The organism is Vibrio sp. 10N.261.45.E2, assembly GCF_002875705.1.
Taxonomy (GTDB): Bacteria; Pseudomonadota; Gammaproteobacteria; order Enterobacterales; family Vibrionaceae; genus Vibrio.
In genome coordinates this window covers 1-47,834 of record NZ_MCZZ01000177.1, presented here as the reverse complement: position 1 = coordinate 47,834, position 47,834 = coordinate 1, and the positions used below count along the sequence as shown (strand labels likewise).

At 45.6% G+C, this 47,834-nt stretch carries 33 protein-coding genes; 9 read left to right on the top strand and 24 right to left on the bottom strand.

Going from position 1 to position 47,834, the window contains the following annotated elements:
• Window positions 1–315: 315 nt before the first annotated feature.
• On the top strand, window positions 316–1,230 hold the full coding sequence (locus BCT34_RS24090; RefSeq protein ID WP_076655573.1) for a DMT family transporter: 915 nt from the start codon (window positions 316–318) through the stop codon (window positions 1,228–1,230).
• A gap of 107 nt (window positions 1,231–1,337) precedes the next feature.
• Here the strand turns inward: BCT34_RS24090 and BCT34_RS24085 are convergent, their stop codons facing one another.
• The 3 genes from BCT34_RS24085 to BCT34_RS24075 are packed head-to-tail and all read right to left on the bottom strand — an operon-like array spanning window position 1,338 to window position 3,938.
• Entirely contained in the window at window positions 1,338–2,519 is a 1,182-nt protein-coding gene (locus BCT34_RS24085; RefSeq protein WP_076655570.1) for an MFS transporter, read from the bottom strand.
• On the bottom strand, window positions 2,509–3,642 hold the full coding sequence (locus BCT34_RS24080; protein WP_076655567.1) for a phosphotransferase: 1,134 nt from the start codon (window positions 3,640–3,642) through the stop codon (window positions 2,509–2,511). Before BCT34_RS24080 ends, BCT34_RS24085 begins: the two co-directional genes overlap by 11 nt.
• A gap of 8 nt (window positions 3,643–3,650) precedes the next feature.
• Window positions 3,651–3,938 carry a GNAT family N-acetyltransferase gene (locus BCT34_RS24075; protein WP_076655564.1) on the bottom strand — a complete coding sequence of 96 codons (288 nt, stop codon included), beginning with the start codon at window positions 3,936–3,938 and terminating at the stop codon, window positions 3,651–3,653.
• 274 nt (window positions 3,939–4,212) lie between these two features.
• On the opposite strand from BCT34_RS24075, the gene BCT34_RS24070 reads away from it, so the two are divergent.
• Window positions 4,213–4,959 carry a flagellar brake protein gene (locus BCT34_RS24070; protein ID WP_076655561.1) on the top strand — a complete coding sequence of 249 codons (747 nt, stop codon included), beginning with the start codon at window positions 4,213–4,215 and terminating at the stop codon, window positions 4,957–4,959.
• Window positions 4,960–5,112: 153 nt separating this feature from the next.
• On the opposite strand, the gene BCT34_RS24065 is transcribed toward BCT34_RS24070, so the two are convergent.
• Complete coding sequence (locus tag BCT34_RS24065; protein ID WP_076655558.1) at window positions 5,113–7,473, bottom strand: ATP-binding protein; 2,361 nt, start codon at window positions 7,471–7,473, stop codon at window positions 5,113–5,115.
• Between the two features lie 240 nt (window positions 7,474–7,713).
• On the opposite strand from BCT34_RS24065, the gene BCT34_RS24060 reads away from it, so the two are divergent.
• Both BCT34_RS24060 and BCT34_RS24055 read left to right on the top strand, forming a co-directional pair.
• Window positions 7,714–8,208 (top strand): hypothetical protein, encoded by a 495-nt coding sequence (locus BCT34_RS24060; protein WP_076655555.1) that lies wholly within the window; start codon window positions 7,714–7,716, stop codon window positions 8,206–8,208.
• A 12-nt stretch (window positions 8,209–8,220) separates the two neighbouring features.
• A complete protein-coding gene (locus BCT34_RS24055) occupies window positions 8,221–9,849 on the top strand; it encodes an ABC transporter ATP-binding protein (protein WP_076655552.1) in 1,629 nt (542 codons plus the stop codon).
• Window positions 9,850–10,048: 199 nt separating this feature from the next.
• Here BCT34_RS24055 and BCT34_RS24050 read toward each other — a convergent pair whose 3' ends face one another.
• The gene (locus BCT34_RS24050; RefSeq protein WP_076655549.1) at window positions 10,049–11,062 is read right to left on the bottom strand and encodes a substrate-binding domain-containing protein; all 1,014 of its coding nucleotides are present in this window, start codon (window positions 11,060–11,062) and stop codon (window positions 10,049–10,051) included.
• 96 nt (window positions 11,063–11,158) lie between these two features.
• Complete coding sequence (locus BCT34_RS24045; protein WP_076655546.1) at window positions 11,159–14,227, bottom strand: GH116 family glycosyl hydrolase; 3,069 nt, start codon at window positions 14,225–14,227, stop codon at window positions 11,159–11,161.
• Window positions 14,228–14,291: 64 nt separating this feature from the next.
• Between BCT34_RS24045 and BCT34_RS24040 the strand changes: the two genes are divergently transcribed.
• Window positions 14,292–15,239 (top strand): aldose 1-epimerase, encoded by a 948-nt coding sequence (locus BCT34_RS24040; RefSeq protein WP_076655543.1) that lies wholly within the window; start codon window positions 14,292–14,294, stop codon window positions 15,237–15,239.
• A 47-nt stretch (window positions 15,240–15,286) separates the two neighbouring features.
• Here the strand turns inward: BCT34_RS24040 and BCT34_RS24035 are convergent, their stop codons facing one another.
• The 11 genes from BCT34_RS24035 to BCT34_RS23980 all read right to left on the bottom strand — a co-directional run bounded on the left by BCT34_RS24035 (window position 15,287) and on the right by BCT34_RS23980 (window position 31,821).
• On the bottom strand, window positions 15,287–17,701 hold the full coding sequence (locus BCT34_RS24035; RefSeq protein ID WP_076655540.1) for a glycosyl transferase: 2,415 nt from the start codon (window positions 17,699–17,701) through the stop codon (window positions 15,287–15,289).
• Between the two features lie 108 nt (window positions 17,702–17,809).
• Window positions 17,810–18,901, bottom strand: coding sequence for a sn-glycerol-3-phosphate ABC transporter ATP-binding protein UgpC (ugpC, locus tag BCT34_RS24030; protein WP_076655537.1), 1,092 nt, complete (start codon window positions 18,899–18,901; stop codon window positions 17,810–17,812).
• On the bottom strand, window positions 18,901–20,250 hold the full coding sequence (locus tag BCT34_RS24025; protein WP_076655534.1) for a GH1 family beta-glucosidase: 1,350 nt from the start codon (window positions 20,248–20,250) through the stop codon (window positions 18,901–18,903). The genes ugpC and BCT34_RS24025 overlap by 1 nt, the downstream gene beginning before the upstream one ends.
• Before the next feature lie 17 nt (window positions 20,251–20,267).
• Complete coding sequence (locus BCT34_RS24020; protein WP_017061568.1) at window positions 20,268–21,116, bottom strand: carbohydrate ABC transporter permease; 849 nt, start codon at window positions 21,114–21,116, stop codon at window positions 20,268–20,270.
• 46 nt (window positions 21,117–21,162) lie between these two features.
• Window positions 21,163–22,149, bottom strand: coding sequence for a sugar ABC transporter permease (locus BCT34_RS24015; protein ID WP_017631101.1), 987 nt, complete (start codon window positions 22,147–22,149; stop codon window positions 21,163–21,165).
• 67 nt (window positions 22,150–22,216) lie between these two features.
• Window positions 22,217–23,464: an extracellular solute-binding protein gene (locus tag BCT34_RS24010; protein WP_076655531.1), complete on the bottom strand. Its 1,248-nt coding sequence runs from the start codon at window positions 23,462–23,464 to the stop codon at window positions 22,217–22,219.
• Window positions 23,465–23,482: 18 nt separating this feature from the next.
• A complete protein-coding gene (locus tag BCT34_RS24005; protein ID WP_076655528.1) occupies window positions 23,483–24,490 on the bottom strand; it encodes a LacI family DNA-binding transcriptional regulator in 1,008 nt (335 codons plus the stop codon).
• Window positions 24,491–24,932: 442 nt separating this feature from the next.
• Complete coding sequence (locus tag BCT34_RS24000) at window positions 24,933–26,951, bottom strand: methyl-accepting chemotaxis protein (protein ID WP_076655525.1); 2,019 nt, start codon at window positions 26,949–26,951, stop codon at window positions 24,933–24,935.
• A 166-nt stretch (window positions 26,952–27,117) separates the two neighbouring features.
• Complete coding sequence (locus tag BCT34_RS23995) at window positions 27,118–28,458, bottom strand: carbohydrate porin (RefSeq protein ID WP_076655522.1); 1,341 nt, start codon at window positions 28,456–28,458, stop codon at window positions 27,118–27,120.
• A 373-nt stretch (window positions 28,459–28,831) separates the two neighbouring features.
• Window positions 28,832–30,892: a prolyl oligopeptidase family serine peptidase gene (locus tag BCT34_RS23985; protein WP_076655519.1), complete on the bottom strand. Its 2,061-nt coding sequence runs from the start codon at window positions 30,890–30,892 to the stop codon at window positions 28,832–28,834.
• A gap of 11 nt (window positions 30,893–30,903) precedes the next feature.
• Entirely contained in the window at window positions 30,904–31,821 is a 918-nt protein-coding gene (locus BCT34_RS23980; RefSeq protein ID WP_076655516.1) for a LysR family transcriptional regulator, read from the bottom strand.
• 235 nt (window positions 31,822–32,056) lie between these two features.
• Between BCT34_RS23980 and BCT34_RS23975 the strand changes: the two genes are divergently transcribed.
• The 3 genes from BCT34_RS23975 (at window position 32,057) to BCT34_RS23960 (ending at window position 38,451) form a co-directional block, all read left to right on the top strand.
• On the top strand, window positions 32,057–33,751 hold the full coding sequence (locus tag BCT34_RS23975; protein WP_076655513.1) for an L-lactate permease: 1,695 nt from the start codon (window positions 32,057–32,059) through the stop codon (window positions 33,749–33,751).
• Window positions 33,752–34,032: 281 nt separating this feature from the next.
• Window positions 34,033–35,172, top strand: a complete 1,140-nt coding sequence (lldD, locus tag BCT34_RS23970) for an FMN-dependent L-lactate dehydrogenase LldD (RefSeq protein ID WP_076655510.1) — start codon at window positions 34,033–34,035, stop codon at window positions 35,170–35,172.
• A gap of 423 nt (window positions 35,173–35,595) precedes the next feature.
• Window positions 35,596–38,451, top strand: coding sequence for an FAD-binding and (Fe-S)-binding domain-containing protein (locus tag BCT34_RS23960; protein ID WP_076651783.1), 2,856 nt, complete (start codon window positions 35,596–35,598; stop codon window positions 38,449–38,451).
• A gap of 106 nt (window positions 38,452–38,557) precedes the next feature.
• Here the strand turns inward: BCT34_RS23960 and BCT34_RS23955 are convergent, their stop codons facing one another.
• The 7 genes from BCT34_RS23955 to BCT34_RS23925 all read right to left on the bottom strand — a co-directional run bounded on the left by BCT34_RS23955 (window position 38,558) and on the right by BCT34_RS23925 (window position 46,494).
• Window positions 38,558–38,800 (bottom strand): hypothetical protein, encoded by a 243-nt coding sequence (locus tag BCT34_RS23955; protein ID WP_076651782.1) that lies wholly within the window; start codon window positions 38,798–38,800, stop codon window positions 38,558–38,560.
• A gap of 140 nt (window positions 38,801–38,940) precedes the next feature.
• On the bottom strand, window positions 38,941–40,677 hold the full coding sequence (locus BCT34_RS23950; protein WP_076651781.1) for an ABC transporter permease subunit: 1,737 nt from the start codon (window positions 40,675–40,677) through the stop codon (window positions 38,941–38,943).
• Window positions 40,678–40,681: 4 nt separating this feature from the next.
• Window positions 40,682–42,193 (bottom strand): ABC transporter substrate-binding protein, encoded by a 1,512-nt coding sequence (locus BCT34_RS23945; protein WP_076651780.1) that lies wholly within the window; start codon window positions 42,191–42,193, stop codon window positions 40,682–40,684.
• 46 nt (window positions 42,194–42,239) lie between these two features.
• Complete coding sequence (locus BCT34_RS23940) at window positions 42,240–43,091, bottom strand: ATP-binding cassette domain-containing protein (RefSeq protein ID WP_076651779.1); 852 nt, start codon at window positions 43,089–43,091, stop codon at window positions 42,240–42,242.
• A complete protein-coding gene (locus BCT34_RS23935) occupies window positions 43,088–43,846 on the bottom strand; it encodes a dipeptide/oligopeptide/nickel ABC transporter ATP-binding protein (RefSeq protein WP_076651778.1) in 759 nt (252 codons plus the stop codon). Before BCT34_RS23935 ends, BCT34_RS23940 begins: the two co-directional genes overlap by 4 nt.
• A 199-nt stretch (window positions 43,847–44,045) precedes the next feature.
• Window positions 44,046–45,371 (bottom strand): MATE family efflux transporter, encoded by a 1,326-nt coding sequence (locus BCT34_RS23930; RefSeq protein WP_076651777.1) that lies wholly within the window; start codon window positions 45,369–45,371, stop codon window positions 44,046–44,048.
• A 253-nt stretch (window positions 45,372–45,624) separates the two neighbouring features.
• The gene (locus BCT34_RS23925) at window positions 45,625–46,494 is read right to left on the bottom strand and encodes a GyrI-like domain-containing protein (protein WP_076651776.1); all 870 of its coding nucleotides are present in this window, start codon (window positions 46,492–46,494) and stop codon (window positions 45,625–45,627) included.
• 115 nt (window positions 46,495–46,609) lie between these two features.
• Between BCT34_RS23925 and BCT34_RS23920 the strand changes: the two genes are divergently transcribed.
• On the top strand, window positions 46,610–47,758 hold the full coding sequence (locus tag BCT34_RS23920) for a PLP-dependent aminotransferase family protein (RefSeq protein ID WP_076651775.1): 1,149 nt from the start codon (window positions 46,610–46,612) through the stop codon (window positions 47,756–47,758).
• Window positions 47,759–47,834: the final 76 nt, after the last annotated feature.

Genomic DNA, 47,834 nt, shown 5'->3' with positions numbered 1-47,834 from the left:
TTATCCGAACGGCATTACCTCATTTAAGGTGCGTTTTTTGTTTCGACGCTGACAGCAATAACCCAACAGCCATATCCTCCAAGTTGGTCATTTCTTGAACCAAATTAAACCTCACAAAGAACAATGACTTTACTTTAACTATCTAAGATAGGTTTTTTTTCTTCAAAGGAATCAAATTAGAGATTTAATTTTCACTAAAAACTCAAATTAGAGATAAAAAGACAAAACTTTTCTCCGACTACCTCCTTATACTGTGCCACGTCATTAAGGCGCTACAAGCCTATGATTTAAAATAATTATTAAAGAGTAGTCACCATGAATTCGAAGTCGCTAACTATCTTGCTTTTTGTCTCTGTTTGCTTAATTTGGGGAACCACTTGGTTCGCAATGGAAGTAGCATTGCATTCTATTCCACCTATTTTTGCTACTGCGTTGCGCTTTTTACTTGCAGCACCTCTGCTTGCGGTATTGGCGAAAGTCTTCAACCAACCACTACTTTTTCCTAAAGGTAAGCGCCAATGGCTGCTTATTGTTGCGCTGATGTATTTCGCAATTCCGTTCACTTTGATGATCTATGGTGAGCAATACATCTCTTCTGGTTTGGCTTCGATCATCTTCGCCAACATGCCAGTTGCTGTAATGCTGATGTCTGGCTTATTCTTAGGTCTACGACTAGCGAAGCACCAAATATTCGGTTTGATCGCGGCTGTTGTAAGTCTGTGTTTAATCCTTGGTAATGAAATGCAGATGGGGGGTGACGACTACCTTATCGGCACAGTTTGCCTAGGCCTTGCGGTTGCGATTCACGCGGTGATGTACGTGTTGGTTCAAAAGCACTGTAAAGGCATCGAGGTACTAACTTACAACGCTGTACCGAGTTTTATTGCTGCGATTTTCTTGTTTGCTGTGTCGGCAGCAGGTGAAAACGTGAATGTTGAATCTTTCACTTGGGATTCAATCTCTGCAGTCGTTTACCTAGGTTTTGTCGCGAGTGTTGGCGGCATTGTGGCTTACTTCAAACTGGGCCAGGTTTCGACGCCGTTCCAAGCATCAATTTGTTTCCTTATTTTCCCAGTGGTTGCGCTGCTGATCTCTTGTTACATCAATGGTGAAGTTCTATCTGAACAGTCTCTGCTTATGATGATCCCTCTACTTTGTGGCATCTTACTGACCAAGGCACCAAAGGGAATCTTCAAGTTACGTACAGGATTAAAAACAGTAAGAAGCTAATCCTACCGGAACCTATTTGATCGATTAGATCTCTCGACCTAACACATATAAAAAGCTCCAATATCGCTATTGGAGCTTTTTGTTTATCTCATCAGATTGAAACCAACTTAGCGCCAGCTAAACAACCGAACTTCATTGCCCTCTTCAGGCTTTTTAGGAATATTTAAAGATAGCGCCAAAGAAACCGCCGCCATCACTGCACCAATGTAAAAAACCGTTGCAGGGGACGATAACCAAATCACACCAAATACGACTGGAATAACGACCGCGGCAATATGATTAATGGTGAAAGAGACACCAGCTGTTGATGCCATGTCTGCTGGGTCTGCAATCTTCTGGAAGTAGGTTTTGATTGCTAGAGCTAAAGCAAAAAACAGGTGATCGACAACATACAATGCTGCCGCCCATTCCGCCGTTTGTACTAAAGCATACCCGACGAACACACCGATTAAACCGACATACTCGAAGATTAACGCCTTGCGCTCGCCAACTACACCGATAAATCGGCCAATGCGTTTTGCGAACAAGAAGTTAAATAGGTAGTTGATTAAGAACAATAACGTTATCTCAGCAGCCGAGTAACCGAACTTCTCTACCATCAAGAAGCCCGCAAACACGGTAAAGATTTGTCGTCTTGCTCCACTCATAAACGTTAACGCGTAGTAGAGCCAGTAACGCTTACGCAGTACCAACTTCTTATTCTGTGGCGTCTTGGTCTGAAATTCAGGGAAGCCAAAGGTCATCACCAAAACCAAAATAAAGCCAATGCCGCCCGTAATGCCATACACCCAAGCAAAGTCGAGTTTAAGTTGCTCTAACATCACCCAAATAGAACCATAAGTGATTAACGAGGCCAGTGCACCGACCGAAATCATCTTGCCCAGCATCTCTGGCGCTTCTTCTTTGCTTAACCATTGTAGGGACAAAGACTGCTTTAACGTTTCAAAAAAATGGAAGCCAGTCGACATCAAAATCGTAGTCAACAACAGACCTGTGAGTGAAGGAAATAAACCCGTTACCGCCGTACCTATTGTGAGCATCGCCAGCGATACCAACATGAAGCGTTGCTCACGGATGAAAGCTAAAACAAACACTACAGTAAACGCTAAAAAGCCCGGGATCTCACGAACACTTTGTAGCAAACCAATATCTGCACCGTCAAAGTTCGCTTTCTCAATCACAAAGTTGTTAAGCAGAGCCATCCAGCTCGAAAACGCAATAGGGACAACAATCGAAATCAGTAATAAGAAGTTTTGCGGCGTTTTCCAGCTCGCGGCTTTATCGAACATTGACGGACTCCTGTTCGTCTAATTGAGTGAGCACTCGTAAAGTCAGCTGCTCAGTATACGGGTTTATCTTCCAATGTTCTGGACTCCAACCTTTTACGAAGCGTTGGAAATCAGCCCACGCCACGTAAAACATTGGTCGCCATGCTTTTTCAACATCATCGAACGAAAGCTGTGGCTGATAGTGTACCAATGCTTCTTTCAAGTGTTTGAAGTAAGTATCTAAGACTTGAGATTCAAGCTCTGTACAATCTTGTGGCCTTATCGCACTACTCATGAACAGAGCTACATCTTTCATTGCGCAGCCGTGACCCACATATTGAAAATCGACTGCTGCGGCGTTTTCGCTTTTAGAATCAAAACAGAAGTTGGCTAGCTTAGCATCACCGTGAACCAAGGTTTGATATGGGCACTCTCTGAGTAGACGATCGATGTTTTTCGCTTGGTTCTTCAATGGTAAATCAGCCAAAGCATTCAACTCATCGGGGCGAGTATCTAGGTGCCAATAAGTACCGACTGGCCACAATGGTGTCGACTGTTCTTTATCGATATGAATGTGCTTTGCGTGAAAGTGAGCGAGCCATTTTAGGCAAGCATTATGCTGTTTAATCTCGACGGAGGTATAGCGAGGTTGAGTATCTTTGACAACCGACTCATCAGAAGCGGCAAGTACATCGAACTGAGAAGTTAACGGGAAGCCGATATCCGCTAAGTCTTGCATCACAATCAGCCATTCGTTCTCTTGCAACTCACACTGCAGCCCAACAGGTACAGGGCAACGATCATCCCATTGCTGAGTGAATGACTGATACCATGCAGTCTCTACTTGGTAAGAGTGTACCTTTCGTTGGTGAGAGAGTTTGGTATTCCAACCTTTGGGGTGTTCTGCTTTATCTGGCAGTGCGACATGTTTAACAATCACACTCTTGAGTTCAGCACTGCTTTCTTGAGAAAAGACCAAGCGAACTAACTCGCCATAGCCGCCCCATAAACGTTGAATCACTTGGACGTCAAATTTTTGGTTACAACCCAACGAGGTCGCTATTTTTTGATAAAGCTCAGGTTGGTTTTGGCTTGAACTCGCTTGTGGTTGAGCAAGGTTTTTTGAGGGTATTGATTGAGACATATAACTAGTTACTGTGCTTTATCGAATAGGAGATGTGACCATTGCGGCTGTCTGTTCATGTAGTGAACCACATAGCTACAAACCGGCACAATTTTAAAGCCAGCTTGTTCAATTTCAGGTAATACCGACTCCATCATCACCTTTCCAAAGCCCTTACCTTGCAGTTCATCAGGGATACGTGTCGAGGTGATATGTAGTACATCTCCGTCCTTTTGATATTTAACGACTGCGAACTGGTTGGGTTCTAGCTCAACTGTGATCTGGTTAACTTTTTGATCCCACATTACTGCCTGCATTCTCAACTCCTGCAAATAATTGATACGACAAACAATTAAAGTTTGAAGTATGAGTTCCTTGTAATAGACTAACGCAAGTGCATATAAATAAAACTAAGTACTTACAAACACAGTAAATAATTGAGTGCGACCGGCTTAATATAAAATCAGTAATGATAAAAGGCACTCTATAAATCTACGTGAGTACGTCCACTCAATCTAGCACGTAATAACCCCTTGTTAGCAAGCTAATAATATAACTAACAGACGCATGTTGGCGCATGGAGAACATATAATGAACGCACCCCTGAAGAAGCCTTTGGAGCATAATCAGGCACTTCAAGACCCTCGTAAACGCACCGTTTCCACCATCAATAGTACTGATGCGCTGGCCATGATAGAGCACGGCAGTGAGCTGACATTAAATATCTCAACTCCAGTTGGCACTAAATTTCTCGCCACCACTAAATTTATCGGTACGCACAGTGATAACTGTATTGTGGTTGAGGTTCCCGAGGTATCCAATGAAGATCTGAACTTTTTCTTCCAAGAAGGATTTTGGATGACCGCTCGTGCGTATTCTCTACGAGGCGAAGGCGCACTGATCCACTTTAGAAGCCAAATTCACCATAAGATCGGTGAACCCTTCCCTATTCTTGTGCTGTCTACACCAAGCACGATGCAAGTGACTCAACTGCGTAAAGAAACACGTTATGAAGTGAATCTGGCTTCAAGAATCATCTTCAACGACCAGCGAGCCAACTGTGAGATAAGAGATTTATCGAAAAGTGGTTGTCGTTTCGTGACCTCACCAACCTCGCGAGCAATTCAGATTGCCGATCGAGTGTCTATTGAGATTACACCTGAGAACTACAATGGGCCGCTGATTCCACCATTGAGAGGCATCGTCTGTAACCTGCAGAAATCGACGCACTACGCTCGATACGGTGTGGAATTTGATGATATTGGCCGAGCTAACGCTAAACACTTGTTGGCAAAACTGAAGTTCGATGGCACCAAGCTCTGCCTACGAAACGGTTAATGCCTTTTAAGACACCACGTTTACCGAATGCCGTAATTTAACCAAGTACAAATGGCTCACTAACGACCCAAATCGTAACCATCAAAAAAGCCATCGACTCTAAAATCGATGGCTTTTGCGTTTTGGTTGCTTATTTAGATTTAGACAAATTCGCTATTTACGCAGTGCATTCAGTTTAGCTTGAGCGATACCAAAGATAGTATCGATTGGATAGCTACCCTCATCGCTCGCTTCACCTGCGGCTTTGCCTGTGAACAACTCAATCGCTTCTGTTACGTGGTCAATCGCCCAGATGTTGAACTCACTTTTTTCAACCGCTTTCACGATGTCGCTACGCAGCATCAGGTTGTGAACATTTGAACGAGGGATGATCACCCCTTGCTCATTTGAACGCCCTTTGATTTCACACACATCAAAGAAACCTTCAATTTTCTCGTTCACGCCACCAATGGGTTGAGACTCACCAAACTGGTTCATCGAGCCAGTAATCGCGATATCTTGACGGTTTGGCTGCTTAGAAAACGCAGACACCACCGCACAGAACTCCGCCATACTTGCACTGTCACCATCGACGCCACCATACGATTGTTCGAAGGTGATGTTGGTGGTAAGCGGTACCTTGGCCGTCTTGCCAAACACAGAAGAAAGGTAAGCCGACAAGATCATCACACCTTTCGAGTGAATACTGCCACCTAGGTCTACGTTTCTTTCGATATCAATCACTTCGCCGTCACCGTAAGCCGTGGTAGCCGTGATTCGGTTCGGCGCGCCAAACATATGGTCAGTTGTACTTAACACAGACAGAGCATTGACCTGTCCTACCGCTTCACCATCCACATGGATTAGCGTTGTACCGTTAGTGAAGGTTTCCATCACGCTGTCTTGCAATCGTCCGACACGCATCTGTTGGTTAGACAATGCTTGATCAACGTGCGTTGCACGAATCAGATTCGATTTTGACCCTCTCGCCACGTAGTTTGATTCACGAAGCAAATTAGCAATATGCGCTGAGTGCAGAGACAGCTTGCCTTGGTCACCCGCTTGACGAGAGCTGTGCTCAATGATGCGAGCAATCGCTTTTCGGTCACAATGCAGCATGTTGTTATCATGCACAATGCTCGAAATAAAGCGTGCGTAATGCATTTCAGAATCGGGAGTACGCTTCATCTCATCTTCAAAATCGGCCGTCACACGGAACAGTTCACCAAACTCCGCATCGTAGTGTTGCAGCAGTTGGTAAGTTCGGTAGTCGCCAAACAGGATGATCTTAACGTCCAATGGAATAGGCTCAGGATCAAGCGATACAGCACCGGTTAAGGTCACCTCTTTTTCTAATGAAGTGAAACTCAGTTGACGTGAACGCAGCGCTCGCTTCAAGCCTTCCCAAACATATGGCTGCTCAAGTACCTTCACCGCATCCATCAGCAATACGCCACCGTTGGCTCTGTGCAAGCTACCTGCGCGAATCAATGAGAAGTCAGTAAATACAGTGCCCTTGAACGTTGCCGTTTCTACATAGCCAAACAGAGAGTGATAATTTGGATTCTCTTCAACCACGATCGGCAGAGTCTCCTCCTTTTGGCTCACAATCACGTTAACTTTGTAGCGACGCGGCATTTTCTTATCCAAAGAGGCCGTAGCAACTTCGGCTTGCTCTGTGCTCTCTTCTAGGAAAATATCAGCGTTATCGACAATGTCTTTACGCAATGCCGTTAAGTACTTTTTGATGTCTGGATATTGGCTGTAATCCTTCTTCAATTGCTTAATGAAATGAGTGATCACATCTCGCGCCGTATCGTCATTAAGCTTTTGAATTTTCTCAGTGTACGTCTCTTCAAGTTCCGTTAATTCACGAGAAATGGTTCGCAGTCCAACTTCCAGTCCATCAATGGTTTTATCAAATTGATCTTGTTCTTCTGCTGAAAGCAGATCGAAGCTCTCTTCGGTATGGAGCTCATCGCCGTTCATTGCCACAAACTGGTAATCACCCTGAGTAGTAATCGTCAGGTTGATTCCCTTGTCCTTCGCTTCTTGGCTAATGCTTTCTAACGCGGCTTGTTGCTTCGCTGCTAACTGGTTTTTCAGCCTATCAGCACGACTAAAGTACATCTCATTATCAAACGCTAGAGGCATACCTTTCAGCAGTTTACGCATCAACTTTTCAATATCTTGCTTTAAGCTGCTGCCCACACCACGAGGCAATTTCAGCACCTTAGGTGTGCGAATATCTTCGAAGTTCGCGATATAACACCAATCAAAAAGCTCCTGCACTTCTTGAGGGTGACGGTTTAGATAGCGCAAGATCATGGTGCGTTTACCTAGACCATTTCGCCCTATCGCATAAATGTTGTAACCCTTTTCCTTGATTGACATCGCGAACTCAACGGCCTTTTGTGCCCGTTCTTGCCCGACGATTTCGTCAATTGGAGCCAGTTCTTTGGTCGACTTACATGGTAGCTTGTCTAGATCCGCTACCTGATACAGCTGTTCTGTATTGAGTCTTTGCATCGCCATCGCCGCCTCCTTAGTCCTTCATTACTTGGGTGTAGATAAAATCAGTGTAGATGTAATTCCCTACAAATTTAGTGACTTACGCTACACAGCTGTTCAACTGAACAAATAACACACAATTTGAGCCGTTTTTAGGAATAGCTCGTCATTTAATTCACCAACTTAACATGTGAATGATTTTAATTTGCAATTGATAATGAATATCATTAACATTTTAAAATATTATAAATTGAGGATGTGGATATGGAAATTGAACGATGCTGGATGCACTACCTAAAAGCTGAACAGTTAATGGAACAAGGTCACTGGCCTGAAGCACAGCGCCTCTATGGCGATGTTCTAACCTCACTTCCTCACCACATCCAAGATGCAGCATACCAAAGCGATATCAAGCCTTGCCAATTTGCATGCTTGCTTGCTGGGTTAAGAGACGCGAGTGTCGCACAATCAGAGATCCTCAACCGTTTAGGTCAGCATCAACAAGCCTTCGACACCTTGAATCAATCTTATGCACTGATGCAATTTATCTCACTTGAAAGCACAGAGCTGATTCAACGTACCTTTGGGTTGTTGGAAAAGCAGAGCGAAGATTTACTCAATCACCTGATCGCTTTTTGCAGTGCTCAGCGCAGTTCGCATTGGATGCTCGAGCTAGAACAAATTCAACGTGCTCATCACCATTTTGGGCAACTTAAAACAACGTCAGAAGTTCAATCTTCACCTAATGTCTTAAATTGATAAGGATATATCATGTCGGACCGGGCCATTCTTAAAGTCAATAACCTCTCCGTGAGCTTCAAAACCAATGATGGAATCATTGATGCGGTAAAAAAGGTTAACTTTACCCTTAATTCAAGCGAAACCTTGGCCATTGTTGGTGAATCAGGTTCAGGTAAATCAGTCTCTTCTAACGCGCTTATGCGTTTGCTTCCTGATAACGCGATTATTGATCAACAATCAAACATCGAGTTTGAGGGTCAATCGATTATTGGAAAAACTGAGCGAGAAATGCAGTCAATTCGTGGCTACAGGATCGGCATGATCTTTCAGGAGCCGATGACTTCTCTCAACCCGTATTTGCGCGTCGGCATTCAAGTGGCTGAAGCCATTATGTGCCATCGCAAGGTATCGAAATCTCAAGCGAAAGAGCGCGTATTAGAGCTGTTCAATCTGGTTCATTTACCAATGCCAGAGCAGGCTTATACTAAGTACCCACATGAGTTTTCTGGTGGTCAGTTACAGCGCATCATGATCGCTATGGCACTGATCAATGAACCAGACATTTTGATTGCCGATGAACCTACCACGGCATTAGATGTAACCGTTCAGGCAGAAGTGCTTTCTCTTATCAAAGAGATTCAAGGCAAAATGGGGATGGCGATTTTATTCATCACCCATGACCTAGGCGTAGTGAAACACTTTGCTGACCGTGTGCTCGTGATGTGTAAAGGGGAATTGGTTGAAGAGGGGCAGACTCAAGAACTGTTCGATAACCCTAAGCACGACTACACGCGCATGCTGATTAACTCGATTCCTAAAGGCGCTAAGGTTCCTGTTGAAGCTACAGCCCCAGAGCTATTGTCTGCTGAAGATATCCGAGTTCAGTTCTTGGTTAAATCACACTTCATCAAGAGTAAAAGCCAGTACTTTGAGGCCGTTAAAGGCATTTCGTTAAACCTTAAGCAGGGCGAAACACTTGGCATTGTTGGTGAATCTGGGTCAGGCAAATCAACCCTTGGACGTGCATTAATCGGCTTACTGCCAAGTAGTGGGCGTATTGTCTACAAAGGCCAAGACGTGAGTTTGTTGAACGACAAAGAGCGTCACAAGCTCAAAAAAGATGTGCAAATGGTGTTCCAAGACCCTTATGGTTCTTTATCACCACGTATGACAGTTGGGGAAATCATCACCGAAGGCTTAACGGTGCATCAGCCTCACTTGTCAAAACAAGAACGTTTAGAGAGAGCGCGCAAAGCACTGATTGAGGTTCGCTTAGAACCAAACTCAATTAACCGCTACCCGCACGAATTCTCAGGCGGACAAAGACAACGTATCGCGATTGCACGTGCGTTGATTCTTGAGCCATCTTTCATTCTGTTGGATGAACCGACGTCAGCACTCGACCGCTCAGTACAACTGACCGTGATTGATCTACTGAAAGACATTCAAACTAAACACAATATTGGCTTCCTGTTCATTAGCCACGATCTCTCGGTAGTGAAGGCACTGTCGGATCGAGTACTAGTGATGCAGAAAGGTGAAGTGATGGAAGAGGGATCTGCCGAAGAGATTTTCAATGCACCGAAAAATGACTACACCAAGAAACTCATCGCTGCGTCATTCGACTTAGAAAATAAATCGGAAAAAAATGCCGCTTAGATGGAACTAATCAAGATTAACAGCGTCTTATAGGTACATTCTGAATAATCTCCTAATGGATTGCACTCTAGAATGGATATAGCAAAACTGGTTTGGCCGCCAAAAGAAAAATGTCGCATGGATGCGACATTTTTCGTTTCTGAAGTGAAATAATTCGTCTTGAAATCTCATTCACGACATCAAATTACTTCATTACCAACTATCGATACAAAGACTTGGTCGACTCTCTGACGATTAAATCAATCGGTGGCAGTCGAGCTTCATGTCTCTCTCCTGATAACAAATTTAAAATTGACTGAGCACACACGTCGCCAATCTCTTCAATCGGTTGTCTCAATGTTGTTAATGCTGGCGTGAAATACTTCGACGTTGGCAAGTCATCAAAACCAATCACTGACACATCTTCTGGGACTTTATAACCGTGATCGTGTAGCGCCTTAATCGCCCCGTAAGCGGTTTGGTCATTGGCAGCAAATAGAGCGGAAAAGTGAACTTTCGACTCGATTAATTCAACGGTTTTCTCATAACCAGATTCGCTACTAAAATCCCCTTGTTTTACAAGCTTTGGCATCACTTTAATGCCAGCCTCTTGCAGCGCTTTCTTGTAGCCTTCAAAGCGACTCCCCGCATCTGGTTGGCTCGAAAGCCCCTTGATATGAGCAATGTTCACATGCCCTTGTTGAAGCAAATGCAGGGTCGCCATATAGCCACCCAACACGTTGTCGATATTGATGGAGCGGACATTATTCTCAACAAAATCGTAGCCAACCATCACTATAGGGATGTCTTGTGCATACTTAGCAATCTCTTCCTGCGTAATGCTTCCTGTCACAATGATCATGCCATCCACGTTACTTTTCGCCAGATACTCCAACGCGTGCATTTCTAACTTTTTCTGCCAATGCCCTGTTGCGATCACCAATGAATAGCCTTGAGCGATCAGCGTTTTTTCCATGTCGTTGAGGATACGACTGGTGTAAGGGCTATCAGGGTGTTGCACCAAGACACCAATAGTGAGCGAACGTCGGTTGGTGTTTTCTTGCATTTGGAAGTTAGGTTTGTAGCCCGTGTCTTTAATGGCTTGCTCAATGTTTTGGCTTTTATCATCCGACACATAAGTGGTTCGATTAAGGAAACGAGACACGGTGCTGGGAGAAACGCCAGCCAGTCTTGCTACATCGTATACTGTTGTTTTTTTTGTTTTAGTGCGCATCTCGATACCCTAATCAAGTGACATTCGGGGAGCTTTAAGCTCCCCATCAGTTTCAACCTGCATACCATTGCTTTCGTTGAAAATCGTGTCATTAAGTTAATACAAGTAGGCGAAGATCATCCCCGGTCTAAAGTAGCGACCAGCCGTGTATTTCAAGCCAGTACTCAGTAGCCATTTGTGCAAGCCAGCCAGCTTTTCTAGCGGGATTTCACCGCTCAACATTTTAACAAAATTACCAGTATCTTTCGTCAATGTTGGGTTGATACGACCGTCAGACAGCACACAGTTTTGATATTTAAGTACACTTAGCCAGTTTTTCGCATCATTTTGCGACAATTTAAATGCTTCTATAAGATCTTTCTCATTGACAGACACAGAGCAATTGAACCCCTCTGGCGCTGCAAATGGAATTTTCGAATAGTCATAGAGTGCGGTATACACGGTATCCATCAATGTTTCTGCTTGCTGCGATTTACCCGCGAGACTCAACGCTGTCGCAACACTAAACTGTACGCCAATCCACACGTCTTGCGCTTGGAACGCTTCATGCGGCGAGCCGTCAGCCAACGTCATATTCGCAACCCCTAGCTTAGGGCTGTTGATTTCAAAGTTGTGCTTATAAACATAGTCTAGTGCGCGTTGGATGTTTTCTTGTGGGAAAATACCTTCTAGCCCGATTAGCTTTAAGTAACTGTCTGCCAATAAAGCATCACCAAAACTATTGTCTGAATCTGGCACTAGCTCTAGATATTCCGGTGTAAAGGCTTGAGGCGCGGTCTCGCTCAGTAAACGCTTCTTAGAAACTCTTTGAGACACCTTACCGATGTTGATTGAAGTATCGATGTGATTTAGGTAGTCATTGAGAATGTTCTTATCGGCTATCGCATCCCCCGTCAAAATCAGGCCTAAGTTTTCCAGTTCTTGGTAGCCTTCTCCCGTTAAATGCTTAGCTTGAACGGGCGTCACGAAGAAGTGGTAATAACCCTCTTTCTCATCCCACAAGCTTTGTTCAACTGTCGCTAATGCCTTTTTCGAACGCTCTAAATACCCAGATGCTAGCTCGTGTTCATCCATCAACTTTGCAAGTTCACTCGCGGCTTGAAGGCCAGCTACCCAGAGGCTAGCGCAGTAAATAGAGATACCATGAGACGCAAGGTTATCGAAGGTATCATCTGTGCCTCGGGTTAACGGTAAATCGTCACCCTCAGCAATCAAATTCGATAAGAAATCGATGCTTTCTGTTACCGCTTGCCAGCACTCTTTAACCACAGAGATATCTTGTGTGTTTTGATAGTGGCGGTACACCATCAGGATGTATTTCGGCGCTAAGTCCTTCCACTCTTTCACATTGTGCCAGCTGTAAGCATCGGGCTGGATGTCGAACGGGCTACCCAAGTCGTGGATTACCGCACCTCGAATAGCACGTACACCCTGATACTTTTCATCAATCAGTTCAGCATTGGGTGTCGCTTCGTATTCCCAGTAGCGGCGCTGAGTAAAATCTTCGGCCAAAATGGCTTTCGAGAACTCTTTCATCACGCAGCCATCAAGTTCTGGCAACAAATAAAGCAGTGAAAATGAGCCGTAGAAATACACATCCAAAGAGTTAAAGAATGGGTAGTCAACACACTCTTTCACTAGAAACTTATCTTCCTTATCCCACACCGTTGATTCCGCTAGGAAGGACAAAGAATTCATCGCCATCGTCGCATAGCGCAATGCCGAGTCTGGCTGCGAAATTTTGCTTTGAGCTTGCTCTAGAAAGACCTCTTGTTGCTTCACGATCTGTTGCTCAATGGTTTCGAGCTTTGGCAAGACATCTTCTAACATCGGCAGAGCCGGTTTCGCTTGCGGGTAGAATTGAGTGTAAGCCTTTTCCGAGAGCCAACCATTAAGCATCACTTTGCTATGAGCCATGACTTGAGCGAAACGCAGATCAACGGACTCTCCCGGTTCCAGCTCAACCTGAACCACAACCAATGCACTCAACGCTTCGCGCCCGGTGTAGATACCCGTTTGGAACTCAGCGTTGGTACGGCCTGTTTTTAGTGCGTACTCTGTTTGTTCTGACGCCTTAGAGGTATAAAGCGTTGGCTTAACAGACACCGAGATTTTACCCGATTCCGTCAAATGGTTATCCGCTTGGACGCCAAATACCACTTCACCTTCAATATCGCTTTGATAAGGCGATTGGCTAGTCAACTGAACACCTGTAAAGCTGCTAGCGTCACCTTTTAAGTTAACCACTTCATGCTGCTGAGCGATTGGGTTTTGAGACAGGGTACACGCCGAATCCTGAATGCCATCGCGACCTTTCCGGTAGGTAGAACCAATCAAGTTTTGTAGCGGTTGAGCAAGTGTAATCACGTGTGTTTGCGCTGAATTATTGGTTAATTCGAAGTGATTCCAGTGCATCGGCAAAGAACAGAGGCGTTTATCCTCTTTAACAATCGGCGAGACCACCTTTCGCTTTATATTAACACCATCAAAACTATTATATTTATATTCAGCCAGTGGATATAAAGCCTTATATTCTATCTCGCTACCATTAACACTTTCTATATCACTATTATTCCCCGCAATGAGTGATAGCTGTCTCGTTGTATCATTTATTAACAAACCATTAAAGAAATCTAAGGCTACATATAATTGACAATCAATCGACGATGAATCCGATTCAATTAATAACTGAGTCTTATTAGAAAACTCAACATTCCACTTGATAAAGTTATTTTTATTTTCTTTATAGAAGTTGCCATTTTTTAATGCGTTACGAATGAGGTTAATCGCATTCGAACTATTTTCTATTTTCTTTCCATTGAATAATGCCGGGTAGAAATTCAGGTGAACACTGAGCTCTTGTTCGTTAAGAACCTGAAGGGTATCAATGGTCGGCACATTCATCACTGAAGCATAAAAATCATTAAAATTAATTACTTGCTTTGAGCAATCAACGAATACACCTGGAATGAAACTAAAATTTGGCGTGTTGCCATTTGGCGTTAGTGTAAATGTGTTACCAATTCCGCCTACCGCCATACCCGTATTTTCTGGGGTGGTAGAAATTGGCGTGTACCAAGGTTGAATAAATTCAACTGCATCACCTTTTTTGCAAAGATGTTCTGAATTTCCTGAATAGCTTGTATATGGAATTTTATTATTCATTTTAAAACCGCCATTGAATATTTTTTTCTTCTTGTTAATATCTTTTTAAAATGGAGACATCAACATGTTTAAAATTATAAATGAAAAATTTGGAAATATTGACTCTGTCACATTAATAAGCCACCAGCATGGTATAGAACTTCAAATAATCAATGGATTTGGTGCTGTTATCAATAAATATATTGTAAACAACAGCCCGTTTTCTTTTATTTGTGGTTATCAGAATTATGATGAACTGATCAACCAACATCCATTCTTTTCCCGCAGTGCTAAATTATTTCCTTTTCCAAACCGTTTAAACTTAGGTCGTTACAGTTTCGATAACCAAAACTATCAACTTCCGGCTAACTTTCCTTGGTCTGATCACGCCGTACATGGCCTGCTCTACAACCAACCTTTTTCAATCACAAAGTCTGTAGCTACTGATGAGTCAGCCAGTGTGACGTTGCAGTATCAAACGCCATCTCTGCATCCTGCCTTCCCGTTTTCTTTCAGCCTTGATATCACCTTCACGATCGACATCATGGGCAAACTTACTTCCTCAACAACGGTGTCTAACCTTGGTAACACTGCATTCCCATTCGGTGATGCTTGGCACCCTTATTTCTCGCTCGGCGCCGAGTTAAAACAGTGTGAGCTAGCCATGTCACCGTGCTCTGAAGTGATACACGTGAACGACCTACCTAATGGTGAAAAACACATTTTTGACTGTTTGTCTTTGGGTGATTCACTCACCAACCAAAGCTTAAATCACTGCTTCGAATTTGATTCTAAGACTAGCAATCAACTTACGTTTACACGCTCAGATTCATCCGCCGCGATTCGCTATCAACAAGGTGCAAGTTACCCATTCGTTCAACTGTACACACCTACTATCGAACAAAGTATTGCAATAGAACCAATGACTTGCCCTGCTGATGCGTTTAACAACCAGATTGGCTTATTGACACTTAACCCAAGCCAAACTCAAACCTTCACTTGGCAATGCCAAGCCATCTATCAGCCCAAATAACCAAACTGAAGAAGCAATAAAGGGCGCATAAAGCGCCCTTCTTTTTGTTAACCTAAAACCACTTCGATTGTGTGCTCGCCAGAGGTAAATACCGGTGCTTTGTTACCTGAAATCAGGTCACCATTAACCTTCATCTCAACCACGCCCTTACACACGCGATTCGGATTGGTGACATGAATGTTGTATGTTGCACCGCGGAACTGACGACGGACTTTGAATTCAGGCCACTCAGCCGGAATACAAGGATCCACCAGCAAACCATCAATTTCAGGTCGAACACCCAAAATCCATTGTGTACCTGCCACGTATGTCCAAGATGAGGTACCAGACAGCCATGCATTACGACCTAAACCGAACTGTTTATGCTCGTCACCCAGAATATTTTGTGGGTAGCAGTATGGTTCAGATTCGAAAGTATCAATGTCATCGTTCTTGGAAGCAGGGTTGATTTGACGATAGTACTCGTAAGCACGCTCGCCGTTACCCATTTTCGCTTCTGCGATCATCACCCAAGGGTTTGAATGCAGGAAGATACCGCCGTTCTCTTTCGCACCCGGTGGGTATGTCGAAACGCCACCTAGTTGTGGATCAAAACCGTTGTAACCAGGAGTTGAAAGCTTGATACCATTAGCCGTGTTCAGCTTGGTATAAACCGAATCTAGCGCTTGCGTCGCACGTTCTTGAGTCGCGAAACCAGAAATCACAGGCCAGCTTTGACCGTTAGTGTAGATCTGCCCTTGTTCGTTCTTGTGAGAGCCGATTGGCAAGCCTTGCTCATCAAAGTAACGCACAAACCATTCGCCATCCCAACCGCACTCATTCACAGTGCTCTGCATTTGTTGGTATTGTTCTTTAAACTGAGCTGTCAGTTGCACTTCATCGCGCAGCTCACAAAGATCCAACATATCAAGCAACGCTTTACCGTACATATTAGCTACCATCATCGACTCAGCACCCGTTGGCAGGTTTACTGTGTCATTCCAGTCTGCAAAACCTAACAACGGTAGGCCGTGCTCACCCGTATTGGTATACGTAAATTCGATCGCGCGACACAGGTGATTCCAAACCGTTCCCGTTTCCACAGGGTTGCCTGCTTTGTCTTTTTGGTAGAATGGGATCTCTTTGTTCAAGAAATCAGCATTGCCCGTCTCTTTCACATATTGAGTCACTGCGTAGATGATCCAAAGGTGATCATCACCGTAATAATCCGGGCGATCTTCTTCTTCACGTGAGTCACCCGCGTTCGCTTCCATGGTTGATGGGAAGAACTGATGCATTGCCGAACCGTTAGTGTTTTGCACTGATAGTAAGCGCTCAATGAACTCGCGCGCCTCTTCTGGCATATGAGTAATAACGCCCAATGTATCTTGCGAAGAGTCACGGAAACCGATACCACGAGCGCCATAGCCAAGCTGATACAAAGACAGGTAACGAGACCAGTTTTTGGTAGTGTGGCATTGACGTGGGTTGTGTACGTTAAGCATCGAGTTCATTGCCGGATCTGGCGTTTCGACCTGAACCGCTTGTAGATAAGAATCCCAATGTTCAGATAACTCAGCAAAAGCCGCATCAACAACAGAATGGTCACGATATTTAGCCAATAGAGGCAGCGCTGCTTCAACACTCTCTTCTTGTGCAATTTGTACAACCGTACGCTCTGTCTGCTCTGGAGATAACCATCCTAAGCGTAGGTTGAGTGCACCAATGTTATCGCCACGCAGACATTCTGTATTACCAAGTTCGTCGTTTTCTAACGCTTGCGGCGCAGCCCATGTACCATAACCAAACTGGCCAAGGAATGATTGGCGATCGCCGTCAAACGAAGTCGCAGGGCGATCCGCTGTCATCAGGTTCACCGCGTAGTCACGCTTCATGAAGGCATACTGCTCAAGCACGGTATGACCCGACTCTTGCTGGTGTGCTTTTAGCGTCATGGTTTGTGGAACCCAGTCCGCATTGAGTAGCTGTTTAAGTGCATCGAAGTGTGTGAATTCATACACAGGTACCACATCAACGTGCAGTGTTTTACCTGAAATGTTGGTGACTTTGATGTCTTGTAGCAGTACTTGGTCAGCTTTTGGTACAAAGAACGTCGCTTCACAACGCACACCAAAGGCTTCTGCAATGATGGTGGTGTAAGACAAACCGGTGTGGTTTTCAAACTTATCGAGCGGCTTCAGAGTGGGTGTGTAGAAAGGTGAGAATACTTCTACGTTGCCCGCTTCATCACGTACCTTTAGGTACATTGTCGAACCTTTAAAATCTGAGTTTGGCAGTTGAGCAATGTACTTAGTGATACGGTTAAGTGCAGGATCGCCCTTACACAACAACACGCCACCGTTGCTATCAACAATGCCACCGAAATCTAATGTGCCTACATAGTTACACCATTTGATTGGTGTACATGGCGTTGTCGCTACGTATTCTTTGTTTTTATCGTCAAAATATCCGAATTTCATCATCACTATCCCTAGCCCCTCCCAAATCAGGAGGAGCCAAAACAATTTGTCGTAAGTAGAGTGGTATCAGCTCGTTGGCTGACTTAGATTGACTGGCTAGCTCGTAATTGACTAGCTCGCTAGCGAATTCTCGCTCAGTGCGTCAAACAGGTGGAAAGCATCCAAATCTAAGTAAAGTGTCAGTTCTTTCACATCCACTTCAGCCGCTTGGGTCTCAACCATCAGCGGTTGGCCACCGATTTCTGTTTTCAGAAGAATGCTCGCACCTAGTAGTTCCTTGTCTTTGATTTTCACAGGGAATGGCAGCACACGGTCGTGGTCAACTTGCTCAGCACGTAGATGGATGTCTGTTGGACGAACACCAAAGTGAAGTGCTAAATTCTTAGAAGCTAGAGACTTAAAGCGCTCAGGCAGTGGAATATGAACATCACCAAGTTCAACGAAATATTCACCTTCTTTTTCAATCAGCTGAGCTTCCAACATGTTCATTGACGGGTTACCAATGAATTGCGCGACAAACTTGTTAGCCGGGCGTTGGAACACCTCAGTTGGCGTACCAACTTGAGCAACATAACCATCTTTCAGGATCACGATACGATCCGCCAAGGTCATCGCTTCGATCTGATCGTGTGTTACGTAGATCGTGGTAGTTTTAAGCTCTCGGTGTAGGTGTTTGATCTCTTCACGCATCACACCACGAAGTTTTGCATCTAGGTTAGAGAGCGGCTCATCAAACAAGAACACCTTAGGTGTACGAACCATCGCACGGCCCATTGCCACACGCTGACGCTGACCACCAGAAAGCTCTTTTGGCTTACGGTTCAGCAGTGGGTCAAGCTCTAGCATTTTTGCAGCTTTGCGTACTTCTACGTCAATCTCAGCCTTTGGCATACCCTTCAGTTTTAGAGCGAAAGCGATGTTCTCGTAAACCGTCATGTGTGGGTACAGTGCGTAGCTTTGGAATACCATTGCTAAGTCACGGTCTTTCGCGTCGACTTTATTCATCAGCTTGCCGCCAACTACAATGTCACCAGAGCTGATGCTTTCAAGGCCAGCAAGCATGCGTAGCGTTGTTGATTTACCACAGCCGGATGGGCCAAGGAAAACCACGAATTCGCCGTCTTCAACCGTAAAATCAAACTCTTTAACCACTTCAACATCACCGAATGATTTCTTGATGTTCTTAAATTCTACTTTAGCCATTATCTGTTCTCCTCAGCGCGCTCTAGCAGCATATTTCGGTACGCAATTGCGCTCTGTTTCAATGTTCTTTCTTGGGTGGTGTAATCAACATGGACAATGCCAAAACGCTGGCAGTAGCCAAATGCCCACTCAAAGTTATCCATTAGGCTCCAAGCGAAGTAACCGTTCACTTTCACACCCGCTTCAACGGCGTTATGAACCGCTTCGATATGACCTTGGAAGTAACGAACACGTTGGTCATCCATCACTTGCCCGTTTACACGCTCGTCGTTACCCGCTGCGCCATTTTCAGTAATGTAAATCGCAGGTAGGTTTTCATAACGGTCATTCAAGCGGGTTAGCAAATCCGTTAGGCCTTGTGGGTTGATTTCCCAGCCGATGTAAGTGTGTTCAGCATCAGTCTGTTTTACTGATTCAATGTCACCGTTCTCGTTGAAGCGAGCCACATTACGTGTGTAGTAGTTGATGCCGATGTAATCAACCGGTGCGCTGATGATGTCTAAATCGCCTTCTAGAATCATCGGCATGTTCATCGCTTGGCGATCAACGACCAGCTGTGGGTATTCACCTTTCAGTACAGGGTCGATGAACCAGTGGTAGTTCTCTGCTTCACAGTAGTCTGCGGCGCCTTGATCTTGTGGCGTTAGCGGGTATGCCGGAGTCGCGTTAAATACCACACCATGCTTAGCATGAGGCGCATTCTTGCGAAGAATCGGCATCGCCAAACCATGTGCCAACATTAAGTGATGAGACGCTAAGTAGCCCTCTTTTTCACCCTTAATACCAGGCGCATGTTCGCCCCAGCGGTAACCGAGAAACGCAGACACAAACGGTTCATTGAGAGTGGTGTATACGTCGATGGTATCACCAAAGTATTTACTCACCACTTCTGCGTATTCTGCGAATTTGTAAGACGTTTCGCGGTTTAGCCAACCGCCCTTGTCTTCAAGGTATTGCGGAAGATCCCAGTGATACAACGTCACATATACCTTCATGCCACGAGCATGACACTCATCGATGATCTGACCGTAAAACTCTAGACCTTGCTGGTTCACGACACCGTCTTGTGGCAGGATGCGTGGCCACGCAATAGATAGACGGTAAGCATCAACGCCTAGGCCTTGAATCATCTCGATATCTTGTTGCCATAAATGGTAGTGATCACACGCCACATCACCACTGTCGCCGTTATCGACCTTGCCCGGTGTCTTACAGAAAGTGTCCCAGATAGACGGTGTGCGACCGCCCTCTTCAACGCCGCCTTCAATTTGGTATGAAGATGTTGCGACACCGAATACAAATTCCTTACTGCGTAACTTTGAATCACTTGGAAGTTGAAATTTATTCATTGTTATAACCCTTAAACCTAACCTTTAACTGCGCCGGACGTTAAACCACTGATCATCTGTTTCGATGCGAACAGGTATGTAATCACGAGTGGTAAAATAGAAATGGTGGTACCTAGCATTACCGCGCCCCATGGTGTATTCGGAATACCTTGAACACTTCGTAGTGCTTGTGTGATGACGTAATTGTCAGGGTTGTTCAGCACCACAAGAGGCTGCATAAACATGTTCCAGAAGAAGACGAACTGCACGATAGCGAGCGTTGCTAGTGCTGGTTTCATCAGTGGCAGTACCACACTCCAGTACGTTCTGAACTCACCTGCGCCATCCAGTTTCGCTGCTTCTAATAGCTCTTTAGGAATCGATGCAATCACGTGCTGACGCATCAAGAAGATACCAAATGGCGTGGTGGTGAACGGTAGCCATACCGCCATGTGGTTATCCAGCAAGCCTAAAAATTTCACGATCATGAAGTAAGGGATCAAGCTAAGCACAGGCGGAATCGCCATTGAGCCAACTAGCATGCCGAACAACACGTTCTTACCGCGGAACTTAAACACAGCAAATGCATAACCACCCATGCTACAAAACAGCAGCGAGATGGTGGTGCCTAAGAAAGCCACGTAAATCGAGTTAAACATCGCTTTCCAAAACGGCATGATCTCTAGCAGTTTTGCGTAGTTCACCATTAGGCTGTCGCCAATCGCAAAGCTGATGCCCGAACCGAAGATCTCCGAACGGTCACGCGTTGAAAGCAGTGCTGACCACACAAACGGGAACACCGTAATGATTGCGGAAACAATCAGTAATATGCCGAGCATGACCATCAAGATCTTAGTCATGATGTACATGGTGCGTTCGCTTGGCATTAGGCCACTTAGTGGTGAGGTATTTGTCTTAATTGATGTCGACATCTTAATGTTCCCCTAAGCCTTTCTTACCGAAGAATAAAAATTGAACCAAAGTACAAGACGCGATGAGTGCAAACAGAAGCCATGAAATCGCTGATGCTGTGCCCATTTCTAACCACTCCCAGCCTACTTTGTAGAGGTACATCGAGATAGTTAAACCAGATTGACCTGTACCACCTGTGCCACGCGTTAGAACGAACGGTTCTTCAAACATTTGCAGGTTACCGATGATGGTCATGGTGATAGCAAAGAAGATGAATGGACGAATCATTGGTAGTGAGATGTTCCAGAAGCGGCGGAAGGCGTTGGCACCATCCATACGAGCAGCTTCTAAAATATCTTTAGGAATCGTCATTAAACCTGTGGTGTAAAGGACGATGTTAAAACCGGTGTATTTCCAGAAAACCATGATCGCGATAGACGGCTTCACCATAGTGGCATCGTCTAACCAGCGGATTGGTTGAAAATCGTTAACCCAAGCAAATGCCCAACCAAACAGTGTGCTATCGGCCAGTGCCATAAGCGTTTGGTTAATGATTCCTGAGTTAGGAGAGTACATATTGAAGAAAATCAGTGACGCTGCGACCGTTGATGTGATGAACGGTAAAAAGTACGCCGATGTTAGCCAGTGACGCATACGGTCACCCATTGAAACCAACATGTAAGCCACTGGAATAGCGACTAAGTGCTGAGCCACACCCGAAGTGATTGCTAGCCATAATGTGTTCTTTAATGAGCGCCATAGCCACGGGTCAGTCAAGGCAATGTGATAGTTCTCAAAACCAACGAACTGCATTGCGTCCATGCCCTGTACTGGGTTCCATTCGTGGAACGACAGGTAAACAGAGAACAACAGCGGGAAGATCCCAAATACAGAAAAAATGATCAGAAACGGCAGAAGGAATCCATACGGTGTAAGCGCTTTCAAATTCAGACGAGAAAAAAGGCTTTTGTCCGCAGGTTCTATCGTTGTGCTCGCTGTATGATTCATAGTAACGACCTCTTAAAAAAGGAAGCGCGTTATCCACGCTTCCTCACTTACTTAAAGTAAAAACAAATTAAAGATTACGCGTGCGACGCTTGATTAGACGCTCTGCCTCTTTAAGCGCAGTCTTGATGTCTTTGCCTTCATCAAGTACTTCCATCAATGCGTTCTCTAAAATAATAGAACGTGCAACGTGGTCGCCTTGTGCTGGAGATACTGGTTTGATGTTCTGTGCCACTTCAGCAAACAGTAGACGAGCTTTTTGCCCACCTAGGAATTCCATCTCTTCTTGGAAAAGCTCATCGTCATACGTGGTGATGTTCGCTGGGAAAGCCGCAATCGTTTCGAAGTGTTTAAGCTGTACTTCACGATCCGTCGTCATGTATTCAATAAGCGCCCAAGCTTCATCTGGGTTTTCTGATTGAGTTGGAATAGATAGGAATGAACCACCCCAGCTGCCGTAGATGCCATCAGGAAGGTTCTCTACTGCCCACTTACCTTTGGTTTCAGGTGCAATCCAGTTGTTTAGGTGACCAAGTAGCCAAGCGCCAGAAAGTTGAGTTGCAAATGTGCCGTTGCGGAAGCCTTCGTACCATTCGTTAGACCAAGCCAGAATGCGGCCATCTAAGCCTTTGTCGCGAATCTCTTTTGCCACTTCAAAAGCGTGAACAAAACGCTCAGATGTCACCACTGGGTTGCCATCTTTATCGAAGTAAAGACCTTCACCTTCAGGAACTGTTGTGAAGATGATCGCTTGTGCAACGTCGGCTGCTGAAGCGATAAGTTGTACGTTTTGCTCTTTCAGTTTTTCACCCGCAGCGATGTATGAATCCCAATCTTTGATTGCGTCTTCTACATTGATGCCTGCTTTTTCAAACACGTCAGTGCGGTAGTACATAACACCTGGACCAAGATCGACAGGGATGCCGTACATGTCGCCGTCAGCGCCTTTGCCTTGCGCCCATGCGTATGGAGCGAATCGTTCTTCGTATTTGTCTGCACCATAGTTTTCAGACAGGTTAACTAGGCCGCCAGAACCAACGAATGGGCCGATTTTCTCTACGTCCACAACAATCACGTCACCCGCACCTGAGCCAGTTGCTAGGTTAGTGGTTAGTTTTGTGTGGTGGTCACCGTGGTTGTTCATAAGGTAATCAACTTTAATCCCTGTTTTCTTTTCGAAATCAGGCAGTAATACCTTCAGGCTGCTATCGAAATCAGGGAAGCCATCGAAACGAATCTCTTTGTCAGCCGCATTAACAGCCGTTGTACCTAATCCTAAAGCAACCGCGCAGGAAAGCGCTAAGGTCTTAAATTTCATGTTCTATCCTTAATGTTTTTATAGGGTAACGAGTAAATCCGATACCGAGTTTCTAGTGACCAACGTCGGCAGCAATTTAAAGTTCACGTCATGTTTGATTTTTTTTAGCTTTTGCAGAGTGAGCTGCACTGCTTCAATGCTCATCTCTTCAATGGGGAAGTTGATGGTGGTCAAACTAGGGGTCAGATAACGCGCGAAGATGGTGTTATCGAAGCCGACAAGAGAAACGTCTTTCGGAACAGACAATCCCTCTTGATGCAGAACTTCGAATGCGCCAAATGCCATGTGATCGTTTGAAGCAAATACCGCTGTAAAGTGACATTTTCTGTTGATCAACTTCTTCATGGCGCTGATGCCAGTCTCTTCAGTAAAGCCCGCTTCCGAGACTAAAGCTTCATCGTAAGGCACTCCCGCTTCTTCTAAGGCCTTTCGATACCCCTGCAAACGCCCCCTAGCGTCTGCTTTATCTAAAGGCCCGGTAATGCACGCGATATCTGTGTGTCCCTTTTGCAAAAGGTATTGAGTAGCGAGTAGCCCCCCGACTTCGTTATCAATATCAATACAACTCATCGCCATTTCTGGGATGAAGCGGTTAATTAAAACCACAGGGGTCCCCTGTTCTTCCAATTCAATTAAATAATCATCACTGAGCAGTTGAGTGTGAAGAATCAAAGCATCAACACGACGCCCCAACAGAAACTCCACCGACTCGCGCTGCCCTTGTTCGGTATTCGAGCCCGCCGCAACAACAGCGTGGTAACCAAAGCGGCGTAGGTTTTCTTCTATGCTATGCAAGATGCCTGAATAGAAAGAGCCACCAAGCTCTGGAACAACAACGCCAACACTACCGGTACGACTTGACGCCAAAGCTTGAGCGATTGAGTTCGGGCGATAACCCAACTCTTTAATCGCTTTTTCAACCTTTAATTTCTTGTCATGACTCACTCTACTGGTGCCATTGATCACTCTAGACACTGTCGCTTGAGACACTCCTGCATGTTCTGATACGTGTTTAATTGTCGCCACTCGAACCTCAATACTTCATTAGCTTGTAACCGCTTACAAAACGATTATTAAAGAAAGGCGTCTTGGTTGAAGTGAGTGTCATCACACTAAAGTTGGAGGTAAAAAGGCCAGTTGTGGAAATCATGAAAGCGCTTACAGATTAACTTCACGCCATGAAACTATTTCATGAGATTATTGTTTATATTATCAAGATGACGTTCGATTACTTGCTCGTCAGATCAAACAAGTACACCAAAATCCATTTTTTTTGAAGCGTCATTTGTTGATGAATCCGCAGCTGAAGGCAATATACACGGGGAAAGTGGTCTTGTTATTTCATGGCCTTTCGAAATTGTATGAGAACATTTCATCTCATGAACACTCACATTAATGCCCCGCTGACCCGACACAAAAATGCCCAGCAAAAAGCTGGGCATGGAATCATTAAGACTCAGATAGATGTCTAATCCTTATTTTCAGATGGCTTCGGTAACTTAAACTCTTGAGTCAGTGAGAATTGCTGTTGCGACATGATTTCTAATTGCTGACCGTGGGAAAAGAGGACCTGTGAACGCTGGGAGTTTTCTTCTGCCAATTCATGTATCTGGCTGATACTTTGCGTCACTTGGGACGCGACAACTTGATGCTCTGTGGTCGCCGTTGCGATCTGATGGCTTCTTTGTTCGACTTCATTGAGCAAACCATACACGGTCGATATGGATTGATTCACTTCACCCGTTTGCTCAACACATTGCGCCATACCTGCAACGCACTGATTGATTTGTTCAACAGCCAATTTAGAACTGTTTTGAAGCCGTTCAATTTTATGGTGAATCTCTTGCGTTGATGCATTGGTTTTTGCGGCTAACACTCTCACTTCGTCGGCGACCACAGAGAACCCTCGACCTTGCTCGCCAGCACGAGCGGCTTCAATGGCTGCGTTCAATGCCAACAAGTTAGTTTGCTCTGAAATACCGGAGATCACATCAAGAATAGAACCAATGCTGGCACTCTCTTTCTCAAGTTTGTCGATTGTGCTTGTTGATTCTGCCAACTTACTTTCCAAAACGCCCATTAGATCAACATTCTTGCCCATAGTTTGTTGCCCTGCGCTTGAACTGGTGACAGCCGATGTCACCAGAGTCAGGGTTTGGTTGGCCGCTTGAGTTATTTCAGTCACGGAACATTCGATCTGTTCCATAGCCGTTGCCACCATTACGGTTTGATTGGTTTGGTCTAACATCGCCTCACGCAATGAGCCACTGGTACTTTGATTATCTAGAGACGCTTCTTTTAAATGCAGCGATGATTGGCGCATGTTTTCAATCATGTGTGTTAAGTGACTGATCACCAAGTTGACCTTGTCGCTCACTAAACCAAATTCATTATTGGCTTGATATTGAACCTGAGAACTCAGGTCTTTGTTGGCGACTTGGTCTAAGGCACCTTGTACCAACTTGCTTGGCTTACGGATGCCTTTGGCAATGTTCAACCCAATCAGCAAAGCAATAAGCACGGAAGTGGCTGCAATTACGCTCTGCATCCAAAGGGCTTGCTGTGAAGAGTCCATCGACTCGTGATACAGGCGCGTTGCGGTCTCTTCTGCATAGATTGAAAGCTCATCAAAATGACTCAACTGAACATCAATCAACTGCTCAATCTCTTGCCTTTGCTGGGTGATCGACTCATTAAATTTAACGGTTTCTTTATGCGTGGATACGGATCCATTGTTCGAAAACGCATGTGAAGCGAGCAGTGATAAAGACTGTTTACTACGGCGCAGTAAAGACGAGTCCAGATTATCTAAGTCAGCGATTGCTTGTTCAAATCGCTCTTTACGACTTTGCAAGCGTCGCTCTACCCCACGAATTTCCGAAGATGTTTGCATTGAAAACGCCTCGTTAGCTTCTGCTGCAATCAAGCTCAACTGTACCAACAACGCTTCAACCGCCTTTTGTACTTGATCTGAATTCGCACTTGCGAGTTGATTTACCAAGGTATTATTGAGTTGCCCCACCACAGATTGAAATTGTTCCTGCTCCATCGAACCAAGGTCTTTGCTATCCAAATACTCAACGTAAAGCTCTAATACCAGCTCTATCTTATCGATAGTCGACACGCCTGTTTGAGTAATGTTGTTAAGCATGGCTTCCATTTGTGAGCCAGTCGCCCCCTTACCTTCAAACCAGCTCAGTTGTTGCTGATATTGCTCGATGTTGTTCAAGACGATTTGTTTTAATGGCTCAAGTTCATCAATGTAATTGGCGGATAAATAGGGCGTGGTACTGCGATTAATGTCCAAGAATCGAATCGTTAGCGTGGAAGATTGAAGCATTAATGGGGTCGCTTGCTGAGTGATGTTTTCGATTCGAGTTGTGATGTCTTTGTTGCTACTGATACTTAACCATGCAGAGCCTAGCATAATCACAATCAGTACAAAAAAACCTAAATAAACTCGAGACACGATGGAAGAAAGTCTCATAGTGAATCCTTGACCTAGTGGCGAAAAAAAGGGCACAAAAAATGTGCCCAAGAATGGAGTTAATTGAAACGTGCCCTAATCAATCTGCCTTTAGGGCTAAAAATGGACAGTATTACTTGCTCTTTAAAAGCATAGGTATTTCAACCTATGCTCTTCTAGCTCTTGATTACCACCAAGCTTCAAACATTGCACCGAACGACAATGTATCAACATTGGTTGTCTTCACTGTGTTGCCTTTCGTTTCTACATCACCCACGGTTGTGTAGAAGCGAAGCATTGGACGGCTCCAAGGTAAGCCACCTAGAGAAACGTTTTGAGACAGAGTTACTTTCCACGCGTTCTCTTCACCGTCGTCATCGTAATCAACCATGCCGTAGCCCGCTTCTAACCATGTAGAGTGAACATCATCCCATTGGTATTGTGGACGAACGATACCTGCGTATTCAGTATTCTCACGATCTAAGTCTGAGCCAGAATTGTCTTTGTAAGACACTAAGTAATCGATGATGAACTGTTCAGATGCCGCGTAGCTACCTTCTAAACTTGCGTAGAAAGTTTGGTAGTCACCTTTAAGTTCAAATACCGATGAATCTGCACCGTCACCATACTTCATAACTAACTTGTTAGACTCGCCTAGTCCTAAAGTAGCACCGATTAAATATGCTGTTTCATCACTTACTTTTTGACCCAGTGTTACCACTGGTTCCATTTTGTCTGTAAGAGGGTTATATACATACTCAGTCGTAGTAGAAGTATCAGCTTCATCAGAAGCAAAGCCGTAGTTTGCGTAAAGATCTAGGTTGCCGATACCAGCGTTGATACTGTGCAGTTTTGCAGTCACAGCGTATCGACCATTGTCATTTACCAGGCCGCCTTTCACTTGGCCAACGAAGCCCATATCTAGCTTAGCGCCACCGAAATCTAGGTTGTTAAAACCAGCACCTTGACCATCGTGTGTCATCCAGAAGTAATCGTTCAAACCTTGTTGCGGACGTTGATGGAAGTCGCGACCAGCCCACATGTAAAGTTCTGGTTGGCTTTCAAATACATTGGTTACACCAGCGTACATTTTTTTCATGCTCAAGCCGCCGTCGTCAGCCCAAGCGTCAGCTTCCCAGTGGTCAGCCATGAATACGATGTCCCAGATAGCGCCATTGTCAGCTTCAAATAGCTTAGCTAGCTGAACCTCGCCACCATTAGCTTCGTTACCTAAACGACCGACAGAACGACCTGTTGTACCGATATCTACGTAACGCTCATCACCGCTCTTGTAGTGAGCACCGTAACGAGCATAACCAGAGAAGACGATGCCCTCTGGCACCTTAGTTTCTGCAGTTAGGACAGCTGGTTGTTGATCGTTAACATAATCAATATCCACAACCTTAGATTCTAACTCTTGGATTCGTTTTTCTAATGCTTCAATATCAGCATCAGCAGCAAAAGAAGAGAGTGAAGCAAGCGAAGCCGCCACTGCGACCGTTATTGGCATAAGCTTAAATTTTTGCATTGTAATTCCCTATTATTTTTTTGAGTTTTCATCGAACAGGGAAATATTAAGCAATGAAAGCGTTGAAAAGTTGGTCGCTGTTCACACTGATAAATTAGCTCGTTACCCATGAAACTTTTAGAAAGTCAATGACCAAAACTATTAAATTAAAATCAGATAGTTAGAATAATAATTGCGTAAAATATCAGCTTGAAATCGCTTTCATTTCATCAATAATGGCGGGGTCTATCACGGAAAACCGTGTGTGAAAGTGAGGGAAATATGGTGCGGTTTTGATTGGTTTTCATATACATGAAAAGCCTCAAAATCTAAGGCAGATTTTGAGGCTTTTTGGATTGAGTCAAATACCCAGTTATCTAAAATTAAGTATTTTCTAGATTGAATCTAGGGACTCTATTCCCATATTGAGCAGGGTAAATGCGTAGATATCAGCAGTGAGATCGATCGCTTTACTCAGCGGCATTCCAGCACCATGGCCCGCATTAACATCGATACGAATCATCACGGGCGCACCGCCTTCATGCTTATCTTGCAGCTCTGAGATGAACTTATAAGAGTGAGCCGGTACCACGCGGTCATCGTGATCGGCAGTCGTCACCATAGTTGCTGGATAATCGACACCACGCACGACATTGTGAACCGGAGAATAACCCAGTAAGTATTCGAACATCTCTTTGCTTTGCGCGGAAGTGCCGTAGTCATAAGCCCAGCCTTCTCCAGATGTAAACGTGTGGTAGCGCAACATGTCCAACACCCCAACCGCAGGCAGAGCCACTTGGAACAGCTCAGGCCTCTTAGTCATACAAGCACCCACCAGCAAGCCACCATTAGAACCGCCGCGAATCGCTAGCTTATCGCTACTGGTGTAGTTTTCTGCAATTAAGAACTCGGCAGCGGCAATGAAGTCATCAAAGACGTTCTGCTTTTGTTGTTGTGTACCCGCTTTGTGCCACGCCTTACCATACTCGCCACCGCCACGCAGATTAGGCACTGCATACACACCACCCAATTCCAACCAACTGCCCACCGTACCCGAGAAAGAAGGGGTTAAGCTAACGTTGAAGCCGCCATAGGCGTACAACATGGTTGGGTTATTGCTGTCCAGCTTTAGCCCCTTCTTATAAGAGATAAGCATCGGAACCTGAGTGCCATCTTTTGATGTGTAAAAGACCTGCTTAGATTCGAACTTGTCCGATTCAAACGGAGACTCTGAGCGCTGATAAATTTCTGAGCTGCCCAACTCAACATCAAAACAGAAAATGGTTGGCGGCGTAACATAGTTGGTGAAGGTGTAATAAAGCTGAGTTTGCTCTTTTTTACCACCTAATCCACTGGCCGTTCCCAGACCAGGTAAATGGATCTCACGAACTCGGTTACCTTGATAATCCAGCTGCTCAATTTTTGAAACCACGTCCACCATATAGTGAGCAAACAAGTAACCGCCACCAGTACTAATATCTAACGGCTGCGGCTTTTCAGGGATGATATCGTGCCACTGCTCGGTACGTGTATCAAAGCTCATAACCTTGCCATTCGGTGCATCAAGGTTAGTGTATAGAATGAAGGTCTCATCTTGGTTATCGATAAGATAAGTGTCGCTATCGACATGATCAATCAGCGTGTTTTGCGATTGCTCCTCTGAGCCTAAATCGATATAGAACAGTCGGTTACCCGATGTCGACTCTTGGCCTAGGATGATCAAGTAGCGGTCATCTTCCGTGGTGTATCCCGACACATAACGGTGCTGCTCGGCCTTATTCGCACCAAAGATCACCTTGTCGCTTGCTTGCTCTGTCCCCAACTCATGGAAGTACAGCTTGTGTTGCTCGGTACGAGCAGAAAGCTGACTGCCATCTGGCTTATCGTAGCTTGAGTAATAAAAGCCACGATTGCCCAACCAAGAGATGCCGGTAAATTTGGCGTCAGTGATTTCCGTTTCGAGTTGCTGTTTAGTCTCGGTATCAATCACGAAGATCTTGCGCCAATCGCTACCACCCTCAGAGATGCTGTAGGCCACTAAGCTGTAGTCTTTAGAAAACGACACCGACCCTAATGATGTAGTGCCACCTTCCGAGAAGGTATTCGGATCTAGGAACACCTCAACTTGTTGCCCCTCTTTCTGACGATAGAGAATGCTATGGTTCTGCAGACCATCATTCTTATAGAAATAGGTGTAGTCGCCTCGCACAAACGGCTGCGAGCTCTTTTTGTAGTCTTGCGCTTTGGCCAGTCGCTCTCGCAGTTCTGTGCGGTAGGGAATTTGAGCAAGGTAATCGAACGTGACTTCATTTTGACTCGCCACCCATTGCGCGGTTTCGTCACTTCTGTCGTCTTCTAACCAACGATACGGGTCGTCGATTATCTGCCCAAAATAGTCATCGCTGACGATCTGTTTGTTGGTGATTGGATATTGATACTCTTTTAAATAGCTCATCGTGATCCTTATTAAAAATAGTGTGAAATCGTCAGGTAACGCGTTCTGATGTGTTCAATCAATAACTTAATCTTGTTTGGTGGTTGGCGAGTAAAAGGGTACACCGCATAAATTCCAAGCTTTTTGCCGACTAAGTCAGGGAAAATGTCGACCAACTGGCCATTACGAATATCGTGATAAACCAAACAACGTGGCACGTACGCAACCCCATGCCCACCCAACGCAGCTTTACGAAGTGCCGCGGCGTTATCGGTAGAAAAAGACCCCGAGACACGCACGATGTATTTATCGTTGTCGGTACAGCCGTCTTTACTGTGCAGGAACTGCCATTCACTAGCACCCGTTGTTTGATACGCGTATTGCAAGCAATTGTGCTCAACTAAGTCTTTGGGCAGCATCGGCTTTCCATTCTTCGCAATGTAAGACGGCGATGCGCACACCACCCATTGCGAATCCAATATATGACGGGCAATGAGGCTTGAATCTTCCAAGTAACCGGTTCGAATCACCAAATCGAGGCCATCCTCAACCAGATCGACAAAGCGATTGTTCAGAGACATATCGACTGTTAAACCTGGGTGCATATTACAAAACTCGGCCACAGCGTCTGCGAGAATCAAATCTCCGGAGATAGTAGGCACTGACATTTTGATATGACCACTGACATTTTCACCAAAGCCTGAAACTGCATCCATAGCCTCTTGGGTCGCCTGCTTCACATTTTTGGCTCCGTGCAATATTGCCTTACCTGCTTCAGTCAGGGTCAATTTACGCGTCGTTCGATATAATAATTGCACGCCAATCTCTTCCTCTAAACGCGCAATTCTTTTACTAACTACCGAATTTGTAAGGTTATTTTGTTCTGCCACCTTACTAAAACTACCCAGTTCAACTACCTGTGAAAACAGGATCAAATCGTCTGCTCGCATCTTATTATGTCAATTTTGGAATTAATTATTTTCATTATTTCCCTATATCAATAAAAAATAAAGGGGTAAATTCACGCCAAATTAACAAAACAATTACAAAAGAGTCATTCCAATTACAAGATTCGCACCCAAATGGTTCCCGCTTAAGAGGCCAATAGCGATTCGAATGATGACAAACCATAACGTGATCTTTACTTCAAACATGAACGTTTGAAAACAGTACGAGGAAGTACCCATGAGTGAAACTCTACTAGCTTTATTGGCCTTTTCGCCAATAGTTGTTGCAGCGATTCTGCTGGTTGGCCTTAACTGGCCTGCGAAAAAAGCGATGCCAGTGGCATTTGCCTTAACCGTTGCCATTGCCCTACTCGCATGGGATATGTCTGGCACTCGCGTGTTGGCTTCTGTATTCCAAGGCTTCGGCATTACCGTATCGGTTCTCTGGATTGTGTTCGGCGCCATCTTCTTATTAAACACTTTGAAACACACCGGAGCTATCACCACTATCCGCAATGGATTTACTGATATATCCGCTGACCGCCGTGTTCAAGCAATAATTATTGCTTGGTGTTTCGGTTCATTCATTGAAGGCGCATCTGGCTTCGGTACACCGGCTGCCATCGCGGCACCACTGCTAGTTGCTATCGGCTTCCCAGCGCTTGCTGCGGTACTGATGGGCATGATGATCCAATCGACGCCAGTATCATTCGGTGCGGTTGGTACTCCAATTATCGTTGGTGTGAACAAAGGTTTGGACACGCACAACATCGGAGAAAGCCTGATTGCTCAAGGCTCAACATGGGACGCTTACCTACAACAGATCACGTCTAGCGTTGCGCTAATCCACGCCTCTGTGGGGTTGATGATGCCTGTACTGATGGCAATGATGCTGACTCGCTTTTTCGGTAAAAACAAAAGCTGGACTGAAGGTTTAGATATCCTACCGTTCGCACTGTTCGCAGGTGCGGCTTTCACTATCCCTTACGCACTTACAGGTGTTTTCCTAGGTGCAGAATTACCATCACTGATTGGTGGTCTGGTTGGCCTAGCGATTGTGGTTACTGCAGCAAAACGTGGCTTCCTAGTTCCAAAATCAAAATGGGATTTTGAAAGCGAAGACAAGTGGCCTGCAGAGTGGCTAGGTTCTTTGAAGATCGACCTTGATGACGCTAATCAAGGCCACAAGAAAATGAGCATGGCGATGGCATGGGCACCTTATGTGCTGTTAGCTGTCACTCTAGTTGCTAGCCGTGTGAGCCCTGAGTTCAAAGGCCTACTGAAGAGCGTTAGCCTTTCATTCAGCAACATTCTTGGTGAGACAGGTGTAAGCACTGCGATTCAGCCTTTATATCTACCAGGCGGCATCTTGGTCTTCGTCGCGCTAGTTGCGGTTCTAATGCAATCACGCAGCGCAGCTCCATTAGCGAAAGCGTTCGGTGAATCAAGTAAAACACTGATTGGTGCGGGCTTCGTGTTGGTGTTCACCATCCCAATGGTACGTATCTTCATTAACTCTGGTGTTAACGGCGCAGATTTAGCAAGTATGCCAGTCACCACTGCAAACTTCGCAGCAGACCTAGTGGGCGGTGCATTCCCGGCGTTAAGTGCAACGGTGGGTGCGTTAGGTGCTTTCATTGCAGGTTCGAACACTGTGTCAAACATGATGTTCAGCCAGTTTCAGTTCGAAGTAGCGCAAACTCTGACTATCTCTAGTGCGGTGGTTGTCGCTCTACAAGCAGTAGGTGCAGCAGCAGGTAACATGATTGCGATTCACAACGTGGTAGCGGCATCGGCAACGGTAGGTTTACTAGGTCGTGAAGGCGCAACGCTACGTAAGACAATCATCCCAACGTTCTACTACTTGGTGATGACAGGCATCATCGGCCTAGTGGTTATCTACGGATTCAAAATGACAGACGCACTTATGTAAACCATAAGTCGTCACCAAAGCACTTGGCGTTAATACTCAATTCCCCGACAGCGACACCGTCTAATAAGACAGTTGATGAGTTCAGGGATGGATACTAGAGCACATCAACACCCTCGGGTATTAGCGCCATTTCCCCAGTTTTACAGTTTTACAGTTTTACAGTTTTACAGTTTTACAGTTTTACAGCTTAAGCAAGACTGAACACTGACTCTCAAGAATTAAAGCAGCCCAGACCAAGCCCTCATAGAAGGGCAACATCCCAAGAATTTAGGACTGAAATTATGATCATATCCGCATCGACTGATTACCGCGCAGCAGCAAAATCGAAATTACCACCGTTTCTTTTCCACTACATTGATGGCGGCTCTTACGGAGAACATACCCTACGCCGCAACACGGCCGATCTTGCCGAGATAGCGCTCAAGCAACGCGTACTCAATGACATGTCGGAGCTAAATTTAGAAACCGAGTTGTTCGGCGAAAAGTTGGCAATGCCGATTGCACTGGCTCCGGTTGGTTTAACGGGTATGTACGCACGACGTGGTGAAGTACAAGCAGCAAAAGCCGCCGACAACAAAGGCATTCCTTTTACCATGTCGACTGTATCGGTATGCCCGATTGAAGAAGTCGCGCCTAAGATTGAACGCCCAATGTGGTTTCAACTTTACGTATTAAAAGACCGTGGCTTTATGAAGAACGTTCTTGAACGCGCAAAAGCGGCAGGCGTAACAACACTGGTGTTCACGGTTGATATGCCCGTACCCGGAGCACGCTACCGTGACATGCACTCAGGAATGAGTGGCCCGAACGCAGCAATGCGTCGTATATTCCAATCGATGCGTCATCCTAGTTGGGCAGTTGATGTCGGTTGGCTGGGCAAACCTCACGACCTAGGCAACATCTCTACTTACCGTGGCTCTCCAACCAAACTTGAAGACTACATCGGTTGGTTGGGTGACAACTTCGATCCATCTATCTCTTGGAAAGACCTAGAGTGGATTCGTGATTTCTGGGACGGCCCTATGGTCATTAAAGGCATTCTTGATGAAGAAGATGCAAAAGACGCCGTGAGATTTGGTGCAGACGGTATCGTAGTTTCAAACCACGGTGGTCGTCAACTTGATGGTGTTTTATCAAGTGCCAAAGCGTTACCTGCGATTGCAGACGCAGTGAAAGGCGACACCAAGATTCTGGTCGACTCTGGTATTCGTACTGGCTTGGATGTCGTGCGCATGATGGCGATGGGTGCCGATTGCACTTTGCTTGGTCGTTCTTTCGTTTACGCATTAGCAGCGCAAGGACAAGCAGGCGTTGAGAACCTGCTCGACCTTTACGACAAAGAGATGCGCGTTGCCATGACATTAACTGGCGCGAAGACAATCAAAGACTTAACTCGTGAATCTTTGGTGGGGCTAGATTAAACCACAACGATTCAGATTCAGACTCATGCTTTGGTCTACTTAGACTGAAGTTCAATCGGTGTCACAGCAATTCCACTGTCGTTGTGACACCGTTTAAGCACTGGAAAATAAAATAAAAAGCTAGGGCGTGTTGATCTTTCGAGCTGATTTTTGCAGCGAGTTGCTGGGTATTTATACAAGGCAGAGGCGTCGATGTGTAGCTAGCCTACATGAGAAGCCGATAACGTAGTAGAAATGGCCAGCAAACGCTGCCCGAAGGGTTCGGCTAAAAGCGTTTTACTCTTTGTTGAGGGGGATTTGCTTAGAGTGACTAGGCTACTTCCCCCTCGCCGCGATTAAAACGCTTTTATCTCGAACAAAATTTAACCACGAAAGGTCAACACGCCCTGAACAGTGCCAAATAAGAAGCACAAGGAAGCAAAGATGGAGAAACACACATCCCATGAGCGAGTAATCGACGCACAAGCTTATCAACAGCTTGAAACGATACTGGCTCAAAAAATAGAAACGGAACGCATTGTCACGCAAGAGGCAAAACGATTGGCTTACGGCACCGATGCGAGTTTTTATCGCTTGGTGCCGAAAATGGTTCTAAGGCTAAAAAACTTAGATGAAGTGATATTCACCATTCAAAGCTGCCGCGAACTGGGCATTCATTTTACTTTTCGCGCCGCTGGCACCAGTCTTTCCGGGCAAGCCGTTTCAGACTCGGTACTGATCACTTTGACCGACGACTGGCGCGGCCATGAAATCGTCGATAACGGCAATCAAATCATCCTTCAACCGGGTGTAATTGGCGCCGATGCCAACAAATATCTAGCTCCCTTCCAGCGTAAAATTGGCCCAGATCCAGCCTCTATCAACACCTGTAAGATTGGTGGTATTGCCGCGAACAATGCCAGCGGCATGTGTTGTGGTACCGCGCAAAACTCTTATCGCACCGTAGAAAGCATGAAAGTCGTACTCAGCGATGGCACCCTGCTCGATACCGCAGACAGTGCGAGCGTTGAAGCCTTCAAACAATCACACAAAGCGCTGTTTGATGGCATTGTTGAACTGCACCGCCAAACCAGCTCGAATAAAGAACTCGCCGACAGAATCCGTCACAAATACCGTCTTAAAAATACCACGGGCTACGCACTCAACGCATTGGTCGATTATCACGATCCAATCGAGATCATTAAACATCTGATGATCGGTTCAGAGGGCACGCTAGGCTTCATCGCTGAGATTACCTACAACACGGTGATTGAACACCCGAACAAAGCCTCGGCACTGTTGGTGTTTGCCGACATCGAGCAAGCAAGTAAAGCCGTTACTACGCTATCAAAAACTCCGGTTGCCGCGGTTGAGTTGATGGACGGCAGAGCGCTACGCTCAGTCGCGGATAAACCAGGTATGCCTGCGTTTATGCCAAGCTTGGATTTAGAAGCTGCTGCTATTTTGGTGGAATCACACGCCAGCTCTCAGCAGGACTTAGATTTACAATGTAAATCAATTTTGGATGCATTGGCTGATTACACGATTGTTGAATCTGTCCCTTTCACGTCCGATCCGAAGACTGTCGCGACCCTATGGGGCATTCGAAAAGGCATGTTCCCTGCCGTTGGAGCTGTTCGAGAAGTCGGCACGACGGTCATCATTGAAGATGTGGCTTTCCCTGTTGAAAACCTCGCGAACGGGATCCGAGAGCTGCAAGAGCTGTTCGATAAATACGACTATAGCGAGGCAATCATTTTCGGTCACGCCCTAGAAGGCAACCTACACTTTGTGTTTACTCAAGGCTTCGATAGCCAAGCAGAGATCGACCGTTACGGCGGTTTCATGGATGACGTTGCCGAACTCGTTGCCGTGAAATACCAAGGTTCTCTGAAAGCTGAACACGGAACGGGTCGTAACATGGCACCTTACGTCGAATTGGAATGGGGCAAAGATGGCTACGTCTTGATGCAACAAATCAAAGCATTATTTGACCCAGAAAGACTGCTCAACCCTGGCGTTATCATCAACGATAATCCAAATTCCCACATCACAGACTTAAAGCCAATGCCTGCTGCTGACGACCTTGTCGACCGCTGTATTGAGTGTGGATTCTGTGAGCCTGTTTGTCCGTCTCGCACGCTGACCTTATCACCACGCCAACGTATTGTGCTCTATCGCGAGCTGCAACGCCGCCGTGCTGCTGGCGAAGAAATCGAAGCGAGCGAACTAGAGAAGACTTTTGAATACCAAGGTATTGATACCTGTGCCGCAACGGGCCTATGTGCCGAGCGTTGCCCTGTAGGCATCAATACTGGCGACTTGGTGAAAAAGCTTCGTGTTGCCAAGTATGAGAAATTCACACCAATTGCTAAGTGGACTGCTGATCATTTCTCGACCACCACAAAGCTCACCAAAGCTGGCCTCAAAACCAACCAAGTGGCAAGTAAAGTACTGGGAGCAAACACGGTCGGCAAGCTAACTAATGGCTTGCGCTCTATGACTAAAGGCGCGACACCGGTTTGGATGCCAGAGATGCCGCAATCCAATAGTCACTCGCTAACCTCGTCACCAGTGACGGCAGAATCTTCAAGCAATCATAAGAAGGTGGTTTACCTCCCTTCGTGTGCTAGCCGAACGATGGGGCAACAGAGCGATGCAGGTGATCAGCGTCCACTGACCGAAGTAACCCTGTCTCTGCTTAAAAAAGCCGGATTCGAGGTGATTCTGCCGAAGAAGTTAGATGACCAATGTTGTGGTATGCCTTACGACAGCAAAGGCATGACCGACTTAGCCCAATCGAAAGCACAACAGCTCGAAGAAGTGCTGTGGCAGGCAAGCCGTCAGGGTGAATACCCGGTGTTGATGGATACCAGCCCATGTGCCAAGCGCAGTATTGAGCAATTCACCAAGCCATTAGAAGTGCTTGAGCCGACAGGTTTTGTGAACCAATACCTACTTGAACACCTGACACTTGAACCACTACAAGAAACCGTGATGCTGCATGTCACTTGTAGCTCTCGTCGCATGGGCTTAGAAGGCGCGATGTTAAACCTTGCGAAAGCCTGTACCGAAGAGGTCATCGTTCCAGAGCATATTCAATGTTGTGGTTGGGCGGGTGACAAAGGTTTTACCACACCAGAGTTAAATGAAGCGGCAGTGCATCCACTCAAGGAACAAGTGCCGAGTAACTGTACTCGAGGATTCAGTAACAGCAGAACTTGTGAGATCGGTTTGTCACATCACAGTGGCATTCCATATCAATCAATCTTGTACTTGGTGGACGAAGTCGCGCAGTAACTTCACTCTTAGTACGGAGCAATTTGCTCTAACTTGAAACAAAAATGGCAGCCTAATCAGGCTGCCATTTCTTTATTCGACTTGAAATATCTTATTGAGCTGGGTGCTATTGAGTCAAACGCATCAACTCTTCTGGCGAGTAGTGTTCTGCCTCTGCGCCTTTGGCAATTAGATCAATCACTCGGAACTCACTCATGTCACCAAACTCTTTGGTTAAGTAATCACGAAAGGCTTTCTCATTCGGCCATTTTCCTCGCACGATATAACCATCTTCTTTGTCGAAATCTTCCGTCTCAAAGAAAGAAAAGTCGGTCATACCAATATTGTGGCAATACAAAACCAGATACATGTTGAATCCTTTACACTTAACTAGGGTCTATTGAGCTTTAAAAATGCTTCTAAAAAGCAGGCTTAAGGTTACATCATATAGAGCCAATCGAACACCCAGCTCCATAGCCAATAGGAAGCCTCTGCTACCTGCTCGTTTTGTTAGTCGTCAAACATCATGTTGATGGCAGCACCCAACAGAATCAGTCCAATAATTGGTCCCATCACCGCCAGTGGTGCACGCTCAATGTATGGCAAGTTCTCTGCAATCATCAAACCCCATTCCGGGGTCGGTGGTTTAGCCCCTAACCCGATGAAGCTCAGTGAAGTCAAACTCAGTGTGATAACAGGAAGCCTCAACATTGCGTGCCTTAGCAGCGGTGGCAACACATACGGCAGCAAGTAGAAACGGAAGATTCGAAGCTTGCTAGTGCCCCACAATGGCGCGAGGTGCGTGTAAGGTTGAGCCTTAGCTTCCACGATTAAACTAGAGCAGTGAGCCGCTAATGGCGCCCAAGAAACCAATACAATTGCGATTAATGCGCTGTTGGGATTCATTCCTGTTAAGCCCGCAACTAAAAGGCCAGCAATGATGTAAGGGATACCCTTGGTGATCTCGATAAGACCTTGGCTAAAACGAATATTGAAGCCCATGATGATGCCTGTCACCAAGCTCAAGAACGTAGCCAAAATACCCGCTTGGAAGGTCGCGACCATGCCAGAACCGATTCTCGCCAATAGGTCTCGGCCAATACCATCTGCACCTAAAGGCGCTTGCCAGCTCGGCGATGCTAAGCGTGCAAACTGGCTGGTATATGGGTCACGAAATGCCGCCCATACTACGATAGCAATTAGGAAAGAGAAGATCGCAAAAGCAGTGACACGTTTAGCTCGGCTCTGGGTAAAACGAAACGAAGAGTGACTACTGATGAGCTTGCCGCTTTTCAGGCTGTGGCCAAGAATCAGCTGTTGAACAAACAAGCTGATACTGCTCACGGCAATTGAAAACAAGAGCAATACCAATAAACCGCCCTGCAGCATAGGTAAATCTTGCGCCTTGGTAGCGCCAAGAATCATGCGCCCGATACCAGGAATCGAGAAGATAAGCTCAACCGCGACCGCGCCGCCGGTTAAGCCAATCACAATCATCGCGATTTGTGGGATCAGACTGCTCAGCGCTCTTTTCAGCGCAAAGCGAATAATTTGATTGGAATGAACGTTGGCACTGAGCCAAGTGATCACCCAAGGTTCGTTGAGAACGCGTTGTAAACTGTCTCTGAGTAGGCGACTAAACAAGCCACTGGCTGGCAATGCGAGCGCTAAACTCGGTAGCCAGATGTCTTGCCAGCCTTGCCAACCATACGGCGGCAGCCAACCTAACCAGATAGAGAACACCAGTATTAATACCGAGGCCACCACGTACTCTGGCAACGATATTAATACGGTGCTTAAACTGCTGTAACTCTGCCCTATTTTGCCCTTCTTCCAACTGCGCAAGGTAGCAAGTAGGCCTGCACCGCACAGTACGAAAGTCATCACCAGAGCGCTAGACATCAAAAATAGAGATGTAGACGCTGTTTTTTGAATACCTAATGCAACCGAAGAACCATCTATCCATGATGACCCCAAGTCACCTGAGAAGGCACTGCCAACCCAGTCGATCAGGCGCTCACTTGCCGAACGGTCAAGCTGTAAATCAGCACGTACCGCGGCTAAAGCTTCAGGCGTAAGCAGATGTTGTTGCCCCGCTCTCGCACGCAGGATAGATTGGCTTGGGTCGATGCCTGCAATGTCAGGCATCAAGCCAACAAGAATCACCACCACGATCAGTGAGGCGATTCTTGATAGCCAAGGCGTCAAGATAAATAAGGTTCGACGCAGAGTCTCAGCAGATAGCATTTATTTAGTTAACCTGTGTTGCCGAGTTAACTTGTGTCGTTTGATCAACCAAGCGACGTTCACTTGGATCACGAACTACATTACTTACACGCTCGCTTTCACCTTGAATCACGCGTTCGTGAAGCAGTGGAATTGCAGCAAAGTCGTTCAAGATTTTTTGCTCAGCTTCGATGATCGCTTGCTGACGCAGTGCCCCTAGTGGTTGCAGGTCTGCGTGAGTCAGTGCTTTATCTACCTCTTGAGAGCAGAACTGACCAAGGTTGAAAGACCCCTTACAGCCAAAGTCACTCATCATGTAAGCCACTGGGTCACCAGAATCTAAAACGGTTGCACGAGAAAGGATGAACGCATCGAACTTGCCTGATAACGCATCGTTTTCAATCTGAGCGTATTCACGAATATCCAGTTCAACTTTGAAACCAGCCGCTTCAAGTTGCTGTTTCAGCAGTGCTGCCACTTCTGGAAGCTCAGCACGGTCGGTAAAGGTACCGATAACAATGCTCTCACCGTTCGCCTTTAGAGTCATGTCGATTGCCTGACCTTCAGGTCGAATTGGCTCAGCCCAAGCAAGTGCAGGACCTAATAGACCTTGCGCGATATCTGCGTGGTTTTCATAAACGGTATTCACGATTTGCTCACGGTCTACCGCAGCAGCCGCAACTTTACGTAGGTTAATGTCGCTGAACACCCCTGACTTATTGTTCAGGTAAAGCGTGTTGGTACGAGGCATTGCTACTTCGTAAAGCAGGTTCGGATCGATGGTCGCAATTTGTGAAACAGGTACCGCTTCAACAATGTCCGCTGTACCGGTTCTTAGCGCAGCTGCACGGGCAAAACCATTTGGAACGTATTCTGCAATTACAGACTCAACCTGCGCTTTTTCGCCCCAGTATTCATCGAAACGTTTCAGTTTCGCGCTGGTTGTACCGTTAATTTCTGTCAATTCAAACGGGCCAGTACCAGCACCCATTGGGCTAACACGACCATCTTCTTGGTACGCACTTGCTGCAAGAATTGCTAATTGAGGGCTTGATAAACGGCTTGGTAGAAGAGGGTCATCAAAGCTGGTTTTAATCTCTACACGGTAGTTGTCCATCGCTTTCACTTCTAGCTCTACACCATCTAGGATGCGCGGCTTAGGTGCTGCTTCAAGCGCTTTCTGTAGAGAGTTCACAACAGACTCTGCCGTTAATGTCGAACCATCGTGGAATTTAACACCTTGGCGAATCGTGAACTGCCAAATCAGAGGATCAAGATGTTTCCAATCCGTTGCTAACATAGGTTCAGCTTCTGAAGTAGGGCTCAGATTAACCAGAGTTTCTGCTGTGCTCCAACGAGATAGCTTAAACGCATCATCAGAAAGTGGTGATAAACCCGTTCTTGGTGGTTGCATCATCGCAACTCGAATTTCAGATTTTACAGCAGCTTCGCTCGACTCTGGCTGAGAGTCAAAACAGCCTGTCAAAGGCAGAGCCAACGCAAGTGCGCAAGCCAATTTGATTGAATTAAAACGCATAGTTATTTTCTCTATAGCTGTATTTTATTAATTAGTAAGGTTGTGTTTAACAAGTAGATTTCGAAAGAGGCTGAGATTCGATCAGCACCTGAGTCGCAGGGTGAGCAGGTTTACTCATCACTTGATCGGTCGGTCCGTGTTCCACCATTTCGCCATGGTCAAGAACCAAAATATCTTCACAAAGTGCTTTTGCAGCACCGAGATCGTGCGTTACTAAAACGATGCGCATGTCGCACTTCTTTTTCAGTGAATTGAGCAAATCTAACAACCTTTGACGATTCACTGGGTCAAGGCTTGCAGTCGGCTCATCGGCCACTAGCACAGCGGGTCTAACGACAAGAGCCCGCGCGATAGCGACACGTTGGGCTTGGCCTGTTGAAAGTTGATTAGGCTTTAGTGATAACAAGGCAGCGGGCAGGCCAACATCCGACAGCGTCTCTTCGATGATGCTTTCATGATTGCCAGAAACATCTAGGTTCATCAGCGGCTCAGCTAATATCTGTCGAACGGTATAGTAAGGGTTGAGACTGGTGTGCGGTTCTTGTGGCACCAATTGGATAAGGCGGCACACCATTGCTTGTTCGCTGCTATTACGGATAGGTAGCGAATGACCAAATAAACTGATCTGACCGACGGTCGCCGCTTTAAGACCAAAGAGCAACTCAATCAATGTTGATTTTCCCGCACCAGAACGCCCGACAATCGCTAAGCTTTTATCTTCAACCTTTAGGTCAATGTTCTGCAGCGCTTTAAACGCCTTTCCACCCAACCAACTTGGTATGGAGTAGTAGTGAACACCGACATTGTCGAACTTAATCTCTATCGATGTTTGTGTTTCGGAATCAATCACTGGCATTAATGGTGAGGCTTCTGAATTTAGTGGTAAGGTCGAGCTCATTCGATTAAATCTCTCAATGAACAACAAAACGCATGAGAACTCGACTCTAGTGCGTGTTTTGGTGCACCGTAAGCCACCACACCGCCATCATCGATCACCAATAACTTGTCACACGCCAACGCGCTGTGCAGGTCATGCGTGATGAGCAAACCACCAATTTGACGCTGTTTAACATTGTCTCGAATCAGTTTAAGTATCTCTTGCTCTGTCACCGGATCTAACGCGCTGGTTGGTTCATCGGCGATAATGATATCGGCGTTACTCAGCAGGCCAATCGCAATACACACACGTTGACGTTGACCTCCCGATATTTGACTCGGGTATAACGGCAAGATGGTTTCTGGATTAGGAAAACCCAGTTGGATCAACAACTCGGTAATTTTAATTCTGTCTTTTGGTTTAAGCTTAGTGCGAGTTCCCGTCAAGGCAAGGCAGAGTTGACCTTCTATCGAAACCAGAGGGTTTAAAGCTTGAAGTGCATCTTGGAAGATAACCGCTGGTCGTTGTGCTGCGGTTCTTTGCAACATAGACAAGCCACACACTGCTTCACCAGATAGAGAAATATGACCTTCAACTTCGACGGTTTCTGGCAGAAACCCCGCAATAGCGCGTGAAAGCATCGACTTACCAATGCCTGATGGGCCCATAATCGCCAACAGCTCACCTCGATAAACGTCGAAGTGGATATCTTGGAAAAGTGTTCTCGAAGAGGTTTTGATCGTTAGGTGGTCAACAGACAAAAGTGGGGCGTTCACGCAGATACTCATAGATGGATGTTATAACATAACAACCTTATCATTTAGCAGAGGTGATGGAAAGTGGGCATTGAACTGTATCGCATTTTATTTGCCGTTTAATTGACCTTTTTTATTAGATAAAAAGGCGCCCTCTAAACTTACAGTGTAAAGATAGACAAGCGCATTCATAAAGTATTATAGGTGCTGGTTAGGTCGCTCAGTTAATAGCATTTTCTACCGGGTAACACTTCTGCTTAACTTGTGCGATGAACGGATACAAAAATGCAATACGCCCAAGATAAAACAGGGTAAATGCCAACCACAAACCATGATTGCCCCAAGCTCCGACAGCAAATGCCTGAACAGCCAAGAACACCAACAAAGTCGCGATACTCGAATCGCGAACCGGACGCGTGGTGCCCGTTCCGGTAAAGATGCCGTAAACCGTTAAGCCAAAGCCTGCCACTAGCGGAAACACGATTAACCATGGCGCCATCTCTTGGTACAATGCGACTAACGCTGGAATGTCGGTAAACAAGAAAACAATGCTGCCTTTAAATACCAAGGTCAAAAACGTCAGTGCGGCGATAAAACCGGCCGTCCATTGGAAGTTAAGTCTTAATACTCGAGCCAACATTGAAGGATTCTTCTGACCTACAGCTTTGCCCGCAAACACACTCGATGCATTGGCAATACCATCAAACATATAACTGACAATGAAGGTCACCTGCATCAAGATTGCGTTAGCGGCTAGAACATCAGTACCCAGTTTAGAACCGGTACGCGCCATCATGTTGAAGAACACTAAAATACAAATGGTGCGAAGCAATAAATCGGTATTTGAAGAGATGATGGTCGATAGGTCTTTCTTGGTCATCTTCGAGCCTTGCAGGAACTCAGAGGTAGAGATATTGCTGGTCTTCATCACCAAGGTCACGCCTATCGCAAAGGTAGTAACTTGTGCAATCAAACTTGCGTATGCCACACCCGCGACACCTAAGTCCAAATAGAGTACAAACACCGCATCCAAGACAATGTTCAACACGTTGCCAAACACTTGTGTGTAAAGGACTTCTTTGGCTTTCGCCTGCCCCATCAACCAACCGATAATAGTGTAGTTAAGCAACACAAAAGGCGCGCCATAAATCAAAATACTGAAGTAGATATGTGCTTGTTCAGCCACGTTCGCTTCAGGCTCTATCACCCACATTGCACCTTGCCAGATGAGTGGTTGTATCAGAATAAAGATCAAACCCACCAAACCAGATAGCACAAATGGACGCATCAAGCTGCCCGCTAACTCAGAGCGGTTGCCCTTACCCAAGGCCATCGCACTTTGCCCTGTGGTACTAACACGGAAAAAGCCAAACAACCAATACATGGTGTTCATAATGATGGTGCCGATCGCCACGCCACCAATCAGTTCAGCAATACCAAGTTGGCCGATCACAGCAGTATCGACGGCACCAAGCAGAGGTTGGGTCACCGTTGAGATGATAAAAGGGAAAGCGATTTTTAAATAATCTTTATGGGTAATGGTCATATTCTAGAGAGTGATATTAATAACTATTTGCAATTAGAGTGGATGCTATCGTTTAATCCGTACGTTGTCATCATTTAGTGGATTAAATTATCAACAAAGTGCCTTTCTCTTTTCAACTCTAAATGGAACAGCTTATTGTCATTTACGAGGCTAATTCGTCTCAACAAATCGACAAAATTCAGATCAATAATACGCCACATTAACTAATAACTGGGCGCCCTATTTCCAAGATCTAATTCTATCTTTATGTCGCTTAGTAAAAACTCACAGGAAGATAAAAATCGAGCTCGAAGACTTCGTCACTATTCAAGAAATGGTTCTGATGATAATGCACATATGCAGGCGTCGAACGCTGCTTGAAACCCGAAGTGGGTAGCCACTTTTCTAACACCATGCTGATTTGTGGTAGCAGCTCACCATAGCATCCATTAAGCCGAAATACGGCGTGCAAACCACCGGGAATGACCATCTGATTAACCACGCTACGATACTTAATCGGTTCATCAATCGCGATACACGCTACGTAACGACACTGATCCATTTCAACCCAAGCCGGGTTTGAGTGGTGCAAACCAAATTGGCTAGAAAAGTCGCGTTGCTCTGAGTTCGCCCATGCTTTCAATATCAACCACGCATTGCGAATGGAGCGGTTATAGCCCGTATGTCGAACATAAGCAGCCATGCGCTCAGGTACTTCAATAATCTTAGGTTCAGGTAGCACTCGCAGCGCCACGTTTAAATAGCCCGCCGCTACTTCTGGGTCTTTCAAATAAGGCTTCTCTGCTACCTGTAAATCATGTTTACGCCATTCTCCCGGAGACATATTAAAAGTCGCTTTAAACGCTCGGCTAAACGAAGACACGGAACTAAAGCCGCACTTGTTGGCAATCTCAACCACAGACGATCTGGTATCAAACATCAATTGATTGGCCGCATACTCCATTCGAGTGCGTCGGATATATTGATGCAGCGACTCCCCGACCACACTTTTAAAGGTGCGATGGAAGTGTTGTTCGGAATAGGCCGCTATCTCAGATAACTCTTTGGCAGACAAGGGCTGACTGATGTCTTGGTGAATATGGAACAGGACATCATTGATTCGCGATATGTGTTGACGTGACATCGTTTAAATAGCATAAATGGACATGTTTAAGAGCATAAACGGACACGCTAGTTTTTACAATTGCCGTGTAATATCAAGCGATACAATAAAAACGATAAACGACGAGACACAACACATGGAAATCGCACAGTCATTGCAACAGATTCAATCTTCATACATTCGAGAGATCCTCGCAGCCGCAAGTGATCCAAATGTCATCTCATTGGCTGGCGGTTTACCAGACGAGAAGACATTCCCTATCGATTTAATGAAGCCAACGCTAGAAAACCTAGCGAACATGCCTGAAGTTTTCCAATACGGCTCGACTGCGGGTTACGGCCCGTTGCTTGATCACCTAACGCAAAGCTACCAATTACCAGAAACTCACACTGCAATGATTTGTACTGGCTCTCAGCAGGGTTTGGATTTGATTGCGCGTGCCTATGTTGATCCGAACGATGTGGTTGTGATGGAAGCGCCAAGCTACCTAGGTGCGATGCAAGTATTTGGTTTGGTTCAAGCAAACATTGTTACTGTGTCTCAAACTGAATTTGGCCCTAACCTAGACGAGTTGGAAACATGCTTTGCACAGCAATCACCGAAGATGTTCTATGCTGTGCCAGATTTCCACAACCCAACAGGTGTCTGCTGGGCAACAGAAACTCGTCAAAAAGTCGCTGAGCTGTGTATCAAATACAACGTAGCATTCATTGAAGATGCGCCATACCGTGAGCTACGTTTCACAGGAAAAGAGCTGCCGTTGGTTTCTTCGTTCTGCCCTGATAACTCTATCGTTCTTCGTTCATTCTCTAAGATTGCATCGCCAGGCTTACGTATTGGCGCAGTAACAGGTAAACGCAGCTACCTTGAGCCACTGATCAAAGTAAAACAAGGCGCAGATTTACACTCAAGCGTTCCAATGCAAGCGCTGCTTGTTGGTCTTCTAAAACATGAAGACTTCAACGTACACATGGAAAACATCCGCACACTGTACAAATCTCGTTATGAGGTTCTATTCTCAGAGCTAGAAAAGCAACTGCCTGCAGACTGTGTGTTAAAAGCCGTAGATGGCGGGATGTTCATTTGGGTTGAAATCCCAGAGTGCGACACCTTCGAACTGGCTAAAACTCTGCTATCGAATGGCGTAGCGGTTGTACCAAGCCCAGTATTCTATCCAAAGGCCGATGAAGCCAAAGCGGCACTGCGCTTAAACTTCACCAACGCCAACCCAGAAGAATTGACCGAAGCAGTGAAACGCTTAGCGGAAGTACTTAATCAAGCATAATCTCGGCTGACTCCAACCGGATTTACTTATAAAGCCCCGCTGTATTTTTACAGCAGGGCTTTTTTATGGTTCATCG

Excerpts from the sequence above, each read along its gene's own strand:
- BCT34_RS24090 (WP_076655573.1), top strand. The coding sequence starts at position 316 with ATGAATTCGAAGTCGCTAACTATCTTGCTTTTTGTCTCTGTTTGCTTA.
- BCT34_RS24085 (WP_076655570.1), bottom strand. The coding sequence starts at position 2,519 with ATGTTCGATAAAGCCGCGAGCTGGAAAACGCCGCAAAACTTCTTATTA.
- BCT34_RS24080 (WP_076655567.1), bottom strand. The coding sequence starts at position 3,642 with ATGTCTCAATCAATACCCTCAAAAAACCTTGCTCAACCACAAGCGAGT.
- BCT34_RS24075 (WP_076655564.1), bottom strand. The coding sequence starts at position 3,938 with ATGCAGGCAGTAATGTGGGATCAAAAAGTTAACCAGATCACAGTTGAG.
- BCT34_RS24070 (WP_076655561.1), top strand. The coding sequence starts at position 4,213 with ATGAACGCACCCCTGAAGAAGCCTTTGGAGCATAATCAGGCACTTCAA.
- BCT34_RS24065 (WP_076655558.1), bottom strand. The coding sequence starts at position 7,473 with ATGGCGATGCAAAGACTCAATACAGAACAGCTGTATCAGGTAGCGGAT.
- BCT34_RS24060 (WP_076655555.1), top strand. The coding sequence starts at position 7,714 with ATGGAAATTGAACGATGCTGGATGCACTACCTAAAAGCTGAACAGTTA.
- BCT34_RS24055 (WP_076655552.1), top strand. The coding sequence starts at position 8,221 with ATGTCGGACCGGGCCATTCTTAAAGTCAATAACCTCTCCGTGAGCTTC.
- BCT34_RS24050 (WP_076655549.1), bottom strand. The coding sequence starts at position 11,062 with ATGCGCACTAAAACAAAAAAAACAACAGTATACGATGTAGCAAGACTG.
- BCT34_RS24045 (WP_076655546.1), bottom strand. The coding sequence starts at position 14,227 with ATGAATAATAAAATTCCATATACAAGCTATTCAGGAAATTCAGAACAT.
- BCT34_RS24040 (WP_076655543.1), top strand. The coding sequence starts at position 14,292 with ATGTTTAAAATTATAAATGAAAAATTTGGAAATATTGACTCTGTCACA.
- BCT34_RS24035 (WP_076655540.1), bottom strand. The coding sequence starts at position 17,701 with ATGATGAAATTCGGATATTTTGACGATAAAAACAAAGAATACGTAGCG.
- ugpC (WP_076655537.1), bottom strand. The coding sequence starts at position 18,901 with ATGGCTAAAGTAGAATTTAAGAACATCAAGAAATCATTCGGTGATGTT.
- BCT34_RS24025 (WP_076655534.1), bottom strand. The coding sequence starts at position 20,250 with ATGAATAAATTTCAACTTCCAAGTGATTCAAAGTTACGCAGTAAGGAA.
- BCT34_RS24020 (WP_017061568.1), bottom strand. The coding sequence starts at position 21,116 with ATGCCAAGCGAACGCACCATGTACATCATGACTAAGATCTTGATGGTC.
- BCT34_RS24015 (WP_017631101.1), bottom strand. The coding sequence starts at position 22,149 with ATGAATCATACAGCGAGCACAACGATAGAACCTGCGGACAAAAGCCTT.
- BCT34_RS24010 (WP_076655531.1), bottom strand. The coding sequence starts at position 23,464 with ATGAAATTTAAGACCTTAGCGCTTTCCTGCGCGGTTGCTTTAGGATTA.
- BCT34_RS24000 (WP_076655525.1), bottom strand. The coding sequence starts at position 26,951 with ATGAGACTTTCTTCCATCGTGTCTCGAGTTTATTTAGGTTTTTTTGTA.
- BCT34_RS23995 (WP_076655522.1), bottom strand. The coding sequence starts at position 28,458 with ATGCAAAAATTTAAGCTTATGCCAATAACGGTCGCAGTGGCGGCTTCG.
- BCT34_RS23985 (WP_076655519.1), bottom strand. The coding sequence starts at position 30,892 with ATGAGCTATTTAAAAGAGTATCAATATCCAATCACCAACAAACAGATC.
- BCT34_RS23980 (WP_076655516.1), bottom strand. The coding sequence starts at position 31,821 with ATGCGAGCAGACGATTTGATCCTGTTTTCACAGGTAGTTGAACTGGGT.
- BCT34_RS23975 (WP_076655513.1), top strand. The coding sequence starts at position 32,057 with ATGAGTGAAACTCTACTAGCTTTATTGGCCTTTTCGCCAATAGTTGTT.
- lldD (WP_076655510.1), top strand. The coding sequence starts at position 34,033 with ATGATCATATCCGCATCGACTGATTACCGCGCAGCAGCAAAATCGAAA.
- BCT34_RS23960 (WP_076651783.1), top strand. The coding sequence starts at position 35,596 with ATGGAGAAACACACATCCCATGAGCGAGTAATCGACGCACAAGCTTAT.
- BCT34_RS23955 (WP_076651782.1), bottom strand. The coding sequence starts at position 38,800 with ATGTATCTGGTTTTGTATTGCCACAATATTGGTATGACCGACTTTTCT.
- BCT34_RS23950 (WP_076651781.1), bottom strand. The coding sequence starts at position 40,677 with ATGCTATCTGCTGAGACTCTGCGTCGAACCTTATTTATCTTGACGCCT.
- BCT34_RS23945 (WP_076651780.1), bottom strand. The coding sequence starts at position 42,193 with ATGCGTTTTAATTCAATCAAATTGGCTTGCGCACTTGCGTTGGCTCTG.
- BCT34_RS23940 (WP_076651779.1), bottom strand. The coding sequence starts at position 43,091 with ATGAGCTCGACCTTACCACTAAATTCAGAAGCCTCACCATTAATGCCA.
- BCT34_RS23930 (WP_076651777.1), bottom strand. The coding sequence starts at position 45,371 with ATGACCATTACCCATAAAGATTATTTAAAAATCGCTTTCCCTTTTATC.
- BCT34_RS23925 (WP_076651776.1), bottom strand. The coding sequence starts at position 46,494 with ATGTCACGTCAACACATATCGCGAATCAATGATGTCCTGTTCCATATT.
- BCT34_RS23920 (WP_076651775.1), top strand. The coding sequence starts at position 46,610 with ATGGAAATCGCACAGTCATTGCAACAGATTCAATCTTCATACATTCGA.